The organism is Acidithiobacillus ferridurans, from assembly GCF_003966655.1.
In the GTDB taxonomy this organism is placed as follows: domain Bacteria; phylum Pseudomonadota; class Gammaproteobacteria; order Acidithiobacillales; family Acidithiobacillaceae; genus Acidithiobacillus; species Acidithiobacillus ferridurans.
On sequence record NZ_AP018795.1, the window covers coordinates 1,240,602 to 1,295,244 of the forward strand.

Genomic DNA, 54,643 nt, shown 5'->3' on the forward strand with positions numbered 1-54,643 from the left:
CCCTGTAGCCAATGCTGCGACCGGCAAAGCTCTTATGACCGGTCCTCTTGATCGGGATCGCTGTCCAGCGCATCTGACCATGCGCTACAAAGGCTTGAAGGTCGGCTTCCGCCTCTGCTACGTCACACACCCCGACGCTTAACTCGTTCAGGAGATGACCATGACGCATTCCTTGACGCGGAGTTGGCGCGTACGCCCGCGGCTATCAGAACTGGTGATTAACTGGCACATCACCGAAGCCTGCAACTATCGCTGCCGTTATTGCTATGCCCATTGGGATGGCAATGGTCGGGAGCTCATTCATAACATCCCGGCCACCGCTCAGATGCTGGAAAATTTGTGGCTGTACTTCCATCCGAAAAACCTTGCAAACCCACTTCGCCGGCAGATGGATTGGCAGGGCGTGCGGCTCAATCTAGCAGGCGGAGAACCCCTCCTCTACCCAGAGCGTGTAAGCCAGATCCTGCTCGCCGCACGCAATATTGGCTTCACCACCTCCCTGATCACCAACGGCAGTTTGTTATCGCCTGCCGTTACAGTGCAGATTGCTCCGCACCTTTCCGTGCTGGGGGTCAGCCTAGATTCTGGCCAATCCCCTACCAATCGCCTGATTGGGCGGCAAGGCCCGCATGGCCAGTTGCTGATAGTCGAGCAACTGGCGGAGGTTATTGAAGAAGCGAGGCGCTGCAATTCTAGTCTGCAGATCAAGCTCAACACCGTCGTCAACGCGCTCAATTGTCATGAGGATCTAAGCGTATTGCTTCAGCGTTTAGCACCTCAACGCTGGAAGATACTGCGCATGCTTCCCGTGATCACCAACGAATTGATGGTTAGCGATTCTGATTTTCAGGACTTTGTTGCTCGGCATCAGCATCTAGGCCACATTCTGTGCGTCGAGGACAACACGGAAATGGTTGAGTCCTACTTAATGATCGACCCGCTCGGCCGCTTCTTCCAAAATGCATCAGGCCAATCAAGCTATCGCTACAGTTGTCCGATCCCGGATGTCGGCCCCGAACAAGCGTTTGCTGAGGTTGGCGTGGACGCCGCCAAGTTTTGCGCGCGCTACCTCGGACATCTCGAAGACGCCTCAGTATGAAACGGTATCGCGCCTCGAAGGGATGATGATTACTGGGAAGATTTTTAAATCGCAGATATCTTTTCCCTTGGGCTGTATCCTGATACAACTGCGGCCTGAGGAGAGCAATTTTACCGCCCTTCCACGGCATGCAATCAGGGATATCATGGTCTATGTCTTTAAAAAACATCAATGAGGCCGAATTTGGGGCCCTAATCCGTGGACTTGCGCAAGACGTCGTTGATGCCCACATTCACTGGGGTCAGCTAAACGCCCTTCAAGCGCAGTTGGACAAATGGCCAGAGGTGCGTGCTGAGGCGTGGACGTTCTGGTATTACACGCTGCTCGCTCACCGTCAAACAGCATTGGTAAGTTTGGCACGCGCGTTCGATCAAGAGGATAGCTCGCTTCACATGCAGTCGTTACTCATAGCTATTCGTGACCACCTGCACCTGTTTGATAAGGATGGCGTGTTGCAGCGACGGCCTGATGACCCATTTGCACAATGGATGCCACAAGATGCGGCCAAGCCTGATCTGACGCAACTCAACCAAGACATCGATGCCAGTTCGATGTCTGACCCGGATGTCAAAGCACTAAATCTGTATCGCCACACCCTGTTAGCTCACCGAGGTGCTACGCTAACAAAACGAGGCGATGAGACCAAATTCCCGCCGTTGTTCGATGAGCAAGTGGAGCGACTGCTGGAGCGCGCACGCACGCTACTTAATCGTTACAACTACATGTTCGACGCCTCCCTCTATGGCATGAAGCCGCATGGTCATGACAATGTTATTTGTGTATTTGAAGGGATGCAGCGCGATCTGGATCGGCAAAAGGCTGAGGCTGAGTCACAGCTTGCGGCACTAGAAAGACGGCAATAAAACGCGAAAGAGTCCTCTGCTGACGAATAACTATGGTGGAGACGGTGCGGAAGCAGAATGTCGGTTCTCAATCAGCAAGCAGCCACTCCCGGTGCAATTAGATGAGGTCAGCTTCTGACCGATATTACTCGTTTCCAAGCTGGATGGGAATGACTGCAAACGCTGCACTGCCGCCGTTGAGCCTACTGGTTGTCGACAGCACACTGCTTGTGGAAATTCATTTCCGCAAGCCCTTTTAGACCCTGCCTCGCAACAACGCCCCTGCCTTTCTCCTTGCCTTCAGTTCTGCGTAAATCTGGCCATAGGACTCGCACCTATGAAGTAATTTACTGCCAGTCGGACCAGGCGAGCCATGCCCGCACCACCAGCACGACCACCATAAAACCCAGCCATAGTCCCGCGTAGCCAACGCGAGATATAGGGATTGTGCCGAGGCGATCGCAGGTGCGAGTGATTTAAATTGCGCCCCCCTGGTTAGTTGTTGTTGGTACTACCTTTATCAAACATCTCGCCAGCCGCCGCCAGAGTGAGTGGGCCGGTATGGGATTCTCCAGCAGATATAAAATGCGACTAGCGCCATCCTGGCGAACTTCCACCCCTCCGGGAGCAGCGCCTTGATGGCCTGCTCCACCGGTACTGGCACTGCGGGGGATTCAGGGTAGATCCGAGCGGAAATACCTACGCCGTGCTGGGCAAGAACCGGCTCTATGGAAATGGTCTTCCTTCCATGTTGTAGTGCGGGACTGCCACCGTCAGCCGCGTCGCGGCGGCCACCGATCAACTGGAGCCGGTCGCCCACGATCTCCGTGGAATACCGCTCCTGACCGTCCTTATCGGTCCATTTTCTGGTGCGGATACGCCCCTCGATGTACGCCTGGCTCCCTTTGCGAAGATATTCGCCAGCGACTTCTGCCGTCCTCGCGAAGAGTGCAACGCGGTGCCACTCGGTACGCTCCTGGCGATTGCCGTCTCTGCCATTGCCATTCTGCAACGTCAGATAGGCAGGCATCTCACCCAGGTATTCACTTATCGCGGGAAGCCGGTGAAACAGACGAATACCAAAGCCTGGCGAAAGGCGTTGGAAAAGGCAGGGATTACCGATTTACGCTGGCATATCCAGTCCGGCACAAGCCGGGAGCGGTTACAGGAAATGGGCGGTTGGGAATCGGTCGAGATGGTGCGTCGCTATGCGCACATGGCCCCGGAACATCTCGCAGAGGATTCGGCAAAAATTGAGAGCATCCTGGAAAAGGTCTGTCCGCATGGTACAAATGCGTCACAACCGCACATTTTTGCCTTACCCAAAAAGATGGTAACCGCCTGATTTATATGGTGCCCAGGGACGGAATCGAACCGCCGACACGAGGATTTTCAGTCCTCTGCTCTACCGACTGAGCTACCTGGGCCAAGAGCGCGTATTTAAACGGGGTCCCGCCCGGAAGTCAAGGCCAGGGCCCGTCCATAAAGGAAACGATGCGCCATGCTGCTCTGATTGGCCGCGATACGCACGGCCTGCGCCAGCGGCAGTTCGGCGAGCAGCGGGCCGAGCAAACGGTCGGCGTCGGCTTCCTCCAGCGTCTGTTCCGGTGCGCCGCCTACCACCAGCGTCATTTCGCCGCGCACTTTGTCAGGATGTGCCCGGAGTAGCGCCGCCAGCCCCCCCAGCGAGTCCCGCAAACATTCCTCATATACTTTGGTCAGTTCCCGACACAGAGCCGCCCCACGATCCTCGCCCCACAATTCCACCATATCCGCCAGTGTCTCGCTGATCCGATGTGGCGCCTCATAAAAAATCATGCTGCGCGGCTCCCGCTGCAAGGCCAGTATCCGGGTCCTTCGCGCCCCCCCTTTGGCAGGCAGAAAACCCTCGAAGCTAAAGCGGTCGCTGGGCAGACCGGACAGGGCCAACGCAGACAGGGCGGCGTTAGGCCCGGGTATGATGGTCACCGGCAACTGTTGCTCACGGAGCAAAGCCAGCAGCGGAAACCCGGGGTCGGAGATCAACGGCATTCCTGCATCCGACAACAGCGCAATATGCTCCCCGGCGGCGATACGCAGGGCAATCTGCGGGGCAAGGACACGTTCATTATGCTCGTGCAGAGCCAGCGTTTTGGGTTGCACACCCAGATGCTGAAAGAGCCGTTGGGCGTGACGGCGGTCTTCCACCAGAATCAGGGCAGCAGCCCCAATCGCACGTTGCGCGCGCGGTGAGAGATCATCGAGGTTACCGATAGGAGTGGCGATAATGGTTAGTTGCCCGACGGCCCCTTCTGCTGCCTCAGCATGGTCATTCATAAGCGCATTCCCGACCGAGGCCGCGCTTCGGTCATTGAACACCTTCGCCTTTCTCCATACACTCTGCTCATGACAACTCCCGCAACCTTGAAGGCCTCTTTCCGCCTGCTGATGACTCTGGCCCTGGCCATGGGCCTGAGCGCATGCGCGAGTATGCCACATAAAGCGCCACCTTCGTCGAATCCGCCGCCTGTCGAAACGGCCACCGCCGTTTCTCAGACACCGCAGGCAGAGCGCGCCGACCAGCTCATGATCACAGGGCACTACCAGGAAGCGGCCAAGGACTATATTCACGCAGCCGCCGATGTGCGGGGGCAAGCCCAGCTCGATTATCTGATGAAAGCGGCACAGGCTTCCCTGCAGGGGCAAAAGCCGCAGGTTGCGATATTACTGGCCAATGAAGTACTGCGCTTGCAGCACGGCAATACCACTCTGCGTGGCGCAGCGCTCTGGGTCCGCGCCCAGGGACTCATGGATCAGGGGCAGACCCCCAGCGCCAAGGGCAACCTTGAAGAAATCCTGACCATCACCAGCACACCCCAAGAAGTGCGTGCCCGGGCCATGGGCACCCTAGCCACACTCTATACGCAGGAAGGCCATGAACTCACCGCGCTGAATTTTCTGATCGAACGGGATAGCCTGCTGGGCGGCGATGCGATCGCGGAGAATCACCGCCGCATTCATGCCCTCCTCGACCAGCAGTCGGTAGCAAAACTTCAGAACTGGCAGGGACGTAGCGGTAATCCCCTTGTCCAGGAGTGGATCGCCATCGCCCTGATCACCCGCCAGAATCCCGATCCCCAACAGCGGCAGACGGCGATCCGTGCCTGGCTGGCGGCACATCCGGGGCACCCCCCCATAAACTTCTCGGACGACGACGCGACGGCTGCCGGCGCTTCTGCCCTCAACCGCGCGCCCGGCGGCATATGTGCTTTGTTACCTTCCAGCGGGTTCTACGGGCCGCTCTCCCAGGCCATTGCCGCAGGGATGGAAACAGCAGCGCAATTACGGTCTGGACCCGCAGTGCGCATTCTGCGGAGTACCGGCAACCCCAGTTACACCGCCGTACTCTTTGAGCGTGGGGTCAGGGAAGGTTGCAAAATCTTCGTCGGCCCCTGGCTGCCGCAGGATATCAACGCGGTAGCCGCCGTCCGGAAGCCCGGTGACCCGCCGGTCATAGCCCTCGGCACGGCATCTGATGTGCGGCAGCCCGGACTCTATACCCTAAGCCTGAGTCGGGACGTCGCGGCCCGGCAGATTGCCACCCAGAGCTATGCAGCGGGTTATCGTCATGCCTATGTGCTGTACCCCCAGGACTCCAGCGGAGCTGCCATTCAGGCAGACTTTATCACCGCCTGGAAGCATCTCGGCGGCGATGTCAGTGGCGTCACCACCTATCTGCCCGGTCGCTCGCTCACCAGCGAGGCGCAGCAACTGTTGAGCGCGCCCCCCGGGCGACACAGTTTTGTCTTTTTGGTTACCGCAGCGAAAAACGCCAACTCTGCGGTCACTGCCATCCGGCAGATCAATCGCACTGTGCCTGTCTTCAGCCCGGCGTTGCTGCACGGCGCAGCCTTGCCCAGCGACGCGCAGGGGCTCTCCGGCATTGAATCGGTCGATATGCCCTGGATCATCAACCCCGGGCAAAGCTGGCCGCAAGCGTCACTACTGTTGCGTACCAATCTCCCCAACGCCAGTGACGCCCAGTGGCGCATGGCGGCCTTCGGGCTGGATGCCTATCGAATGGCGGAGCGCGTTCTGGACCAGGATATGAGTGGCAGCCTGAACGGCGCTACAGGCGTCCTCCGCTTTGCTGCCGACGGCCGCATCGTGCGGGACATGGAATGGATGAAAGTGGAGAACGGACGGGTCGTCCCTTTATCGGGAGTGCCTGGGCCGGGCGCCTGAATCATGCCGTCGCCACGCCAGATTTCAGGTCAGCAGGGTGAAGACCGTGCAATTGCGCTGCTCGCGGGGCACGGGCTACGCCCCCTGACGCGCAACTATCGTTGCCGGATGGGAGAAATTGACATCATCACCCTCGATGGTGATACCTTGGTCTTCGTGGAGGTACGCCAACGTGCCCATGACCGGCAGGGGGGGCGGCGGCCAGCATCACCGGCCGCAAGCAAAAACGGTTGATCCGCGCCGCAGAATATTTTCTGCTGCGTAACCCGCAGCATGGGTTACGCCCCTGCCGCTTTGATGTGGTCGCCCTGGACGGTGATGCCCCGGCAGACTGGATTCGTGATGCCTTCAGAGTACCCAGCCCATGACCGGCAATGACTGGATAGGTTCTGCCCTGCACAACAATATTACCTGTATGGGGCACTCCGCCGCAGCCCTTGCAGCGCCTTTCGCGCAAGCCAGTCGGCGCCTGATCGCCACCCTGCAGGCGGGCGGGCAGGTACTCAGTTGCGGTAACGGCGGTTCTTCCGGAGATGCCCAGCACCTCGCTTCGGAACTGGTCAACCGCTTTGAGACAACACGCCGCGCCCTGCCCGCCATCGCCCTCAGCACCGACAGCAGTGTGGTCACCGCCATCGCCAATGATGCCTGCTATGAACAGATTTTCGCCCGCCAGATCGAGGCCTTGGGCCGTCCTGGTGACTGTCTGGTCGCATTCAGCACCTCCGGCAACTCCGCCAACGTCATCGCCGCCGCCCGGACTGCTCAACAGCGCGGCATGTGGGTGCTGGCTCTTACCGGCAAGGAAGGCGGGCAACTCGCGCCACTGCTGCGCCCCGTGGACATTGAACTGCGGGTGCCCGAGCAGAACACGGCACGCATTCAGGAAGTCCACCTCGTCCTCATTCACGCCCTCTGCAGTGGTGTGGATGCCAGCTTTGTGGGCGATGCCCCCGCATCCGTATTCCACACCGGCCAGGTGCTCCGCGACTGGGACGCGTTGGCTGAAGCCTGCGCCTTCCGTCGTCCCCTGGTCTTTACCAACGGCGTTTTCGATGTATTGCACCGGGGCCATGTGCAGTATCTCGCCGAAGCCCGCGCGGAAGGCGCCTGCCTGGTGGTAGGCGTCAACAGTGATGCCTCGGTGCGCCGCCTCGGCAAAGGCGCGGATCGCCCGGTCAACAGCGAGGAAGACCGCATGGCGGTGCTCGCCGGATTACAGGCGGTGGATTTCGTTACGGCATTTGACGACGACACCCCACTGAAGTTGATCCAACATCTCCAACCCAACGTACTGATCAAAGGTGGCGACTGGCCGATAGAGCGCATCGTCGGTGCCGATTGGGTGCAGGCCGGAGGCGGCCGGGTACTCAGCATTCCTTTTCGCCACGAACGGAGCACCACCGCGCTCCTGCAAAAAATCCGAGGGATCCAGCCATGAGCATCAGCACCATCATTCCCGCCCTGCGCGCCGCTCTCGATGCCGAGCGGGTGCGCGACGATGCAGAAACCCTCGCCATCTATAGCCGCGACGATACTCCGGGGAGTTGCGTACCGGTGATGGTGCTCTTCCCGCACAGCCATGAAGAAGTGCAGGCGATTGTCAGCATCGCCCGCCGCCATCGTCTGCCCCTCGTTCCGCGCGGAGCAGGTTCCGGGAATGTCGGCGGGGCACAGCCGGTACCCGGCAGCGCCGTCGTCAGCTTCGAGTGCATGCAAAAAATCTGCGATTACAGCGCGGTGGACCGTACCATCACCGTAGAGGCCGGATGTATCACGGCCGCGATCAGTGCCTATGTAGAGGCCGACGGACTGTTTTACCCCCCCGATCCCGGCAGCAACCCCTACTGCCGCATCGGCGGCAATCTGGCCATGAATGCCGGCGGGCCGCACGCCGTAAAATATGGCGTCACCCGCGATTACGTACTGGGCCTGCGTGCCGTCACCGGCGCCGGCGAAACGCTGTGCTGCGGTGTTCATACCAGCAAAGGGGTGGTCGGCTATGACCTGACCCGTCTGCTGGTAGGCAGCGAGGGCACCCTTGCCCTCATCACCGAGGCCACCCTGCGCCTGCTCCCCCTCCCCGCCGCCCAGGCCACCCTGCGCGCCGCCTATGACAATACGGCCAGCGCCTGCGCGGCGGTGCAGCGGGTGATGGCACAACACCATACGCCCAGCGCCCTGGAACTCATGGACCCCTACGCCCTGGCCGCAGTGCGCGCCATGGGTGCCGCCAGGGATCTGCCAGAAGGCAGCAACGCCCTGCTGATGGTCGAGGTGGATGGCGAGGCGATCACCATCCCCGACCAGGTGCAGGCCATCCGCGCTGCTCTGGCGGGCGAGGGAAACCTGGAAATCCTGGAGGCAACGGACGCGGCTGCCGTCGCCGATCTGTGGGCGGCGCGCAAATCCCTGTCCCCCGCCACCAAAGCCATGGCACCCCTCAAAATCAACGAGGACGTGGTCGTGCCGGTCAGCCGCCTGCGCGAATTGCTGGAGGCCATAGAAGGGATCGCTGCAGAACAGTCCCTGCATATCGTCAGCTTCGGTCACGCCGGGAACGGCAACCTGCACGTCAACTTTCTGGTCCATCCCCAAGATGGCAACGAAATGCGCCGTGCCAGGCAGGGCCTGCAAAAGCTCTTTCAGGCCGTACTGACACTGGATGGAACCCTCTCCGGCGAGCACGGCATCGGCAGCAGCAAGCGCGCCTATGTCCCCCTGGAACTGAGCCCGGAAAGCCTGAGCATCCAGCGCGCCATCAAGCAGGTCTTCGACCCTGACACCATTCTCAATCCCGGCAAACTGCTCCCCGAAGTCTGAGCCATGACCAGCATCCTGCACGCCATCCAGCCGGTACGCCATATCTCTCTCAAAAGCTGGCGCGAAGATTTCGGGATAGAGACAGCAGAGGATACGCCCGCCCATCGCCTGCTCCGCGACGGTGACGCCTGGGTGGTGCTCTTCCGGTCCGGTGTCATCTGTTTTTTTGGTGCGGGACCGGCATTGCAGGCCAGAGTCATCGCCACCGTGCAGGCGCAGTTCACCCCCATCGCCAATCCCAAGGTGGAAGAGCTCGCGATCCTGGTCGGCGAACGTGATGGCGTGGGCCGTGATGGCGTCACCCTCAAGAATCTCGATGAAGAACGCATCCTTCTGGTCGCCCTGCGTCTGGCCCAGAGCCTGGCCCTGGAACTCCACGAAGAGGCCGTCGAAAATCTGCTGGAAACCACCCTGAACCTGCTCTCGGAAGTGGCCCGCACCGGGCGTTTGCCGGGATGGCGCAGCGGACATCTGCGCTTTCTCGCCTCGACTTCCGCTACCCGCACCGAAATCCTTTCCCGTCTGGCGGTGCTGGACAACCCCGATATCGTCTGGGAAACCCCAGGGCTGGAACTGCTCTCCCGCGAACTCTCCGCCGACCTGGAGCTCACCAGCCGGTTCCGCGCCCTGGATGAAAAACTCGACGCCATTCATGAGGGACTGGAAGTCATGATCGTGGCCACCCGGCACCACCGGGAGACGATTCTGGAATGGATCATCATTATCCTGATCTCGGTCGAAGCGCTGATCATGCTCATGGGCAAGTAATATGTCCGAGCAACGACCAAAGTTGCAGGACGATCCCGATGCACACGATGCCGACGCAGCAGAACCGCCCTGTAACGAACATGAAGCCTTTGCTCCGCGCAACACCCGCATTGCCCACAGCTACGATCCCGCCCGCCTGCTGCTGATCGGTCCGGCCTGGGTGGGGGACATGGTCATGGCGCAGGTATTGTTGCAGGTACTGCGCCGTCGCTGGCCACGCCTGCAGGTGGATGTCCTGGCGCCGCCCGCCAGCATTCCGATAGCGGAACGCATGCTGGAGGTGCGACGAGCCATGCCCCTGTGCATCGACCACGGTCAACTGGGGTTGCGTCTGCGGCGCCGGACCGCAGCGGAATTACGCGCACAGAACTATGACTGGTCCATCTGCCTGCCCAACAGCTTCAAATCCGCGCTGATCCCCTATTGGGCACATATCCCGACCCGCACCGGTTTCAGCGGTGCGGATCGCCGTTTGCTCCTGAACGACCGCCGTCGCTTGAACAAAAAGAAACTGCTGCGCACCGTGGACCGCTTCGTTGCCCTCGGACTGCCGCCACGCCTTCCACAACCCACGCAACTTCCCGCGCCCCGTTTACAGGTAAATCGGGCGGCCCTTGCCGCGACCCTGCAGCGGCTGGGCATAAGCCCGCCACAACGGCCCCTGGTCGCCCTGGCACCCGGTGCCGAATATGGTCCGGCCAAGCGCTGGCCGGTGCATCACTGGAGTACCTTGGCCCAGGCCCTTATCGAACGCGGCTATGCCGTGTGGATTTTCGGCAGTCCCAAGGATGCAGAAATCACTCGGGCCATAGCGGCGGCCGTCCCGGAAACCCTTGATCTAGGGGGCCGGACCACCCTGCTGGAAGCTCTGGACCTGCTGTCGCTCGCCCCCCTGACGGTCAGCAACGACTCTGGTCTGATGCATGTGGCAGGGGCTGTCGGCAGCCGGGTCATCGCGCTCTATGGCTCCACCCCTCTCAGCATGACCCCCCCCTCTCCGCCGGGGCGCAGGCTCTACGCATCGACCTGCCCTGCAGTCCCTGCGGAAAGCGCGAGTGTCCACTCCGACATCACCGCTGTATGGAAGATCTCAGGCCGGAATACGTTCTCCGCCAGATCTTCGGGATATAGGCCGCGAACGGATAAAAAAAGCCCCGACTTGCGGGTCGAGGCGAGGAGAGGAGGAACTAAACAGGAGGAAAACTAAAATGCGTAGGTCAGCATCACCCGGTTGTAGATGAAGGAATGCCCCTTGTTGAAGCCGGCACCATTACCATATTGCGCACTCGTTCCGGTAGCCAGTTCCACCCGGTCACGAATGGAAAGCCCCTTGAATGCGCCACCTGGAAAATAGGTCAGATCAAAATAGGGATAACTGCTGCTGCCATTATAATAGGTGGTGAAATGCGCAAATGCCGCGATGGCCAGGAATTTCTGGCCCATCAAGTCAAGATGTTGTGCTACCTTGATCTTGTAACCATGCCCAGGCCCCAGATTATCCGCAAGGCCACGAATCATCGCCGTCGTATATAGTGGATCGGTGGCATAGCCCACGGTATAGGGTGACACTATTCCGCCGTTCAAAAATCCGCCAGTCTGCGGCGCAAGTGCGTTATAGGCCACGCTGAAGGTCCCGTCACCCATACCGGTTTTGTAGTTCACGCCACCAATGACGCCCCAGGCCGTGGCGTCAACCCCTTGCCGGGAGAGCAGGGAAGCACCCCACTCACGCAGGTACTGGGCACCCACAAATGGATCAACCCCGGTCCCGGTTTTCAGCGTATAATCCGCTGTCGTATAAAACATCTTGGCGAATTGATAAAAATCATAGTACCAGGCGGTCGCCTTGGCGCCCATCAGGGAATACGAGGCGCCAAAAGCCAGGGTACCACTGGTGGAGGGAGCGGTGGTCGGCAGCTGTGTACCACCACCATACAGTTTATCCCCCTCGTAATTAGCGGGATAAAACAGGTTGTCATTGTAATAACTATTCGATGTGCGACTCTTCCAGCGGAAAATACGCATGCCATACAGGTGTAAATCGTGATAGGGCGAAACATCGGCAAACACACCCTGATAAGTGGCGGGCAACATGCGCGAATCGGAGCCGTTCATCCAGGGTGTATTCAGCTCCTGATCACCCGCCCGGATCAACAGCGTTTTGGGGATCTCATATTGGAGGTAAGCCTGCCCCAGGGCATCGATGGACTGCGGACCCATCACCGTCGCATCCAGATGTGGGTAGGTCGGTCCGCCACTGGTATCATTCGCCCCGAGCCCGTGCGCGGTAAAGAAACTGACGCCTACACCAAAGCCGCCCAGAAAAGGTGCCGTCTTGATATTCAGGATGCCCCCCAGACTAAAGACGTCCTGATTGTAGGTATTGGGTCCGGTTGCACCGTAATCCCGGCTGAAATAATAAGAGCGGATCTGGCCATCGATCTTGCTCTGCTTGAAAAAATCGGTCAGCGTTTCGGCCTGGGCTGAGGCACTGACGCCACACAGGACGGCGACCGTCGCGATGACAATGCGGTTTTTGATAAACACAACAACCCTCCCTCTTTGGTGTTCTTGAAATGATGCCACCTATGGTAAAGGACCAACATGACACTATTATGACTTTTTCATGAACTTTTTGTGACGTTATATCTGCATTAATACAATCCCCGGTCGCCTTCGGCGAACGGGGTGCCGCACGACGAAATCCCCATCATCCCCCAAAGTCTTTGCATTACCCGATGTTCGTGGGAAACTGCAACCTGATCTGTTGCTCACCGGGATCCGCATGCCACTGGAAATCCGTCACCTGCGCACTATGGAGGCAGTCGCCCAGTTCGGCAGCCTCGCCGCGGCGGCGCAACGCCTGCACCTCACCCAATCCGCGCTCTCCCACCAGTTGCGCGGGCTGGAAGCAGAATACGGTGTCAATCTCCTGGATCGGGAACGTGGCGCGCAGTTACGCATGAGCCCCGCCGGAGAGGCCTTGCTGGCCGTGGCCCGGGAAGTGCTGCCGCGTATCCGGCAGATGCAGGAGGAACTGCGACGGCGGGCAGCGGGCAACAGCGGCCGCCTGCGTATCGCCGTCGAATGCCATACCTGCTTCGACTGGCTGACGCCCGCCATGAACCACTTTCGCGAGAACTGGCCGGACGTGGAAATGGATCTGGTTTCGGGCTTTCAGCAGGATCCCTTACCCCTGCTCCAGAGCCATCAGGCCGACCTCATGGTGTTGACCGCCCCGGATGCCATGGGCTGCGATATTATCGTGCACCCGCTCTTCGCTTATGAAGTCGTCGCACTGGTCAATCCGCGGCACACTCTGGCTGAACGCAGTTTTCTGACCCCCGCGGACTTTCTGGAAGAAACCCTGATCACCTACCCGGTAGAGGATCGCCGCCTTGATCTTTTTCGCGAATTTCTCCAGCCTGCGGGTATCCAGCCCTGGCGGCGGCGCCACGCGGAGCTCACCGTCATCATTCTTCAGCTCGTCGCCTCCGGGCAGGGCATCGCCGCGTTACCAGCCTGGGCGGTGGGAAGTTACGGCGAGAAAAACTATGTCCGCGCCATTCCTCTGGGATCGCAGGGTCTCTGGCAAACACTGCAGGCGGCCACCACGGCGGAGCAGGCGGAGCAGCCGCACATGCAGGCTTTCCTCGCCGAAATCCGCGCCAGCGTAGCGGCCAACCTGCTTGGGGTAAAGGATATTCCAGGCTTATGATCACCCTGCAACCGCGTTTCGACGGAGCCAAAAGCCGATGACCATAACGCCCACCCAACGCCTGATTTTCGACCCGGAACTCATCCGCCGTTACGACCGGCCGGGGCCGCGCTACACCTCGTACCCCACCGCCCCCCATTTCCGCGAAGATTTCGATGAAAGGTCGCTGCAAGGCGCGCTCGACCGCTCCAATGCCAGCGGTCGCCCACTCTCCCTATACTTCCATATCCCCTTTTGCGAGCACCTGTGTTTTTACTGCGCCTGCACCAAGGTGGTCACCCGCCATCACGAATGGGGAACACCCTATGTCGCCCATCTGGACCGGGAAATGGCCCTGACACGCGCCCACATCGACGGCAACCGTCCCGTGGACCAGCTGCATTTCGGCGGCGGCACTCCCACTTTCCTCCGCCGGCATGACATGACCACCCTCCTGGACAGCATCCGCAAACACTTCCTTTTGCTCCCGGATGATCGAGGTGAATACGGCATCGAAATCGACCCGCGCGCGCTGGAGCCCGGCACGCTCCGCCTCCTCCGCGACTTCGGCTTCAACCGCATCAGCATCGGGGTGCAGGATCTGGATACGGCAGTGCAGAAAGCCGTGCATCGCGAACAGAGTTTTGCACTCACTGCGGGTGTCATCGGCGAGGCGCGCCAGCTTGGCTTTCGCTCCGTCAGCCTTGATCTCATCTATGGCCTGCCCCTGCAGACCCCGGAAAGCTTTGCCCGGACGCTGGAGGCGGTTCTCGCCTTGCGCCCGGATCGCCTGTCCGTCTTCAATTACGCCCACCTGCCGGAGCGGTTCCCGCCCCAGAAGCGGATCCCCGATGCGGACATCCCCAGCCCCGACACCAAGCTGCGCATCCTCGCCGAAAGCATCGCCACCCTGCAGCAGGCCGGTTATCTCTATATCGGCATGGACCACTTCGCCCTGCCCGATGACGAATTGGCTATCGCACAGCGGGAAGGCAGTCTGTATCGCAATTTTCAGGGCTACTCCACCCATGCCGGGACGGATCTGCTGGCCTTCGGGATGAGCGCCATCGCCATGGTCGGCCCCACCTACAGTCAGAACATCAAGGATCTGGATACCTGGGGCGCCACCCTGGAGAGCGGCCACTTACCGGTGGAGCGCGGCCTGCGCCTGAGCGACGAGGACCTGCTGCGCCGCCACATCATCACCCGTCTGATCTGCGATTTCAGCCTGGATTTTGCCGCGCTGAACCGACAGTTCGGTCTGGATTTCCGCCAGCATTTCGCGGCCAGCCTGCCCGCCCTGGAGGCCATGGCGAGTGATGGACTCCTGCACATGGACGCCCATACCCTGACGGTCACGCCGCAGGGGCGGCTGCTGATCCGCCATATCTGCATGGCCTTCGACGCCTACCTCGCGCAAAAGCCGGTGCATTACTCACGGGTAATTTGAGCGGCAATGGCCGACTCTAATCGACGATCCCAATAGCTAAGTGTCGCATTTCCCGGCCATCATGTGTGGACACGCACAGCCCGGCCCATTCCGGCAAGCGGCTGTCACCAGAGAAGCACAATGCTCCTGATATCGGGGTGCGACAATTTGCCGCATTTTACGGGAGTTCGGGTGGGCATAGGATTGTTCACGTCGCCGGAATCAGGTGTTGCCGCATTCCGGAACATACCGGCGGTACGCCGGCGCTGGGATTTGCGCTGGCGGCATGACGGCAAGGGACGGGTTGGGTGGGGCAGCGCCAAGACGCGATTCATGCCTTGTTTTTCGGTAAAATTGCCGTATGGTATTGAGGTGCACCGTACACACCGAAAGGAAGAGGTGGCGACATGAAACAGTTGCAAATGGGATATATGGTTTGGGCGAGTAGTCTCATACGGCGTTGGAAAATAGCCTTACCAATATCGCTGGTGGTGATTGTCTTATATGCGTCGGGATATCTGGTGGCAGGCGCACCCGTCAGGCTGACAACGTTATTGCTGATGAACCTCAACCCTATCCCGTGGCTCGGGGCCATCGGCGTGATAACCTACTATTTTCAACAATATGATCGCTACATGGCAGATCGGGGCTCTGACGCGAACTGGTCCAAGTGGAAAGTGTGGACATTTGTTGCCGGAATACTGATGACGATGTTTCTTTGGGAATCTCCGCTCAATGCCTTTGTGCCTGAATCGATGACGCTGTACACCTTAAAGCTCATGGGTGAGTTCGAATTGGCGGCGCCACTGATCGTATTCGGAATTCCTTTTAAACTGATCGATGCAAAAACGAACGGCGCATTCTGGAAGCTGTTGCGATTCCTGCATCGCCCCCCGTTACCGCGGTTATTCTGGCCGTGATACTGGTGATATGGGACATGTCCGATCAGATGTCGCTGGGCTTAAAAAGCCCGTTGGTTTTTGCCTTGCTGCCGGGCGTTTATCTGGTTTCAGGAATCATTGTCTGGATGCAGTCTCTTCAGGTGTTCCCGTCGTGGCCGAATCTGCGTAACCATTTGCAAAAGGCGCTTTACGTGTGGATCATGGAAATGGCCATGATGGCGATGGGTGGCATCTGGTTCTGGAGCGCCATGAGCATGAATCCCGCGCAATCGTCTCATATGCTCTGGGGGCTGACCCCGTTGGTCGACGAACACCTTGCGGGAATGATGATGACCTTTCTTTCCCTGCCCACGATGAGCCTCGTAACCTGGCATTTCTGGCAATGGATGGAAGGCATTCTGGAACACCACAGCGATCCGTCAGAATATACCGTCAACTGATCCAAAAGAGATCCCGGCGCGCCAGGATGACAAATGGCTCCAGGCGCGCCGCTTCCGTGCGGACTGACGGTCCCTGACCCTGAATTGCATGGTCTCGCTGGTCAAGTGTTCTCTCGCTTTCTCAGCATCAACACCTTGAAGCTCTCGCCCATTTCCTGCGGCAGGGTGAGCCGTTTGATCTCATTATTCAGGGCGAAGCGGCCGTCCTCACCCACCTGCGCACAAAGGCTGCCATACACCTCGGCCAGCCCGTATTCCACCAGAAAGCGGGCGAGATGGCCATAAAAGGTCACCTCCAGCCCGGCCTCCACCGCAGCAGTCATCAGCGCGGTATAATCCACATGGGCGGTGAGGTCGCAGAGGCCTGGCAGATAAAAGGGATCATCCAGCCAGTGGTGGCGATAATAGGCGCGCAGGCTGCCCGTCTGCCGCTGCGGATGATAAAACTCCGCCGCCTCGTGCCCGTAATCGATCAGAAGGATGGCGCCGGAGTCCAGGCGGGCGGCGACCTCGTGCAGCCAGGATTCGGCAGTGAGGTTGATTTCCGTCCGATAGGGCCGGAGCCAATGCGTTACATAGGGCGCCAGCCGCGCCGCCAGAGGCACAGCGACCGGTGGAGGCAGCATCACCCAATCCAGTGCCTCGCCATTCCAGCGCACACCGCATTCGTGCAACTGCCCGGAGGCGTCCAGCTCCAGCACCTGCACCGGCATGGCGTCCAGCACTTCGTGGGCGAGCATCACGCCACGCCAGTGCTCCGGCAGAGTTTGCAGATGCTGAATACCAGTCACGGCTGACCGTTGCCGCACCTGCAAATCGGGGCTGGGTTCGAGCAAGGTGTAGGGTGTGTCCGGCAAAATATCCCGGATCTGGCCGGCCAGTGCGCCGCTCCCACCGCCAAATTCCAGAATGCCATCCAGCCCCAGATCGGGTTGCAAGGTCCGCGCCAGCACGGCGGCCAGCACCCGCCCCATTTCCGGTGCCGTGACGAAGTCGCCCGCCGCGCCGAAACGGGTCTGCCCCGCCATGTAATAGCCCAGCCCCGGCGCGTAGAGGGCGAGCTCCATATAACGACGAAAGGGGATCACCCCACCTGCGGCATCGATTTCCCGCCGGATATGGGTCAGCAGTGCGGACGAGTGGGCCAGCGCATCGGCGTCCGGGGCGGGCAGACTTGTCTTGCGCGCCCCGTGAGAATGGGTTAAAAAATCGGGACGCTCTACGCGCATGGACACCTCTTGAAAGCTACCGGAAAAGTTGTTCTCATCACTGGCGCCGCCCGCAGGGTAGGCGCCGCCATTGCCCGCCAGCTCGCCGCGGAAGGCTGCCAGCTCGCCCTGCATTATAAGCGATCCGCCGCAGACGCCGAAGCCCTGGCGCAGGAGCTGCGCGCACGGCATGGAACCGAACCCTTGTTGATCGCGGGCGATCTGGCTGACCCAGAAACGCCCGCCCGCCTGATGGATGCCGCCATCGAGCATTTTGGTTGCCTGCATGGCCTCGTCAATAACGCTTCGCTGTACTCCCCTGCTCCTTTCGGCGCAATCACGCCGGGAGACTGGGCGGCGATGGAGGCCGTGCATCTGCGCGCGCCCCTCTTCCTGACCCAGGTTGCCGCACCGTATTTGCGAAAAACCAGCGGCGCCGTCGTCAACATTGGCGACATCCACGCCGAAATCCCTTTGCGCGGTTATCTCCCCTACAGTGTGACGAAGGCGGGCCTGCTGGCCCTGACCCGCGCCCTTGCCAAGGAACTGGGGCCGGAGATCCGCGTCAACAGCGTTTCGCCGGGCGTGGTGCTCTGGGCCGAGGACAAAGATCCACCGGACGGCGACCAGCAAGGGCTCATCGAACGCAACGCGCTCAAGCGCGTCGGCAGCCCGGAGGATATTGCCGGCGCCATCGCCTATCTGCTCTTCGATGCACCTTACGTCACCGGCCACAACCTCGTCGTCGACGGCGGCCGCATGTTATATTGACGGCCATGCACACCACCGTAAAATCCCCCATCCGCTTTTACAGCGAAGAAGAACTGGACGCCCTGGAGGCGGAAGACCCCCTCGCCGCGGCCAAAATCGCCCACGCCCAGGCCATGGCCGAACGCGGACTTGACCGCCAGAAACGCTACGGTCCCGACGACCCGCTGCCCGACCCTGCGGCCGTGGCAGAGGCAGTGCAAACGGTACACCACATCCTCCACCGCGATGGCGGCGATATCGAACTGGTGGAAATCATCGAACGCGACGTGCGCGTCCGCATGAAGGGCGCCTGCGCGGGCTGCCCCAATGCCGTCATCGATCTCAAACAGGTGGTCGAGCGTATCGTCGGCGCGGTGCCGGGAGTGGTCAGCGTGAGCAATACCTTTTGAAGGCGGGCACAAATACGCCGCCCAAAGGACAGCAGCCCACCCAACTGGAAGGGATCGTGGAAGCCGATGAGACCTTCTTCCTGGAGTCCTTCAATTGAATGGTGACTCACACGTCAATCACCGCCGAGCGGGTTGATGAATCGAGTGGCTACGACGACGAAATACTCTTGGGCGGCATCCCGGATGCGTTCCACCAGATCCGGCTTGGGCAGAAATCCCTATTGCAGGGCAATGACCAGTAATCCACTGCTTTGTGACATGGGTCTCCTACTTGAAGGGCAGGGCTTCCTGCTGGATATGGAGGCTGCTGAACTCCGGGTCTTTATGGACTAAAGTCCCGTTACGCAGACGGGCGGTTGCCGCAATCCATGCGTCTGCTAACGATAAGCGATGCTTTGCCTTGATTTCGGCGGCAGCCACCAGTAATTCCGGGCTCTCGTGTATCCAGACAATGGGCAACGATTGCGCCTGTTCGTAGGCCAGTCGTGCCGCAGATTCTCCTTCATCCTTCCAGACGCGGTAGAGCAATTCCATTGCGGTTATAAAGCACGCACAACATGCCACTTCTCTACGCCATGCCTGCTCCAATAGTTCAGCTACCCGATCCGCGCCGGGCTCGTCGTCACGCAAGGTCAACAGCGCAGACGTATCCAGTATCCAGACCGACGCGCTCATTCCCGCCGTCGATCCCAATCCCGATCATCCAGCAACCGCTCGGTGGATTGCCCCTTGCCCTGCCCACGGAATGCCACAACCGGGTCGCGCGGCAATGGCACCACGCGAATTTCTTTTCCTTCCACGATCCATTCCAAACCATCCGCTGGCCCCAGCGCAAAACGCTTGCGGATTTCAATAGGAATCACCGTTTGCCCGCGTGTTGTGATCGTGCTTCGCATGCCCCTCTCCTGAATTACATTTCCAGACTAAATATAATTCATTTGCGGCCGATCCACCACAATCCAATACGCCTCATTCTGGCCGGTAACCCTCTCATAGTCCACGCGAGTGGTGGCGAGGGCGGGTGTTGTCCTGGCGTTACTCATGAGGTATCCATGCTAAGCACGCGATCGCCAACCAGGGCGCGGTTGCGAATCATCTTGTACAGATGGGATGCGTTGACAGACCCTGGCGGCACGCGCCCCTCGGACTGCTTAGGATCCGAAAAGCGCAAATAGCTGTATACTCGCCGCGTTCTATCCATACGGCGAGCATACAGCCATGAAAAAAATTCCTAGTATAGGTGTAGTATCTCTCGGGTGCCCGAAGGCCACGGTAGACAGCGAGCGCATCCTTACTCGGTTGCGCGCCGAGGGCTATCTGCTGGTGGGGGATTACGCCAGCGCCGATGTGGTCGTCGTCAATACCTGCGGCTTTATCGACGCGGCGGTGGAGGAATCCCTGGAGGCCATCGGCGAGGCGCTGGATGAGAACGGCAAGGTGGTGGTCACCGGTTGCCTGGGTGCCCGCGAGGGCGGCGACTTTGTGCGCGGCGCCCATCCCAAGGTGCTTGCCGTCACCGGCCCCAACCAGGCCGATGCCGTGCTCGACGCGATTCACGAGGCGCTCCCTGCGGCCCACGATCCCTACACCGATCTGGTGCCGCCCCAGGGCCTACGCCTGACGCCGCCCCACTATGCCTACCTCAAAATCTCCGAGGGCTGCAATCAGTCCTGTAGTTTCTGCATCATTCCCAGCATGCGCGGCAAACTGGTCAGCCGCGCGCCGGACGATATTCTGCGCGAGGCCGAAGCGCTGGTGGCCGGTGGCGCCAAAGAACTGCTGGTGATCTCCCAGGATACCGGGGCTTACGGGGTGGACCGCAAATACCGCACCGCCTTTCACAACGGCCGCCCGCTCAAGGCCCGCATCACCGATCTCTGCGCGGCCCTGGGGGAACTCGGCGTCTGGGTGCGTCTGCACTACGTCTACCCCTACCCGCATATTGACGAACTCCTGCCCCTGATGGCGGCTGGCAAAATTCTGCCCTATCTGGATGTGCCCCTGCAGCACGGCAGCCCGCGCATCCTCAAGGCCATGCGCCGCCCCGCCGCCGCCGAAAAGACCCTCGACCGGATTCTCGGCTGGCGCCAGGCGGTGCCGGACCTGACCATCCGCAGCACCTTCATCGTCGGCTTCCCCGGCGAGACCGATGCGGACTTTGCGGTATTACTGGATTTTCTGCGTGCGGCAGAGCTGGATCGTGTCGGTTGTTTCGCCTATTCCGCAGTAGAAGGTGCGCCCGCCAACGCGATCGCCGGAGCGGTGCCGGAGCCGGTCAAAGAGGAACGCCGCGCCGCATTCATGGCCGTGCAGGAAGCCATCAGCCGCCAGCGGCTACAACGCCGGGTAGGCCAGCGTCAGCGCATGCTGGTGGACGCTGTGGGCCGGAGCGGCAAAATCACCGCCCGCTCCGCCAGCGATGCCCCGGAGATCGATGGTGTGGTGCATCTGGGCAAAGCCGCGGGGTTGAAGGTCGGGGACTGGGTGGAGGTGGAGATCAGCCGGGCGGATGCCCATGATTTGTACGGGATGGTGGTGTCGGCCTGACCAGGGCCTTTGGTTGCTCAGGGCAGGCGACTGCCCCGTTCGATCCTCACCCCCACGTCCCGTGTGCCGCGCACGGCGGCGGGTTTGTGCACCGTCACCTGCACCCAGGCCGCGCCGAACTCGCCGCGAACGATGTCCGCGATCTGCTCGGCCAGGGTCTCCACCAGTTCCACTTCTGACGCGGCGACATGGGCGACCAGGCGCTGGCAGATGGTCTGGTAGTTGATGGTGTTCTCCACCTTGTCGGTCCGCGCCGCAGCCCCCGCATCCCCGGCAATATCCAGATCAATGAGCACCGTCTGTTTGACCTGACGTTCCCAGTCGTAGATGCCGATGCGGGTGTCCACCTTCAGTTCACGTACAAAAAGAATATCCATGATTATCCCGAAAAAAAGCGGCAATCCGCCGCAGCTCGGCCTATAATAACCAATTTTCCGGCCAAAGCACTGCATGTCACTTCTTCTGGATGTTGCCCTGATCGGCGGGGGATATGCCGTCGGTTCCATAGCCACCGCCATTCTGGTGGCGCGCGCCCTGGGTCTGGGGGACCCGCGCCAGTCCGGATCGGGCAATCCCGGCGCCACCAATATCCTGCGCATCGGTGGCAAAAAGGCCGCCTTGCTGACTTTGCTCGGCGACCTGACCAAGGGCGTCATCCCCATCGTCATCGCCCGCCTGCTCGGGCTGGAGGACTGGGCGCTGGCCGCCGTGGCCCTCGCCACCTTTCTTGGCCATCTCTATCCGGTGTTTTTTGGTTTTCGCGGCGGCAAGGGGGTGGCCACGGCGCTGGGTATTCTGCTGCCGCTCCTGCCGGTGCTGGGCCTGTCGATATTGGGTATATGGATACTGGTGTTCGCCGTAACGCGGGTTTCATCACTGGCGGCGCTGCTGGCGGCGGTCGGCGCGGTGCCCATCGTCTTTGCGGTCTCTGCCGCCACGAGCATGCGACTACTCGTTCTGGTGCTGGCGCTGCTGATCCTCTGGCGGCACCGCGGCAATATCCGCCGTTTGCTGGATGGCAGCGAACGTCCCTTCAAAAGACGCTAAGACCGGTCAATCCCGGATGTTCCACTCCTGCATCCGGTCGCTGATCCAGTCCGCCAGTCGCGCCGCCGGGCGAAACCCGGGAACCAGCCGCTGCGCCTCCTGCGCTGCGGCCAGGGCACGGCGCATGCTGCCTTTATGCAGGTAGTAGCGGGCCAGATTCATCTGCGCCAGATGCGGGCTGTCGAAGCGTTTGGCCTTCAGGGCGCGGCGGATCACGAAGAGTGCCTCGTCTTCACGGCCAGCGTCCATCAGATATTCACCGAGATCATTCCACGCCTGCCCCCACTCCGCATCGCAGGCGATGGCGCGGCGGCAGGCGGCGATGGCCCCGTGTGGGTCGTCGGAAGCAGACAGTGCCCAAGCGTAGAAGGTCCAGATCACCGCACTCTTCGGGCCATGTTCCAGTGCGCGCCGGAAGGCGATGGCCGCTTCCTGCGGATGATCCGTCTGCTGCCAGTCCAGGCCCTCCTGAAAGTCGACATCCTGTGCCGCCAGCTCGTCGACGATCATATCCAGAGAAAATGGTTCGTTCATCACGCTTCCTCCTCCGTCAGGGACCAGCGCGCCCGCACCGGGAAGTCCGCCGTGGCTGCCTGAGCCCGCTCCGTGTGCAGGGCGCCGGCGAGGGCGATCATCGCCGCGTTGTCCGTACAGTGCGCGAGATCGGCGATAAAGACTTCGACACCTTCAGACACCAAGCCGTTCAGGGCCGCTCGCAGCGCCCTATTGGCACCGACCCCGCCGGCCACGATCAGACGCCTCCGCCCGGTCTGCCGCAGGGCGCGCTGGCACTTCGTGAACAGCGTCTCCACCACCGCCGCCTGGAAACTGGCGGCCAGATCGCCCCGCTTTTGCCCGTCGTCGGGCGCGATGGGCATGGAGGCCAAGCGGAAGGCCGTTTTCAGACCGCTGAAGCTGAAGTCCAGTCCCGGTCGGTCCAGCAGTGGCCGCGGCAGGCGAAAAGCCTGGGCATTTCCCCCCTCCGCCAGGGCGGCCAGCGCTGGCCCGCCGGGATAGCCGAGACCCATCATCTTCGCCGCCTTGTCGAAGGCTTCACCGGCGGCGTCGTCCAGCGTCTCCCCTAATAAAATATAGTCGCCGATGCCCCGGACTTCCACCAGCATCGTATGCCCACCGGAAACCAGCAGGGCCACCGCCGGGAAGGGGTCCACCCCATTGAGCAGCGGCGCCAGCAGGTGACCTTCCAGATGATGCACGGGGATCACCGGGATATCCCAGCCCATGGCGAGGCCGCGGGCGAAATTCACCCCCACCAGCAGGGCACCGATGAGTCCCGGCCCGGCGGTGACGGCGATGGCGTCAGGACGCCGCCCACCGGTTTGCGCCAGCAACTCGTCGAGCAGCAAGGGCAGGCGGCGCACATGGTCCCGCGATGCCAGTTCCGGCACGACACCGCCGTAGGGCGCGTGCAGAGCAATCTGGCTGAACAGCACTTCGCCGAGCAGGCCATGCTGGCGGTCATAGAGGGCAAGCCCGGTCTCATCGCAGGAGCTTTCGATGCCCAGTATCCGCTCAATCATGGCACGCCTGCTCCGGCCGCGCGGCGGCGGGTTGTCCGATGCGGTTCTGCAACCAGTCCAGCTCCGGCTCCGAGAAGCCCGCCGCGCGCCGCGCCGTCAGCGCCAGCGGCCCCTGAATCCGTCCCCGGTAACGCTGCTGCAAAAGCGTCTTGAAGGTGCGGTCCGGCTCCAGCCCGCGTTGCGCACAGAGATGGCGAAACCAGCGGCTGCCCACCGCCACATGCCCGCGCTCATCGCGTTCGATACGCTCCAGCACGGCGGCCGCTTCTGCATCCCCTGCGGCCAGCAACCGTTCGCGCATGGCCGGGGTGACATCCAGCCCCCGCGCTTCCAGGACGCGCGGCACCAGCGCCATGCGCACCAGTGGGTCTGCCGCCGTGTCCAGGGCCATCTCCCACAGACCGTCGTGGGCGGGCAGATCGCCATAATCGCCACCGAGGCGTCGCAATTGCTCGCGTAACAGGACAAAGTGCTCCGCCTCTTCCTGCGCCACCCGCAACCAGTCGCGATAGAAATCGTCGGGTAGACCGGGGAAACGACAAATCGCGTCCAGCGCCAGATTGATGGCATTGAATTCAATGTGGGCGAGGGCATGGAGCAAGGCAAATCGACCAGTCGCAGTGGTCAGCGCGCGACGCCGCGGTAAATTTTTTGGGTCCACGAGCAGTGGCCGGACAGGACGGCCCGGCGTCGTCGAACAGGACCGCGCGCCCGCTGAAGCCGACAGCGGCCAGCGCAAAGCCCGCACCAGAGCCACTTTTTGGTCAGGGTCCATGGCATCAAAGGCCGCGCCTGCCCCGCCACAAAACCCTGCCTGATGCTTTCCGCTGATTTCATCCATGCCGCAATCACACCCGCTCCCGCCCTTTTGCAGGGATGAAAATATAGCACACACCGCTCGATATGGGCTTCCGGCATCCTCCTGAAACGGGACTGTCTACGTTATGATTTCCGCAAGGGACAAGTCCTGATACCCAAGAGCGTGTATGCGGGGCACCAACCCACCAGACCGGTGATTAAAGGAACAAGCCCCAACCACCCCAAGGGGTTTTGGGTCCGACAAACACCAGTGCAATGACAACAATCCCGACAATGACCCGTATCAACCGGTCGGGCATGCCTTCGTTAAACAGCGAAGATACAGACATTTTGGACTCCTTTTGTGTGCTCATCCGAACTGTATCGTAGGCTGTTTATGGCAGCTTGTCTGTGACTTACTCACCCAATGAATCAGGGATCAACATTCGGAATGCGCCAATTGACGGAGCGCTTGAGGATGAATGATCTGGATCTGTCCTGAACTACGCTGGATCCAGCCACGTATTTCAAACTCTTTCAGAGCACGACTGATTACCTCCCGGGCTGATCCGAGTTCTGTGGCCAATGCCTGATGGGTGATGTGGATGCACGGCGTAGCGCCTCCCAACTCCAACAGTTTTTTTGCCAGCCGCACATCCAGACGGGTAAAAACGACGTCTTCAACCAGTGCGAGCAAATCAGTCAAACGGTTTCCGTAGGCGTTGAAAACAAACTCCCGAAAAATGCCAGATTGCGCGACGAGACGCTCAAAAACAGATTGAGAAAGGCTGACGGCTTTAACCGCAGATTCGGTGATGCCCATGGCCGGATAAGGACGATGGCTGAACAGGCAAGCCGTCGTCAGAATGCAGGATTCTCCGGGTCCGATGCGGTACAATACGATTTCTCGTCCCGTCGCAGAAGTTTGCTGCACTCGGATTTGTCCCTCCAGCACCAATAAATACTGATGGCAGGGCGCGCCTGCATGAAATACGATTTCTCCCGATCCCCAGGTTATAGGTTGTGCAGTGATCAGCAGATTTTTTTCCGGACCGTCATCGAGCCTTGCAAGGAGAGGGAAATTCTGAAACCAGTTATGCATGATGCTTATGCAACTGATGCAGGCCTGGAACATGCGGATGGCTGTGGCGGATTCCCGAAACTACCGGGAAATTGTAGAGATGCTGGTGGGCATCGTGCGTATACATGTGCGTATGTTCCATGCGCGAAGTTCTGGATGAAGGTCTTCAACGACCCCAAGACACGCAGCGTTGCCGACATCCTGATCGCCGTCACCGAATGAATCTTGACGAACCCCATGCGGAAACGTCCCAAACCGCCTCACACACAGAAATTCTGACACTCCCGCTCAGGTTACTGAGCCCCCTGTGACGTCAGTTTTACCACATTCAAATAGCTACGTGCACGCGCATCGCCCTGCTTGGCAGCCTTCGTCCACCAGTATAGAGCCTCCTTGGTGCTAGTTTTCACTCCGTCGCCCTGGTAATAGGCAACGCCCAGATTCGTTTGGGCACTGGAATTCCCCTGATCAGCAGCTTTACGATACCAGTACACAGCGCGTGAAAAATTTTTGTCTACCCCATTACCATAATTATAGGCCACACCCAGATTGTTCTCCGCACCTGCATCACCTTGGGCAGCCGCCTTGCGGTACCCCCGGTGTCAGGGTTGTCGCCTCTCTGAAATGGAGTAAGGCATAGGCCCTGGGGCGCTCAGAAACTCGACCCCGGCTGTTCGAGAAAGGCAAGTTCCTCGTCGGTCGATTCGCGGCCGAGAATGGCGTTGCGATGCGGGTAGCGCCCGAAGCGGTCGACGATGGCCTTGTGCCGCAGTTCGTAGTCGTAGTTGTCCGCCAGGCCGTTGGCCTTGAACAGTTGCTCGGCGACGACGTGAATTGCCGGCGATTCGCTGTGCATATAGGGCATATAGACGAATTTGCGCTGGTCGGCCGGCAGCGCCCGATCGGCACCGCGGGCCACCGCTTCCTGCGCCAGCGCGAGAGCCAGGGTGTCGGCGGCAAAGGCGCGCGGATCGCCGCGGAACATGTTCCGGGAGAACTGGTCGAGCACGATGATTTCGGCCAGCCGACCCTCGGGCCGGTCGCGCCAGCCGTACAGCTCGCAGCGCACCGCCTGCGCATGCAATGCGCCGAAGCGGCTGCGGATCAACGCGTCGAACGCCGGATCGGCCGCCCACCACTGCGCCGGTGCGATCTCGTGAAACCAGAAGTCGAGGACATCGGAAAACATGGCGATTCGTCCTTCATGCATCTTTTCCAGACCTGTTATTCTGCACCTTCATCCCCTCGATGCCGAGGGGTTGATTCATGCAATATTTATCGCTCTCCGGCTTCCGTACCACCTGCCCGAACCACACATAAAACGCGGGAATCACAAAGAGCGAAACCAGCGACCCGAAGCCCAGACCGCTGACAATGACCAGTCCCATGGAGAACCGCGCATCGGCATTCCCGCCACTGGCGAAGAGCAGGGGTATGGCGCCGGCAATCATCGCCGCCACCGTCATGAGGATAGGGCGTAGGCGCAGGATTGCCGCTTCCGCCACCGCATGGCGCCGGTCGAAATGCTTTTCCTCCTGCATGACACGGGCAAATTGCACGATAAGAATGCCCTGTTTGGCGATCAACCCGATGAGCATGACCATACCCACTTCGGAATAAATATTGACGCTGGAGGCGCCCAGCGCAATGGGCAGCAGGGCGCCGAAGAGCGCGACGGGCACCGCGGTGAGCACCACCAGTGCGTCGCGAAAGCTATTGAACTGCGCCGCCAATAGCAGCAGGACCATCATCAGCGCAAAACCGAAGGTGACCACCAGGGCACTACCCTGATGCATGTACTGACGAGACACGCCGGCATAGTGGATCTGATCCCCGGCGGGCAGAATTTTCTGGGCATGGTTCCGCAGGAATTGCAGGGCCTGGCCCAAAGACACCCCGGGTGCCGGATTAGCCTGAATGAAGACCGCGGGTAACTGCTGGAACTGCGGCAGGAAAGTGGGTGCCGGTCGCGACTGCAGGGAGACGAAGGTGGACAGCGGCACCTGCGCACCGGAGGGCGTCTTGATGGTGTAGGCCTTCAGGAAATCCGGATTGGCGCGCAACGCGGGCGGCACCTGGGGCACGACGCGGTAGCTAAGGCCGCCCATGTCGAAATAATTGACATAGTTGCCGCCCAGCAGGGTTTCCAGATTCTGCCCGATATCCGCCATACTCAGGCCGAAGGAGGCCGCCATCTGACGATTGATATGAAGTTCCTGGATCTGGTTGTTATACTTCAGATTTTTGCAGACGAAGGAGAACAGGCCGCTGGCCCTGGCCTCCCGCACCAGCTTGCCGGAGACCGCATCCAATTGGTGATAGCCGCCGCCGGTACTGGTGAGCACGAACTGCACCGGCAGCCCCACCGCCGCTCCCGGCAAAGGCGGCAGGCCGAAGGCGGAGAGTTTCATGCCCGGCACCTGCTCGGCCAGTTTCTGCACTTTTTCTTTGACCTGCTGAGTGGTGACATCGCCGCGCTCGGGTTTGAGCACTACACCCGCCATCACCTCGTTGTTCAGCAACATGCCGCCGATACCTACCCCATTGACCGCGAAACTGTGGCTGCGACTGTCGATTTTATTGAAAACCGTCTTGGTCAGATAACTGTCATAGGCGTTCATGTACTCCAGGGTCGCCGTCGGCTGGGCCACGCCGTTGACATAGACGATGCCCTGATTGGCGGGCGGTGCCAGCTCACTCTGGCTGATGGAGAAAAGAAAATAAATGCCCCCGGTGAGAATCAGCGCCAGCGTGACGGTGGCCGGCCAGACCCGCAGACTGGCAAGAAGGACATGCCCATAGAAGGCCTTGAGCCGTCCGAAAACCTGATCCACCAGATGCGCCATCCGCCCTTCGTGCCCGGCCTTCAAGACCCGCGAGGCGAGCATGGGGGCGAGGGTCAGGGCGGCCACCATGGACAGCAGCACCGTGGCGACAATGGTAAAGGCGAATTCGCTGAACAAATGCCCCACCAACCCGCCGATGAAGGCCATGGGGGCGAAAACCGCCACCAGCGTCGTCGCCATGACCAGGATGGGGCTGGCCAGTTCACGGGCGCTGAGCAGCGCCGCGTGCAGGGGCGTGGCACCATTTTCGATATGCCGGTGGACGTTTTCGACGACGATGATGGCATCATCCACCACCAGCCCGATGGCCAGCACCATGGCCAGCAAGGTAAGCAAATTCAGCGTGTAACCAAGGGCATGGAGGATGGTGACCGCGCCGACCATTGCCACCGGGATGGCGAGCACCGGCACGATCAGCGCCCGCCATGAGCCCATGAAGAAATAGATCACCAGGATGACCACCAGCAGCGCGAGGGCGATATTGACTTCCACTTCCTGCAAAGAACTTTTGACGAACTGCGCGCCATTGTAAATGGTGTAACCCTTCATGCCCGGCGGCATGGTCGAGTCCAACTGGGCCATCACCTTTTGAATACCCTGGGACACCTTCAGGGCATTACTGCCGGGGGCCTGCTGGATGCCGATATTGACCGCCGGCTGGCCATCCACCATGACGGATGAGTCATAAGTCTGAGCGCCCAGGGAGACTTTGGCCACTTGTCCCAGCCGAATCGGCACCCCATGCACTGTCGCCACCACCAGATTGCGGAATTCCGCGGCGCTGTGCAGGGCGGTATTGGCACTCAGGGAGACCGCCGTGTACTGACCGCGCAGACGCCCGACCGCGGCGACAAAGTCGTTCTGCTTCAGGGCAGTACTGATCTGTTCCGGGGTAATGCCGAGCACGGACATTTCCTGCGGGTCGAGCCAGACGCGCATGGCATAGGTGTTGCCGTTGGGTCCGGTGCCCGGCGGCAGGATGGAAGTCAGGCCCACCCCCGGCACGGACTGGATGGCGGGTTGCACCACCCGAGTCAGATAGTCGGTGATCTGCTGCTGATTGAAGCCTTTACCATGGTAGCTCAACAACATCAGGTAGGCGCCGGAGCCGGACATTTCCTGCACCACCGGCTGCATCACCCCCTTGGGGAGCTGATTGAGGACCGTATTGACCTTGCTCTGCACCTGGGACAAGGCCGCGTTGGGATCTTCGCCCATGCGCATATAGAGGGTGAGAATGGAGATGCCGTCCTCACTCACCGCCGTCATATAGTTGATGCCGGGGGCTTGCCCGACGGCTTTTTCCAGTGGCGCCGTAATAAAGGCATTGACGGTTTTCGGGGTGGCCCCGAAGTAATGGGTGGTCACCGTGATCATGGAGCTGTTGGTCGGCGGATATTCGGTGATGGGCATCAGGCCGAGGGAACGCAATCCGAAGAAAAACAGCACCAGGCTCAGGGAGATGGCGAGGATGGGGCGGCGGATAAAGGGTTCGGTGAAATGCATGGGGATCCTCAGAGGTGCACGGCGTTATTGATGCGCACATGGTCGCCGCTGTGCAGTTTGACCTGCCCCGCGGTGACCACCAGGTCACCCGCCTTGAGGCCGGAACGGACCACCACCTGGTTGCCGCGCTGCAGGCCCGTGGTCACCGGCTGCTCTTTGGCGATCAGGGTATGATCCGGTCCCGGGGTCAGCACATAGACAAAGTCCCCATAGGTATTGAAGCTCACCGCCACCGTAGGAATCATCAGGCGTGCCGTGGGTGCCTCCTTTTGCAGGACGACGCGAACGAACATGCCCGGCTTCAAGCCCCGTGGCGCATCGACGAGGGCGCGGACGCTGACTGCCCGGTTTTGCGCATCCACGTGACTGGAAACTGCCTGCACTTTGGCACGGTAATGGCGCAGGACAATCCCGTCATGCACGTCCAGTTGTATGGGTGCGCCCGCCTGCACCGCCCGCACGTCACGCTGGGGTACCGTGAAATCGGCGTAGAGCGTCTGCAGGTTTTCGATATGCACCACCGGCATACCCGCATGGACATATTCCCCCAGGTTCACGGTACGCAAGCCCAATACCCCGCTGAATGGGGCACGGATCTGCGTATCCGCCAGAGACTCCTGCAAGGCCGTCACCCGGGCCTGGGCCACACTGGCACCATAACGCGCCTTATCCAGTGCAGCGGTAGAGATGCCGTGGATGGCAAAGACCTTCTCGGCGCGCTGATAATCCACCTGCGCAAGGGCGGCCTCGGCCTTGGCGGCCTGCAACTGGCCGGGCAAAGCGCCGGGGTCGAGAGACAGGAGCAGTTGTCCCTTTTGCACCGTGGCACCGGAGTGAAAGCCGATATGCTGCACCACACCCCCGGTCTGGGGACTGAGCACCGCTCCCTGTTGCGGCACGATCTCGCCCACGGCGGTCAACTCGCCCGCCATCGACTCGTTTTGCGCGCGCGTGGCAGAAACGGTGACCACCGGATTGGCCGCCACCGCCAAGCGTGTGTGCAACCGACCCTGACGCCATTGATACCAGCCATAAACGCCGCCAAAAAGCAGCACGACAACGATACCCAGTAAGAAAAAGGCCTTCTTCATGCGGGGGCTCCCGGAGATTGGTGAATGGCGGAATGGGGTTGCGCGTCGCTGGCCGGGCGGGCATCACCGGCTTCGGGCTGCCAGCCGTCGCCCAGCGCCACAAAGAGCGCCACGCTGTCCAGATAACGCTGACTACGGGCGCTGATGGCAGCGACCGTGTCCTGTTGATATGCGATTTCGGCATCGAGCACCGTAGCATAGTCGGTGGCGCCATCACGGTAGCGGGCCTCCGCCAGACGCAGGGCGGCCCCGGCGGCAGTCTGTGCGGCCAGGCGATGTTGATAAGACGTGTCGGCGCCCTGCAAAGCCCGCAGGGCATCGGCCACTTCACGAAAGGCATTGAGTACGGTGCCGCGATACTGATCGCTGACCGCTTTGTACTGGTCGAGCGCCGCGCGACGTTGGGCATGGAGGGCGCCGCCATTATAAATCGGTGCCGCGATCCCCGCCCCCAGGGACCAGAGGGTCGAAATCGGGTTGAAGAACATCCCCCCGGTCATGGCCGCCTTACCGATGTCGGCGGTGATATTGAACTGGGGATACAGATCAGCGGTGGCCACATCGGCCTGTGCCGCCGCCACTTTCAGCTCCGCCGCTGCGGCCTGGATATCCGGGCGCTGCGCGGCCAGAGCCGAAGGCAGGGTGGTGGGCAGGCTGGACGGCAATTGCAGACTGGCGAGTGTCGGCATGGGCAGATCCGTATCGGGAGACTGGCCCAGCAAAGCCGCCAGCCCATGGCGGGCCACCGCCACATCGGCCTGCAAGGGAGCAATGCGCGCCTGCGCCGCCGCGGTGATGGCCTCCTGTTGATCCACGCTTTGCAGATTCTGATAACCCAACTGATATTCCTGCTGCAGCAGGTGCAACAGACGGTCATCGGCCGTGGCGATCTGCCGGGCGGCATCGAGCTGGGCCTGTGCCGCAGCACCGTTGATTACCGCCCGGCTCACCGCCGCCGCCAGAAAGACTTCGCTTTGATGCAGACTGGCGCGACTGACTGCCGCCCGCGCCCTGGCCGCATGTACCAGATCCTTCTGGCGACCAAACACGTCGGGGTTGTAGCTGACGTTTATGGTGCCCAGCAGCAGACTATAGAGGTTACCGGGAATGCGGTAGCTCGCCCCGCCATTCGCGCCGGTGCGCTGTGCCCGTCCACGACCGATTCCGGCACCGGCACCGACACTGGGCAGCAGTCCGCCCTGCGCTACGGCGATCAGGGATTGCTCGCGCGCCAGGGCCATTCGCGCCGCCCGCAGATCCGGGTTGGCCTGCATGGCCTGCCGGATGTAGCCGTTCAGGGCGGACGAATGAAAGAGCGACCACCAGGCCTGAGATTCCTGCTGCGTCCACCGAATCCGCTGCGGCCCGCCATGCAAGTCCAGGGGATGCGCATTATAGGCCGCCGGCGCCGGCACATTGGGCGCACCCGGCTGCGGCCCCACCGCGCAGCCGGCCGCAGCGACCATCCCGAGCAAGACGCCCAGCCGGGCCATGCCCGGGGCGGATCGCCCCGCCTTCTGCCGCCTGTGGCCATGCGGATACCTGGCGTTTTTCATGCAAAACCCTCGTTCACTCGATCAACCGGAAGATGGATACGCTCCAGAAGCGCAAACAGAGACGGCGATACCGTCATCGCAACCGATCAAATGGTAACGGGGATGCCTGTAACAATCTCTGCCATAGAGGGACTGAAACGTAACAGAGTGTCACTTTGTGGCGCACCGAAAGGTCTTGTTACAATTCATGTTGGTCCGTCCGGGAACAACAGGTTAGAGTGTGCTCATGGATACACGGAAACAGATTCTGGTAGTGGACGACGATCTGCGCCTGCGCGGTCTGGTGGAATCGCACCTACAGGGCTTTGGCTTTGGGGTGCGAGGCATGAGCGATGGTCGGCAGATCGAAAGTCTGCTTGCCGAAGCGCCCGTGGACCTGATCGTCCTCGATCTGGGCCTGCCCCATGAAGACGGCCTGCAAATCTGCCGGCGCCTGCGCCAGCACCATGATGTCCCCATCCTCATGCTCACCGCGCGGGGTGATGAAGTGGACCGTATTCTGGGACTGGAGATGGGCGCCGACGACTACCTCGCCAAGCCCTTTCATCCCCGCGAACTGGTGGCCCGCATCCAGGCGATTCTGCGCCGGGTCCGCGGGGCCGACCGACCATCCGGCATGGCGACCGCCCCCTTTCAGTGTGGTCCTTTTAGCGTGGATATGAGCCGGCAGGAGATTCTGCGTGACGGAAAAGCCCTGTCCCTCACCAGTGCCGAGTTCCAGACCCTCGCAACCCTCATTCAACACGAAGGCCAGCCCCTGACCCGCGAAAAACTCATGTGGCTGACCCGTGGCCGTCAGCTCGAAAACGATGACCGCAGCATCGATATGCAGATCTCCCGCCTGCGCCGCCTGCTCGACGGCAGCCCCGGCCAACCCCGGCACATCCGCACGGTTTGGGGTCATGGTTACCTGTTCGTCGCGGAACCCTGAGCATGCGGAGTTTCTGGCCGCGCAGCACTCTGGGTCGGACGCTGCTCCTGCTCGCGGTTTTACTGCTGGGGACCCAGGGCGCCGTCTATGTCCTGTTTCATCAGTACGTGCTGAATCCCGCAGCCGAACGCTTTGCGGAATTTCTCTGGCAGACTGACCACGCCCTGATTGCAGCCGGCGCCGATCACACCGCCATCGGTACCCTGCAGTGGCGATCACCTCAGGTTTTGCCCGGCACCCCCGCCAACAACTATTTTTTGCGCCAAAGCGCCCGTTATCTGGCTCGGATTGCCCCCGGCGCGGCACTCCGGGTCGGCCCCGCCGATGCCCATACCACCTGGATGTGGATTCGCGGGGACTATCACCAGCCCTGGCTGGGTCTGCGCGTTTCCCCCATGAATTTCGGCGGCCGGGGCTTCATGTTCATACGCCTCGGGATCATCGCCCTTTGCACCCTGCTCGGCGCCTGGATCATCGTTCGCCAGATCAATCGCCCCTTGGCCCGGCTGGCGGCGGAAGCGCCGCGCATCGGCCGAGGCGACATGCCGGAGTCTCTCACACCCATTGGAGGCCCCCTGGAAGTACGCCACCTGGAACAGGCCATCACCAGCATGGCCAAGGATTTGCACCGCCTGCACGAAGAACGCACCCTGCTGCTCACCGGCATTTCCCATGAACTGCGGACGCCCCTGTCGCGTCTGTTGCTGACCCTGCATCTTCAGGACCCCGAGCTGTTGGCCGGGAAAGCGGCCATGCTGGTGGACGTCAGTGAAATGGACGAAACCATCGACAAGTTTCTGACCCTGGTACGCAGCGGAGACGAGGAAAAAGTCATCCAGGTAGAGGTGGCCGACTGGGTGATGGAAATGGCCGAAACAGGTCGCGAACGCTACGGCCTGGAGGTACAGGTAGAACATACCGTCGAGGCGGCCGTCTTGCCGCCCCTGCGCTGCCGTCCTTTGGCGCTGGAAAGAGTGTTCCGCATCCTGTTCGACAACACCAGACGGTATGGTGGCGGGCGTCTGGACATCCAGATCATCCGCCACCCCGACAGCACCGAAATCTGTCTGCGCGACCACGGCCCCGGCGTGCCTGAACGGGATATAGAAGCGATGAACAGCGGCACGCTGCCCCGTCAGTCCGGGCACGGTTCCGGCATCGGCCTGCGCATCTGCCAACGTATCATGGCCCTGCACGGCGGCACGCTGCGTTTCGCCAACGCCCGAACCGGCGGGCTCATCGCGAAGCTTGCATTTCCCGACCATGGAACGGTCGCGCCGAGGCTGGCCACAACCTCCTTTTAGGGGTATTTTTCGGACGGCCCGATGCTTGACAAGGCATCAATAAACGGGAATCATTCTCGTCTACCACCATAAATACGGATCATTCCATGTCTGCTGCGCCCGCTGCCCGCAATATCCAATCCCCGGCCCATCGCTCGCGCTGGGGTATCTTCCTGGCGGTACTGGGCCCCGGTCTGGTGGTCATGCTCGCCGATACGGATGTCGGCAGCATCATCACCGCCGCCCAGAGTGGCGCACAATGGGGCTTCAAGCTGCTGCTCCTGCAATTCGTCCTCATGCCTATTCTCTACATTGTGCAGGAGCTGACAGTCCGTCTCGGCATTTTTACGGGTAAAGGCCACGGCGAACTGATTAGCGAAACCTTCGGGAAAGGCTGGGCCTATCTCTCCGTCGCCGGTCTCAGTGTTGCCACCACCGGCGCCTTGCTGACGGAATTTTCAGGAGTCGCGGGCGTCAGCCATCTCTATGGCTTGCCGCGCTGGGTCGGGGTTGCCCTGGCCGCAGCCACCCTGCTGACCATCGTCTGGACCGGTTCGTATCGACGCGTCGAACGCATCGCCCTGATCATGGGCCTCTTTGAGCTGGTTTTTTTTGGTATCGCCTGGGCCAGTCATCCCAGCATCCATGAAATCCTGGATGGCCTGCTGCACGCCCCCATCACCAACGACCACTACATGATGCTGGTCGCCGCCAATATCGGTGCCGTCATCATGCCGTGGATGGTGTTCTACCAGCAGTCGGCAGTGGCTGATAAGGGTCTGCACCCCGAACATTACCGCCATGCCCGTTGGGATACCGCATTCGGCGCGATCATTACCCAGGCGATCATGGCGGCGGTGCTGATCGCCACAGCCGCCACCATTGGCCGCCTCAACCCCAACGCACCCCTCGATACGGTGCATCAGCTCTCGGAGGCCATCATTCCCTATCTCGGCAACACCTGGGGACGGATTGTGTTTTCCCTGGGCATCCTTGGGGCAGGTATGGTGGCGGCCATCGTCGCCTCCCTCGCCGGGGCCTGGGGTTGGGGGAAGTCACCGGCTTTCGCCACTCGCTGGAGCATCACCCCAAAGATGCGCCCTGGTTTTACGGGATCTACACCACCATCATCGTGGCTGGCGCTGCGGCAGTGATCACCATCCCCGATCTTGTCAGCCTCGACATCGGTGTCGAAGTGATGAATGCGCTGCTCCTGCCCCTGGTGCTGGGCTTTCTGGTCGCCCTGTCCGTCAAGGCTCTGCCCGCCGAGCACCGCTTGCGCGGCCCCTATCTCTGGCTGGTGCTGTTCGTGACGATTCTTGCGGGGGGGTTGGGAGTTTACGGAGGATTGAACAGCATTCCGGGTTGGTAGCAGATCGCACATCGTGACATGATGGCTGCGAGGAAGCGTCATCTCTACCTGGCGGGCCGGCAGGTTCGGGGTTGTCTGGAATCGGGCGGAGGTTGGAGAAATATGGGTGCGATCAGCGTCACGCACAGGGGCAACGCACCAAAAGGCATTCAGCCATGAACGGCCTGCTCCGTATCGCCCTGAAACTGCTGCTCAACGACAAAGGCAAATTCGCCACCCTGGTCATCGGCATCACCTTCTCCGTCTTTCTGATGATGCAGATGACCTCCATGTTCTCCGGCATCCTCTATCAATCCGCGTCCAACATCGTGAATGTCGGCGCCAGGATGTGGGTGATGGACCCCGCCGTCCAAACCCCGCAAAACAGTATCCCCATGCCCAACTACGTGCTGGACGCGGTGCGCAGCATACCCGGCGTCAAGTTTGCGGTGCCCTTTTATGTAGGCGCTGGCCTCGTCAAACTCAACGACGGCACCTATCAGTCCGCCACCATCATCGGTCTGGACGACGCCAGCCTGTTCGGCCGACCGACGATCATCTCCGGCAATATTCTGGATATTTACAAGAACAACGCCTTCATCATGGTCAAGGACGCCAACTACGCCAAACTGGGCAGCCCAAAAATAGGCACCAGCTTTGAGATCAATGATCATCGCGCGGTTGTCGTGGCCCTGGCCCACACCCCGGTGTCCGGCCTGTTCGGTTTGCCGACCCTGTATACCACCTACAACCGCGCCACCCAGGACCTGCCCTCCACCCGCTACCTGATTTCCTACCTCCTGGTGCAGCCGAAGAGCACTCGGGATATCGCCGCCATCGAGCAGCAGGTAAAGCAACTGGGCTATCTGGCCTTGACCGATCAGCAATTCATCGCTCGCAACGACCGGTTCTATGAATTTCAGACCGGGATGGGCACCAACATCCTGATCATGACCCTGATCAGTTTTCTCGTCGGACTATCCATCGCCGGAGAGACCTTTTACATGTTCGTTCTGGACAATCTGGAGCACTTCGGTGCGCTCAAGGCCATCGGCGCCAAAAGCGGCGAACTGATCCAAATGATCGTCTTTCAGTCGCTGGTCGTCGGTTTTCTGGGTTTCGGCTTTGGCGTGCTGCTGTCTTCCACCATGATTGCCATTGCCAAGCTGAAGATCGCCAACTACGCCGCCATGGTCACTTACGAAAACCTGTTTCTGGCCCTGATCATGGTCCTGATCATTTCCGCCTTTTCGAGCTATATCGGCATTCGCAAGGTCATCCGCATCGACCCCTTTGACGTCTTCCGGGGTTAGCATGATCCTGACCGCGCGGGATATCACCAAATCCTTTGGCGAAGCGCCGAACCAGGCCTACGCGCTGCGCGATGTCAGCTTCGCGGTGGACTTCGGCGAGATGCTCTATATCGTCGGCCCCTCCGGCTCCGGCAAAACCACGCTGTTGAGCATCATCTCCGGCATCCTGCGCCCCGATGACGGCGATGTGGTGGTGAAGGATACGGATATCTGGAAGCTGGGCAGTGACGCACTGGCCGGCTTTCGCCTGCAGACCATCGGTTTTGTTTTTCAGGATTACCATCTCTTTCCTCGCCTGACCACCCTGGAAAATGTGGCCATTCCGCTGATTCTCCGGCGCGAGCCCTGGGACAAGAGTCTGGCGGCGGCGCGCAAAACGTTGCAGATCGTCGGTCTGGCGGAAAAAGAAAGCCTGCCGCCCTACAAACTAAGCGGGGGCGAGCAGCAACGGGTCGCCATCGCCCGCGCCATCGTTGCCCAACCGGACCTGCTGATTTTCGATGAGCCTACCGCTTCCCTGGATGGGGACACCGGCAGGAAAATCGTCGCCTTCGTCAAGGAGCATATTTTGAATACGCAGCGTGCGATCATCATCGTGACTCACGACAGCAGAATCTATGAATACGCGACGCGGATCATCCGCATGGAAGATGGCCGGATCGTCCCCGGGGCAGGAGCGGACCATGAGAAATAAGATACTATTCGGGCTCGCCATCGTCGGCATCCTCATCGGCCTGGTCAGCGCCTACATATACAGCCGGCAAACGCCGCCGCAACCCCCGCTGGCCACCAACTACAACCCCTACGTCAACGGAATATTCGCCAACGGCATCATCGAGAGTTACGCGGCCGATGGCGAAAACATCAACATCTACCCCCAGGTATCCGGTAGGGTGACCGGCATCTTTGTCCAGGAGGGGCAGACGGTGGCGAAGGGAACGCCGCTCTTCGCCATCGATGACTCCGTGCAAAAGGAACTGGTGGCCCAGAACAAGGCCCAGGCCCAGGCCGCCCTGGCCCTGTTACAGGAACTGAAAGCGGAACCCCGCAAAGAGACCCTGACCATTGCCGAAAAACAGGTCGAATATGCCCGAGCCAGCCTGAAATACCAGCAGGCACAACTGGAAATCACCCAAAGGGAAAGGGCCATCGATCCCCAGGCGGTGAGCAAACTAGCCCTGGAGAACGTGCAAAACTCGGTCCTGATTGCCCGAAACAATCTTAAGGTGGCACAGGCGCAGTATGCGCTGACCAGGGCCGGCGCCTGGCGTTACGATATCCGGAATCAACAAGCCATATATGACGCGGCACAAAAAACCTATGCGTCCAGCAACGCCCTGCTGCGGGAATATGTCGTGCGGGCGCCGGTCACTGGCGATGTCCTGCGCATCGGCGCCGCCGTCGGCAGCTACGCGTCTCCCCAGGGGGTCTACGGCACCTATACGCAGGGGATGAATCCGGTCGTGGTGATGGGCAGAAAGACCGGCTATCTGCAGGTCCGCGCCTATCTGGATGAAATACTGGTGCCACGGCTTCCAGCCCCCGCAGACATTACCGCGAAAATGTTCATTCGCGGACTCAGCAACGTCAGCGTGCCGCTGCAGTTTGTGCGGATACAGCCCTACGTGACGCCGAAGATCGAACTGTCCGATCAAAGAACCGAAAAAGTGGACGTACGGGTGCTGCCGATTCTCTTCAAGTTCAAGATTCCGGCACACATGAACCTGTTTCCCGGCGAACTGGTGGATGTGTATATAGGCAAGAAATAGCGGTGGTCACACGCCAAATTTTTGTTGCAGGACCGTGCTGACCGCTTCGCACATGGATCCCTTTTCAGAAGCACACAGATCGCGAATGACGTGAAACGGTATCCCCGCGTCCCATAGGGAAAACCCACAGGCCATGATGCAGGCGCCCGTCCGGCTACCGACCAGCCCCCATTCGGTGATTCCCGTAAACTCACGCAAGACGGTTATCGCCGCGTGATTCAATCCATAACCCGGCTTATCGATCACCACCGCATGCCCCACGTCGATCACCGCACCGCCATCGTTGCCGTCGTTCATGCGGGTCCGGAACAGGCTGTCGGGCGGATTGCAGAAACGGGTGGCCACCACAACCGAATAATCCTGCGTCACATCCCTGATACGGTCCACCAGGTCCGGCTTGGGGGAAAATCCAAACTGAAGATCAATGACCAACAATCCGCTGCTTTGCGGCATAACGCGCTCCTTATCCGTCTGGGTATTACAGCACCAGCCGTTCCCATGATGTGCCCCACACTCTATATAATACCAACTTAACCCATCTGGAATATTAATAGGAAGAGCGCCGGCTCCGGTGGACTGACGTGCGCGGCCTGTTTTGCGATCCCCTCAACGTGCGCGCTGGCAACGCCCAGGTGGCTATGGGGTCTGATTCATGTAGCTCTTCTGGTGGGTTTGCGCAACTCCCGATGAAAAATCGCATGGGCCAGGCGCAGTGCAGCACGTTCGGTGTCCATTGCGGACCGCGGCGGAAGCATTCTCTTTCCCATCTACTATACTCCAAGCAGGAGTAGTGTCCGGCCATACACTGGAGGTGCCTTATGATCCCCGATATCCGCCGTATCTTGTTGGTCGCCGTTGTGTCGCTATGCCCGATGATGGTTTCGCTCGGAGCTGCGGCCAGTCCCCCCTTGCAGCTCGCCATGAACGGCAACGCCGTTGGAAAAATGCCCCAAGCCAAGGGCACCACGCCTTCCGGCCTGAAACATATCCAGATCCTCGCCCCCGCCAATGGCGCCGAGATCGCTGCCGGTGTCCCCGTGGTCCTGTCCTACGATGTCACCCTGGCCCCTAACGGCAATCACATCCACTTCTATGTCGACAACCACATGGCCGGATTAAGCCATGAACTGAAGGGGACCTTTTCCCTGGGCGCATTGGCGCCCGGTACCCATGACATCTGCATCAAGGAGGCCACGGTGGCGCACGTCCTCATCGGGGTCAACCGGTGCATTTTGGTTACGGTCAAGTAGCCATGTCGGGCTTCTTCTTCAGCACCCAACTTCTGCTCTATGCCTGCATTCAGGCGCTGCACAATCTGGGGGCGGTGGCCATCGTCGGCGGCGGCGCTGCGGCGCTGCTGCTGGCGCGCCGTTCTCCCGGCATGCAGAGAACGCTGGTGTGGGTAATCACCTTGGGATGGGTTAACCAGGGGGTAACCGGCGCCCTTTTCGGGATTACCAGCTATGTCTATGATGGCCGTTTGCCCGACATTCACGGGATCGCCCTGACGGCACTGTTCCTCAAGATGGCGTGTGCCGTTGCAGGTATCATCCTCGGAATGACTTACCTGGGCTTTGAAAGTGGATGGTCGGGCGCAGGGCAGCGCCGGGTTCTGGGTGTCGATTTTGGCCTGGGCGTCACGGCACTCACCGCCGCGGCATTCCTGCGTTGGTTTTCCTGAGGTCACAGGCGCGTCGTGTCTTGCTGTGCAGACTGCTTGATAATATCCTTAATACCTGTGCGCGCAAGCGCAATCCCCTACCTGTACCTACCTGATGAAGGAGTCGACGAATGAGCGAACAGACGCTGCCCTGGGACGAAGACGCACTGCAACGCATGGAGAAGATGCCTTCTTTCGTGCGCAACATGGCCAAGGCCAAAATCGAGAAGGCCGCCAGGGAAGCGGGCGAATCGAAAGTCACCGCCGCGTTTCTCGATGCCAACAAAGGGAAACTGATGGGTTAGCGTCAGGGCGTCGGGTGTGGCGCACGCGATCGGCGCAGGAGCGTACCGGCTGGGCGACATTCGCCGGACCGTGGAATCAGGTGACACACATCCACGCTTCGTTCGCCCCTTGCGGAGCGCGGGACCCATTACTCACCTGCACCCCATGTCTGGTAAGACGGTAAGTCAGGTAAGACTGGATTTTGGGGTTGGATAACACATCTGGGTTAAGCACGGCATACACGTCCCCGACACATCGTGCAGAGAGAGTAATCAGCCCGGGGTGCCCCTCCGCCTTCAGTCGAGCGCCCATAGGCTGCGTAAAATGATAGCTCTCCGGATCAACCAGCGCCGGGTAATCGGCGACACGTGGGCGCAGGTCCACCAACGCGGCGTCACAACGGACCCCATATAACAAACGATCCACGGTAATGCTTTCCCGGCCACCAGAAATTACCATCTGCTCAAATCCGGCATCGCGTAACAGCCGTGCCTTCTAGTGATGCACGGTCTCATAAACGGACGTTTCCACGGTGTCCGCGCCATACCAAACGCCAAAGGAACCATCACTGTATCGGCTTGCCGTCCAGTTTTTAAATGGGAACCAGATGGCTGCGAACCATCCAGATTCCTCGAATGGCCGGTCAATGGCAGGCGTCTGGGAAACATAGTGGTGCGGCTTGGCGGCTGTTTCGTACCGCTGCGCCACGAGCCAGTCTTCCGGGTTGTCCGAAAGATCGTTAAACAGATCCTCCGACACCCGCAAACTGATGATGTTGCGAATCAGCGTCTGGTGCGTGTCAGCCAGCGTCAGACCGTCAAAGAAGGACTCCACCAAATCATTCGCCCCGGGCATGGTCCAGATAGGCCCGCACCATCAGCAATCCGGTGAATCCCCACTCGCGGACCACTTCCACGGGGGTTCGATAATCGAATGCGCGGTTACGCGTAGTCATCCATTGATAAGCCAGGTCCCTATCATGCGGAAAAAGCAATCGCAGATTTTTATGTATGGCGAGCAAATGGCCAGCACGCTCCAGCAGATCCCTGTTTGCGCCCAGGGGTTCGCCTTTGCGGTACCGACTGAGGGCGGCACGATTGTCTGCAGCCAAACCCAGCAAGGCAAGCTGATCTTCATTCACCACCATCCAGAGGTCGAAAACCTTCATCAGCATTTTTGCCAGGACGGACCGGTCATGAACTTTGCTTTCTTTGTCTGTCGTGACCGCTGCTTGAGTCATGGTGCGCCTCCTATGCTATGAAATAATTATAACAATTTATGTTGCTTTTGCAACCAGCTTTTGGAGAACGGCATCTTGTAGAGGGCGGGACACAGAGGACCGCGGAGCTCGGCCTGTCGCGTTGTTCTACGGTCGCAAAGAAGGCATCATAGTAGGCATTCGCCGCTTACCAAATCAGCACCATGGGACAATTTGATACAAAAGGTCGCGCGGGCAACAGCTCCTATTGCTCTTCAGGCTTGAAACCACCAGTTGCCAAAACCGGCGCGGCTGTGGCCAGGGTGCTTGCGCAGAAAAATCGCAAACACTTAGAACCTGTCATAGCGATGATCGTTGGCATACTTGCCCTTGCCGTGCTCAACATAGTGATTTATGGCATCGATAACCTAGATTTTTTCATCTATGGCACCATTGGACTTGGGCTCACCTTTGAGTACGGTTGGATTGGCGTGATACTCCGTGCTGCGGTCGCAAGTGATCATGATTACGAGGATGCACACGAGTAAAGTGGCACCTTCGTGGACGTCCTCCCTGCCCTCTGCCTACGGCTGCCGCTCTTAAGAGCAGGAAGGACGAGGCTTCCACACTACTGTCAATCAGCGTCAGCCATTGACCATGCCTCAGCACCAAACATTCGCCACCTATGGAGTGTTATAACGCTTCGTAACTCTATGGACTAAAACTGAAGTTTAGACATTCAGCCCGGCTCCGCCGGGTATTTATTTTCAAGAACGCTGGACGGTCGCCAGCGGCAAGAACAGGGAAAGCGGCGAGTCTGGCAAGACAATGAAGCCGTGATGCCGATAGAACGCCGCTGCCGCCTCGTCCTTGGCATCCACCATCAGGGCGAAGGCGGCAATCTCCGAACGGGAAGCACGGTCGAGCGCATCCGCCAGAAGCGCACCGCCAAGACCTTGCCCCTTGAATGCCTGATCGACAGCCAGGCGGCCCATGCGAACAACGGGCACGGTCGGATAGCGCGGCAGCTTCTTGCCGGTGCTGGCAGGTAGATCGGTTAGCAGCAGGCTTGCTGATGCCAAAGTGTAGTAGCCAGCGACGCGCTGCCCGTCTGCCAAAGCTACGAAACAGGCGGCCACGCGGCGGCGAATGTCCTGGGTGACTTGCTCTCGCAGGTAGCGATTCAGCGGCTCCGAATCGCTGCGGAAGGCAGCGCGGTCCTGTGCTGAATCAAGCGGCACAAGCTGGAATGGTGCGCGGATCATTCCGTGCGCAAGAGCTTGCTGCGACGGGCAAAGGCGCGTTCCAAAGCGGGGGTTGGTTTCGGTGGCGACAGCAACGCTTGCGCGAAACACTCCTGATCGGCCAGCGACAGACGGATCACTTCGGCTTGTTCGATGGCGCGTTGCGCGGCGTCCTGGACGGCAGATACCACGAAATCGGTCATGGTGCGCCCCTGAAGTTCGGCGGCACGCTTGAGCATCGCATGCAGATCCGTACTGATTCTGGCTTCGAGACGGGCGGTAGAGACGGTGACTGGCATGGTTATTGTCCTCCTGAGACAATAATACGGCAAATCGCCGTACAATTCAAAATTCCGATCCGCCAGAAAATGGTTGCAATTCTCGAAAACCATTCTCAAAAGACTGCTACGGTTTACAGCCATGGTGACGAGTTTTGAGAACATGATGATCAGTCCGCTGGACGGCTGCAACCGCTGCATACCGTCCATTCACCCAGCGATATGGGCACGATTTTTTGTAGCTGTGACCGTCGCGTCAGAAAAAATCATCCTCTATGCAATGTTGCAAGGCCATTTCGCGTCGAGCCGTCTTTAGTGCCTGCATTTTACCTTGAAATGAGAGCCGCATAGTCCATCATTTGCTCTGCATTATGGCAAGAGCACCGGTGAAGAATAAGCCGATGCGGGTGCCGCGGGTGGCAGAAGCACTGTCGGTGGCAGATTGGCAGGGGGGCGGATAGGACGCAGGTGGAAGGGTGGAGGTCGGTGGCGACGACGAGGGCGTTCAAAGTGGTAAGGTCCTGGGCCTATATAGGCTGGAATGTATACATGCCGCCGGGATTCCGGTTGTGGCTGCAGACTTCGTTGATAATTATTGATGGCGGTGAGTAAGTTTAGCCTCTCCATAGCAGTCAGCGCTTTATTCCCTTCCGTGGAAGGCTTGGGTGACGGTGCAGGTTGCCGCTTTTGCGAGGGCGCAGGGACCGGAGGAAGGGCGGGAGGTAACTCCTGAAGTTTTCGGGCATCGGGAGGAGGCTGGTCTCCGTAACTGATGACGCCGCTCGGAGATACCCATCGGTAGATAGGATCAGCCTGCGCTATCGGCGAACTCATCCAGTCGGACAGAACGAGACCTGCCGAAGCGACCAGAAGAGCCATAAGCCAGGAGCGCGAGATAGGACGCAGAACGCAGTAGAACATGATCGCGGAACCAGATGCAAAAGACCCTTTTTTAAATATAGCATGCTCATATCCTGCCAGCAGCGCTGCTGGGTGCACAAGACCGCCAACATCCTCCTGTCTGGTATTTCCGTCTCTAGTATGAAGTAATGGGGTAAACCTCCTTTCCCTCACCCTGCGCAACAGGAAAGCTGCTTCACGTCCTTGTTGAAGGTCTGCGCCGCGAGCTTCAACCCCTCAACCATCGTCAGGTACGGGAACAACTGGTCAGCCAGTTCCTGGACGGTCATGCTGTTGCGGATCGCCAGGGCCGCCGCCTGGATGACTTCGCCGCCCTCCGGGGCCACGACCTGCGCACCCAGCAACCGGCCAGAACCCTTCTCGGCGATCAGCTTGATGAAGCCACGGGTGTCGAAATTGGCGAGCGCCCGCGGCACGTTGTCGAGCGTCAGCGTGCGGCTGTCGGTTTCGATGCCGTCGTGCTGCGCTTCCGCGTCGCTGTAACCCACAGTCGCCACTTGCGGATCGGTGAACACCACGGCTGGCATCGCCGTCAAGTCCAGGGCCGCACTACCGCCCATCATGTTGATGGCCGCACGGGTGCCAGCCGCTGCCGCCACGTAGACGAATTGCGGCTGGTCGGTGCAGTCGCCAGCGGCGTAAATGTTCGGGCTGTTCGTGCGCATACCTTGGTCGATGACGATGGCCCCTTGCGCATTGACGGCCACGCCCGCCGCTTCCAGATTCAGGCCGTGTGTGTTCGGTGCGCGACCAGTGGCGACCAGCAGCTTATCGGCGTGTATCTCGCCGTGCCCGGTGGCAAGCACAAATTCGCCATCCGCATAAGCGATCTGGCTGGCTTGCGTGCGCTCCAGCACCTCGATCTCTTCGGCGCGAAATGCCGCCGTGATGGCCTCACCGATGGCCGGGTCTTCCCGGAGGAACAAGGTGCCGCGTGCCAGGATCGTCACCTGGCTACCGAGCCGGGCGAAGGCTTGCGCCAGTTCCAGCGCGACCACCGACGAACCGATCACGGCCAGCCGCTCAGGAATCGTGTCGCTGACCAGCGCCTCGGTGGAAGTCCAGTAGGCTGTGTCCTTCAAGCCGGGAATCGGCGGAATCGCCGGGCTGGCGCCCGTGGCAACCAGGCAGCGGTCGAAGGCCACTTCGCGCTCGCCGCCATCGTTCCATTGGACGTTGAGGCTATGGCCGCTCTTGAAACGAGCCTCACCATGCAGCACGGTGATGGCCGGATTGCCGTCCAGGATGCCCTCGTATTTGGCGTGGCGCAGTTCATCGACGCGGGCCTGCTGCTGGGCCAGCAGCTTGCCCCGATCAATCGCCGGCACCGCCGCTGAGATGCCGCCATCGAATGGGCTTTCCCGGCGCAGGTGGGCGATATGGGCGGCGCGGATCATGATCTTGGACGGCACGCAACCGATGTTCACGCAGGTACCACCGATGGTGCCGCGCTCGATCAGCGTCACGCGTGCGCCCTGCTCAACGGCTTTAAGTGCCGCCGCCATCGCCGCGCCACCGCTGCCGATCACGGCTATATGCAGCGCCTCTCCATCGCCGCTACGCCTCGTTTCGCCGTCCTGTCCGCCCAGCGCCTTGTCCAACAGACCAGAGGGCGTATTCAGCGTATCAGGGAGCCGGGCACGGTAGCCCAGCGCGGCCACTGCGGCAACCAGCGGGTCCAGGCCCACGCCGGTGTCCACCTCGATCTCCGCTTGCCGCTGGGGATAGGACACCGAGGCCGAGCGGACGCCGGGCACCCTCTCCAGAGCCTGCCGTGCGTGCATGGCGCACGAGTCGCAGGTCATGCCCTCGATTTGAAGAATGATCGTGTCAGCCATGATCCCGCTCTCCCTGCTTGATGCTGGAAGGGTAGCCAGCATCCTTGGTTGCCCGGGTCAGGGCCTGCATGTTGGTCTTGCTGTCGTTGTAGGTGACGATGACCTGTTTTTTTGCTTCGTCGATGCCAACCTTTTCCACGCCAGGCACTCGCTGGAGTGCAGTGCGCACGGTAATCGGGCAGGCGCCACAGGTCATGCCAGGAATCGACAGCATGACGGTCTCGGTTGCGGCCCAAGCGGGCGCGCTCAGGGCAGCGGACAGGGCAAGAAGGATCGCGAATTTTTTCATGACAATCTCCTTTCAATAGAACAGCGGCAGGACGTAGGGAAAAGCAATGGCAACCAGGATCAAGGCGGCTACGATCCAGAAAACGAGCTTATAAACGGAGCGAACCTGTGGAATCGCGCAGACTTCACCCGGTTTGCAGGCTTGTGCCGAGCGGTAGATGCGCCGCCAGGCGAAGAACAGCGCGATGAGTGCCGCGGCGATGAAGAACGGGCGATACGGTTCCAACGCCGTCAAGTTGCCAATCCAGGCGCCGCTGATTCCCAAGGCGACCAGGACCAGCGGCCCGAGGCAGCAGGTCGAGGCGAGGATGGCGGCCAGCCCGCCGGCGAAGAGCGCGCCGCGCCCGGTTTGTGGTTCAGACATACGCTTCTCCTTTCGAATTTGGATTGGATAGCGTAACCTTACTCCCGTACTTATGTACGGAGTAAAGCGGTATGGAAAATAATTTGGAGAACCTGACCATCGGCGTTTTCGCCAAGGCGGCCGGGGTCAACGTGGAGACGATCCGGTTCTATCAGCGCAAGGGCTTGCTACCGGAGCCGGACAAGCCATACGGCAGCATTCGCCGCTACGGCGAGGCGGACGTGGTGCGGGTGAAATTCGTGAAGTCGGCCCAGCGGCTGGGCTTCAGCCTGGATGAAATTGCCGAGTTGCTGCGGCTGGAAGATGGCACCCATTGCGAGCAAGCCAGCAGTCTGGCCGAGCACAAGCTCCAGGACGTGCGCGAAAAGATGGCCGACCTGGCGCGCATGGAGGCCGTCCTGTCTGATCTGGTGTGCGCCTGTCACTCGCGGCAGGGGAATGTTTCCTGCCCGCTGATTGCGTCATTGCATAACGGAACGAACCTCACCGTATAGCTGCGGACAGCCTCTAAATTCATTCTCGATTTCATACTATGTATGACGGGTTTTGAGATTTCGAGTTTCGTCTCTGAATATTCATCAGCGTGTCTGGATAGCGGCTATAGCGTTCGCGTTGCGTGGTGGGGACAGGAAGCTGGCCGGCATGGGGCGTCAAAGCGCTTCGGCGCAGAATGTGGCCGGAGTGACGATGCGCGTGCGGCCGATGCCGCCACGTTGCAGCAACCCGGCGCGGCGGTCGCCGGTTACGAGGTAGTCCGCTTCGCCCGCCATGGCCATCGCCATCGCCAGCAGGAATGCATCGTTTGGATCGTTCGCGTCCACGCCTTCCGGCAGAGGCGGCAGGGTATTCAGCACGATGGCGCGCTGCATGTTGTTGACCATCGTGCCGATGCGGTGCGCGGGCAGGATGGTCTTGAGCTTCGGGTATCGGCTCACGCGCCGCAGTTCGTCAAGCTGGGCCGTCGATGTCACCAGCTCGAAGCGCGCCGCGCGCCAAGCGCGGTAGATCGCGTCGGGCGGGCCGTGCGGCGAGATCAGCGCGCCGAGCAGCACGTTGGTGTCCAGGATGACGCGCATCAATGCTCACGCGCCCATTGCACCGCTTCGTCGATAAGGTCGGTCAGATCGGCTTCGCTCATGCCGGCGGCGGTGGTCTTGGCCTGATCGACGGCGCGCTCCAGGAGATAGGCGCGCACGGCTTCCTCGATGAAGCGAGACAAATCGCCCTTGCGGCCGCCGCCCTGTGCAGCGATGAACATGCGCACGGACTGATCCACCTCCGGCGACACGGCGATGTTCCAGCGAACGGTATTCATGGCGCTCTCCAATCAGTGTTTGCGTACATAGGTGTTTGTGCACCCTATTGACGACCTTGACAATAGCAACTTTCGGGAGCGTCTCCGCAGAAGCGGGCCGTGTTAGGAGGTTGTAGGGTTCGCGCAATAGATACCGCTTGGATACCGGTTGCCGAAAATGCGAAAATTGACCAGACCAGAATTCGTATAATCTATTGTTTTATTTGGTGGGGACGGCGGGATTCGAACCCGCGACCCACGGCTTAAAAGGCCGCTGCTCTACCGACTGAGCTACATCCCCCAAAGACCCTGGCAAGATACCCGACAGGGCTGCGTATTATCGGGTGCAGGCGGTGGCGGGTCAAGACACACCATCGCAAGGGCGCGAGCAAACCTTACAATCCCTCCAGTCGAACATCAGCCCTGTTTACCGCCCCGGAACGCCGCCCACTCCCGCTCCACGAAGGCCGTGAACTCCGCGCGGAAGCGCTCCGGGGCAAAGCGCAGGGCGTTTTCGCGGCAGGCTTGCGGGGTGATGGCCGCACCCGCACCCTCGAAGCGCTCCACGGCGGCGATGATGGCGGCGACGGATGGTTCGTAAAAGAATACGCCGGTGGGTGCGGCGGACGGCGCGGCACACTCCACCTCCGGCAGAGGAATGATGGTCTCCAGCGCCCCGCCCTTGCCAAAGGCGATGACGGGTGTGCCGCAGGCCTGAGCCTCCAGGGGGGCGATGCCAAAATCCTCCTCCGCAGCGAAGACGAAGGCGCGCGCCCGCTGCAGGTGGTCACGTAGTACATCAGGACCTGCAAAACCCAGCAATTGCACGTTCGGCCCCGCCTTGGCCTTGATCTTGGCGAAATCCGGCCCGTCCCCAATCACCACCAAGCGCTTGTCCGGCATGGCATTGAACGCCTCGACGATCAGGTCCAGTTTTTTGTAGGGGACCATGCGCGAAGCGGTGACGTAGAAATCCTCCTTGTCCGTGCGCAGAGGGAAATCCGCCACATCTACCGGCGGATAGATAATGGTGGAATCCCGCCCGTACGCCTTGCGGATGCGCCGGGCGATGTAATGGGAAATAGCGATGAAAGCGTCCACCCCGTTGGCCGTGCGCACATCCCAAAGGCGGATGTAGTGCAGGATCAACTTCGCCATCCATCCCTTGATGCCCCGCTCCAGTCCCGCCTCCCGCAGATACTGGTGCTGCAGGTCCCAGGCATAGCGTATGGGGGAGTAGCACATGCACAGATGCAGTTGGTCCGGCCCGGTCAGCACCCCCTTGGCCACCGCATGACTGCTGCTGATCACAAGGTCATACGCAGAGAGATCGAACTGCTCCACGGCTAGCGGCATGAGGGGCAGATAAGCCCGGTATTTCTTGCGCGCTTTGGGCAGACGCTGGATGAAAGACGTGCTCACCGGTTTGTTGCGGATGAATGCACGCTGACCGGCGGGCAAGAAATCCACCAGGCTGAATAGTTCGGCCTCGGGATAACAGGCGAGCATCTGCTCCAGCACCCGCTCCGCGCCGGCGTAGACTACCAACCAATCATGAACGATAGCAATGCGCATGCTCCTAGCTTCCTCTTAAATCCTGTTCGGCCGTTGAAACTTCAGTTTTCGGAAGCAACATGGCAATCTGTAATGTACTTAATAAAATTAGTGGAATCGTAGTGCTCGGCAAAAAATGCTTGAGCATCCTTAACCAGACCTTCCCGCTTTGCAGGAGAGTTTAGAAGAGATCGTATGTGATATGCAAATTCAATAGGTTGGTCAGAAATTAATAAATGCTTTTCAGATAGCAGTCCGTTACCTTCGTTGCTAGTGTTCGTTGCCACCACCGGTAAACCATTAACAATTGCATTTATTACCTTCATTTTTACTCCGGCACCATGAAACATAGGGGCAATAAATACACTGGCACTATCGTAAATGTTATTGAGAGCAAGGTCATCCGGACTGTCGTAGAAAACGACGCGCTCTCTATTAAATTCCTGTTTTAGCGTAAGACCTCGACTGTTTCCAGCAATTATTAATTTATAATCTGGAATATCAAGAAGATGATCATGGACAAAATTAACATACCAGGACAGTCCCTCCAGGTTGTTCGGCATAAAAAGAGACCCCACAAACAGAACAGTTTGTGGTATCCCTTTATGCACCTTCATATTTTGAATATCAATACTTGGCGGCACCCAGAATGATTTATCCTTGAAGACAGATTGTTCAAACTCCAACGATGAAATATAAAATAAGGCATCAACTCGTTTTTGTATATATGAATGCCATATACTAAATTTCGCGGATTCTGAATAGTAGAATAATTTTTTAGTAATGCGGTTAGACGAGTTACCGAGCTCCTTAAAATAACGCGTTTCGTTGTTTTGTACACGGAGGATAACAGTTTCAGCTTCCAGGCCGGGATTGTCGAGAATAGGGGCGACGTATTCAGTTTCTAGAAGGACCGTATCATACGCCATTCGTGGTATAGACACAGAAAGTAGGCCACGTCGCGATCTTAACTGAAATGGCAAAGTAGATAATCCTGAAGTAATATCTAAGCATCTTGGCACAATGACAATATTATTCACCAATAGCCGCATGCTTGACATATCCGAATCGCTCGGATAGTGCTTAACCGTTGCTATTAAATCAACATCAAAACCATTTTCTTTTAATGTCACTATTCTCGATAGAATATCCGCTCGCCCCCCGTGATTTGGAGGAAAAGGGAAGTCAGGCGATACGATTAGCACCCTGCCAGAAGCATGTTTCATATAAAATCCCATAGCACACAGATAAACAATAAAGGTTCAAGAGTCCTACATACGAGGATATAGCAACGAATGAAAATATAAAAGCTCCAAATAGATAAGGACTATTATTATATTTCCAGAGCCGAATAAATATGGTGGCATTAAACCAGATATACAATATCATAAATGGGATACCCCATATCATTATACCCGTAAAGAAAAAATTCTTTGCACTAATGTCGTGACCGGTGGGATCATTAACATAACCTAATACCTCAGTATAATTTAGATTATTAAGACCTATGTTCTGCAAAAAATGCACAACATGCGGCACGTTCTGACTGACTGCAGGAACAACACCAGAAAAACCAACACCAAGTGGCGAAATCAGAGAAATGTATAAGGCGGTGACTGCCATGGTAACGCGAGTTGGTATTGTTGTTGTCGGTAGAGATTGTGACAACATTCCTAACACATAATTGTATCCAACAAAAAAAGCAATCGAAGCCACACAAAATAGAAATGCATAAATAATAAATTTTTTATAGGTTATTTTATCATGAAAATAGGTATATACAAGAATAAGAAACATTGAAATAATCCACGCGGCTATAGAGCCCTTAGAAAAACATAAGAATATGGCAGCAGAACCAACTATCAATATGAAAGGCCTAAAAAGTTTTCTAGCGTAATGCGCAGATATTAGGGAAAGACCCCCAATAGTCGCGCCAAAATCGCTAGCTTCCATGCTAAACCCTCTAAGCCGTAGGTTAAAATTTGGCGTGAAATGGAAAATCGAGGGATATTCGAAAATCCGAAAGTGAAAAAAAGTAGTGACAATGGGCCCGCCAACAGCGAGGAAAAATGAGGCTATCACGAAATTTCCTACGTTTATTTTTTTATATCGCATAGCAAATATTGCATAGAAGGCCAAAAAATAAAGTATGCTATTACTAAATATTTTATAAGCCAAGAATGATAAATGGTATTTATTGATGTAAACGAATACAGAATAATAGGATACCAATAAGGTTGATAGTGCTGTTATAAAAACCAGAAAGAATGTGAAGCGATTTACGGTTGTAGAAGCCTTAATTCGGACAAGACGAAACAACAACAATAATAATATAGGGATAAAAGCCGGACTTGCTCCAAGAAATCTGAGGAATGTCCCTTGCAGTGCTGTATCTTGGAATGGAAGCAGAAGGATGAAAGCACTTAATAATAATCTTTCGAAAAGTGCAACCTGATATTCATCAGCATTAAGCATAGACATGAAATACTCTGCCGTCATTATCCAAATAACATAAAAACCAAAAGAGTAAATTTGTGCTCGTGATAGAGAATAGTTTGACCAAATTGCTTAGTGTCATATCAAAGCAAAATTGACTATAGTAGTAATAGAATTTGGAGATTGGTAACTCTGACATATAAAATCTATGCATATTCTGTAAACACTCTTCCGGGTCTCTCATATTTGCAACATTACACACTAGTTTTCCGCAGCCCTATATAGATGCCCCTCAGAGTGGCGACGAATCTATGGCGATTTCCCAGCAGAATCCTCTTGGTTAGGCGACCTAGCGAACTCACGAAAATAGGCCAAATTGGATATGTCGCATGCCGCCTAAAAAAGCAAACTGCTGATTCATTGAAATATTGATCTAACAACGCGCTACCTTTGCCAGTTGAAGCATGTTCCTTATGGAACACAGTGGATTCTTCAGCAACTACAATTCTCCAACCCGCTCTACGTAGTCGAAAGGAATAATCAGTGTCCTCCCAGTACATAAAGAAAAATTTTTCGTCTAACAAACCGACTTTTTCAAGAGCACTTCGTCGTATCAACATACTTGCTGCAGTAAGGTAGTCGAGTTTAGCATTAGAAGCAGCAGCAAGATATTGATGGGCCCTCCCTGACCAAAAGGACACCCGACCACCTCCCCAAGCCTGAATGTCCTGGGGGCTATCCAAATAGTAGAGCACTGACCCGACAGCGCCAACCCGTGGATCAGCCTCAGCCACAGCAACCATGGCACTCAGGGCTTGCGGATCGACCGTCGTGTCGTTGTTCAGGAGCCAGACATAATCGGCGCCGTCTTCCAGGGCACGGCGGATACCCACATTGCAACCACCGGAGAAACCAAGATTGCGACCCGTTTCTATGATGGGAACCTCGGGGTGCGCAGCGCGGATGCGCACAGCAGAGTCATCAGTAGAGCCGTTGTCCACTACAAGGACTCTGTAGTTGGGATAGCTGAGAGTGGTAAGGGAATCTAGGCAGTTGATAGTGTCCTGCCAACCGTGCCAATTGAGCAAAACAATATAGACACTACTCATAATATTAATTCCGCGCCCACTTCTATCGCCCTGCGCATACCCGCAACAAATCCCTTGGCTGAGCCGGTATTTTTGCCCATGTCTACTACTTCTACCCAATCCTGATAGATGGCAACTAAATCGCTTTTAACATCCCATGTAGCGCCATTATCGACGACAAGTACTCTTTCTACATTATTTAAATCACGTAAAGCTTCAAGCACCTGCCGCAACAAAAGTTTTCTATCACCATAGGTTAAGGTGACAACAGTTACTGGTCCTAGGGCAATTTTATTTTCTTGGTTCACAAATATGACTCCTACAGCTAAGATTCATGTTTTTCTCGTGGCTCATGCAAATGTATCGATTTTATGCGCTGTAGAAACTTACGCTGTAAAATTGTTATACGCAGCTCAGGGGGCATGCAGATGTATGAAAATCCTAGAGCTGAACTAATCAATAAGATTGCAAGTACCATGTACATAGTAGACTCGTAATGTACTTCTGAGGCCAGCATGAAAGCGCCAGTTAAGGGTAAAACCCCGATCAACGATTTGCTCAAAATTGACATTCTACGGGCCGCAAAAAAAAGAAGTAATGTATCCACTAGTACCCGGAGGTTCCATGCCCACGCAGCACCCGTTACGCCAACCTGACTGACAAGCAACCACAGAATACCAACATAAGGCAAAAGCTCTAAGACATGAAACTTTGCAGGCAGATCTGGCCGACCCCTGGCCTGTAGGTAGGCATATGGTATATAAGCCAGCGTATTGATCCATAGCCCAAGGAGAAGTATTTGCCCCACAGATGAAGCTTTCTCTGCCAGTTCAGCACCCACCCATAAAACCATGAAGGGCTTAATGCACAATATACCGATGGTCACTACGGGGGTCATGAGAGCACCCAATAATGTTACCGATCGTGCCGCCAATTGTTCTGC

General features: G+C 58.8%; 59 protein-coding genes, 2 tRNA genes and 4 pseudogenes (1 of these 65 running past the window's edge). 29 read left to right on the top strand and 36 right to left on the bottom strand.

The features are described 5' to 3' along the window. Window positions 1–160: 160 nt before the first annotated feature. Both AFERRID_RS06385 and AFERRID_RS06390 read left to right on the top strand, forming a co-directional pair. Window positions 161–1,099, top strand: coding sequence for a viperin family antiviral radical SAM protein (locus AFERRID_RS06385; RefSeq protein WP_197722483.1), 939 nt, complete (start codon window positions 161–163; stop codon window positions 1,097–1,099). Between the two features lie 152 nt (window positions 1,100–1,251). Further along, a complete protein-coding gene (locus tag AFERRID_RS06390) occupies window positions 1,252–1,962 on the top strand; it encodes an AbiU2 domain-containing protein (protein ID WP_126604608.1) in 711 nt (236 codons plus the stop codon). Between the two features lie 499 nt (window positions 1,963–2,461). Here AFERRID_RS06390 and ssb read toward each other — a convergent pair whose 3' ends face one another. Then, on the bottom strand, window positions 2,462–2,971 hold the full coding sequence (gene ssb / locus AFERRID_RS15955; protein ID WP_269149223.1) for a single-stranded DNA-binding protein: 510 nt from the start codon (window positions 2,969–2,971) through the stop codon (window positions 2,462–2,464). Window positions 2,972–3,004: 33 nt separating this feature from the next. On the opposite strand from ssb, the gene AFERRID_RS15150 reads away from it, so the two are divergent. Further along, window positions 3,005–3,286, top strand: coding sequence for a site-specific integrase (locus AFERRID_RS15150; RefSeq protein ID WP_172959343.1), 282 nt, complete (start codon window positions 3,005–3,007; stop codon window positions 3,284–3,286). A gap of 6 nt (window positions 3,287–3,292) precedes the next feature. Here AFERRID_RS15150 and AFERRID_RS06405 read toward each other — a convergent pair. Next, a tRNA-Phe gene (locus AFERRID_RS06405) sits at window positions 3,293–3,368 on the bottom strand. 13 nt (window positions 3,369–3,381) lie between these two features. After that, window positions 3,382–4,257 carry a 16S rRNA (cytidine(1402)-2'-O)-methyltransferase gene (gene rsmI / locus AFERRID_RS06410; protein ID WP_126604610.1) on the bottom strand — a complete coding sequence of 292 codons (876 nt, stop codon included), beginning with the start codon at window positions 4,255–4,257 and terminating at the stop codon, window positions 3,382–3,384. On the opposite strand from rsmI, the gene AFERRID_RS06415 reads away from it, so the two are divergent. From AFERRID_RS06415 to waaF, 6 genes and pseudogenes are all read left to right on the top strand, one after another. Further along, entirely contained in the window at window positions 4,246–6,165 is a 1,920-nt protein-coding gene (locus tag AFERRID_RS06415) for a penicillin-binding protein activator (RefSeq protein ID WP_226832965.1), read from the top strand. The genes rsmI and AFERRID_RS06415 overlap by 12 nt on opposite strands. Before the next feature lie 3 nt (window positions 6,166–6,168). Then, a pseudogene (locus AFERRID_RS16095) lies at window positions 6,169–6,533 on the top strand (YraN family protein). Then, window positions 6,530–7,606: a D-glycero-beta-D-manno-heptose 1-phosphate adenylyltransferase gene (rfaE2, locus tag AFERRID_RS06425; protein WP_126604611.1), complete on the top strand. Its 1,077-nt coding sequence runs from the start codon at window positions 6,530–6,532 to the stop codon at window positions 7,604–7,606. Before AFERRID_RS16095 ends, rfaE2 begins: the two are co-directional and overlap by 4 nt. Then, window positions 7,603–8,988: an FAD-binding oxidoreductase gene (locus tag AFERRID_RS06430; protein WP_126604612.1), complete on the top strand. Its 1,386-nt coding sequence runs from the start codon at window positions 7,603–7,605 to the stop codon at window positions 8,986–8,988. The genes rfaE2 and AFERRID_RS06430 overlap by 4 nt, the downstream gene beginning before the upstream one ends. A 3-nt stretch (window positions 8,989–8,991) precedes the next feature. Further along, window positions 8,992–9,756, top strand: a complete 765-nt coding sequence (locus tag AFERRID_RS06435; protein ID WP_126604613.1) for an RMD1 family protein — start codon at window positions 8,992–8,994, stop codon at window positions 9,754–9,756. Between the two features lies 1 nt (window position 9,757). Next, window positions 9,758–10,963, top strand: a complete 1,206-nt coding sequence (gene waaF / locus AFERRID_RS06440) for a lipopolysaccharide heptosyltransferase II (protein WP_232027850.1) — start codon at window positions 9,758–9,760, stop codon at window positions 10,961–10,963. Here the strand turns inward: waaF and AFERRID_RS06445 are convergent. Then, window positions 10,960–12,303 (bottom strand): OprD family outer membrane porin, encoded by a 1,344-nt coding sequence (locus tag AFERRID_RS06445; RefSeq protein ID WP_126604614.1) that lies wholly within the window; start codon window positions 12,301–12,303, stop codon window positions 10,960–10,962. The genes waaF and AFERRID_RS06445 overlap by 4 nt on opposite strands. Before the next feature lie 238 nt (window positions 12,304–12,541). On the opposite strand from AFERRID_RS06445, the gene AFERRID_RS06450 reads away from it, so the two are divergent. The 3 genes and pseudogenes from AFERRID_RS06450 (at window position 12,542) to AFERRID_RS06460 (ending at window position 16,224) form a co-directional block, all read left to right on the top strand. Next, window positions 12,542–13,474 carry a LysR family transcriptional regulator gene (locus AFERRID_RS06450; RefSeq protein ID WP_113526381.1) on the top strand — a complete coding sequence of 311 codons (933 nt, stop codon included), beginning with the start codon at window positions 12,542–12,544 and terminating at the stop codon, window positions 13,472–13,474. Window positions 13,475–13,511: 37 nt separating this feature from the next. Beyond that, window positions 13,512–14,903 (top strand): oxygen-independent coproporphyrinogen III oxidase, encoded by a 1,392-nt coding sequence (hemN, locus tag AFERRID_RS06455; RefSeq protein ID WP_126604615.1) that lies wholly within the window; start codon window positions 13,512–13,514, stop codon window positions 14,901–14,903. Window positions 14,904–15,517: 614 nt separating this feature from the next. Continuing rightward, window positions 15,518–16,224 (top strand): annotated as a pseudogene (locus AFERRID_RS06460) (cytochrome c oxidase assembly protein). Window positions 16,225–16,325: 101 nt separating this feature from the next. On the opposite strand, the gene AFERRID_RS06465 reads toward AFERRID_RS06460, so the two are convergent. Beyond that, on the bottom strand, window positions 16,326–17,567 hold the full coding sequence (locus tag AFERRID_RS06465; protein WP_126604616.1) for a class I SAM-dependent methyltransferase: 1,242 nt from the start codon (window positions 17,565–17,567) through the stop codon (window positions 16,326–16,328). On the opposite strand from AFERRID_RS06465, the gene AFERRID_RS06470 reads away from it, so the two are divergent. The 3 genes from AFERRID_RS06470 to AFERRID_RS15155 all read left to right on the top strand — a co-directional run bounded on the left by AFERRID_RS06470 (window position 17,463) and on the right by AFERRID_RS15155 (window position 18,834). Continuing rightward, window positions 17,463–18,203 carry an SDR family oxidoreductase gene (locus AFERRID_RS06470; RefSeq protein WP_126604617.1) on the top strand — a complete coding sequence of 247 codons (741 nt, stop codon included), beginning with the start codon at window positions 17,463–17,465 and terminating at the stop codon, window positions 18,201–18,203. The genes AFERRID_RS06465 and AFERRID_RS06470 overlap by 105 nt on opposite strands. A 5-nt stretch (window positions 18,204–18,208) precedes the next feature. After that, window positions 18,209–18,592 carry a NifU family protein gene (locus tag AFERRID_RS06475; protein ID WP_126604618.1) on the top strand — a complete coding sequence of 128 codons (384 nt, stop codon included), beginning with the start codon at window positions 18,209–18,211 and terminating at the stop codon, window positions 18,590–18,592. 98 nt (window positions 18,593–18,690) lie between these two features. After that, a complete protein-coding gene (locus AFERRID_RS15155; RefSeq protein WP_172959345.1) occupies window positions 18,691–18,834 on the top strand; it encodes a hypothetical protein in 144 nt (47 codons plus the stop codon). Between the two features lie 25 nt (window positions 18,835–18,859). On the opposite strand, the gene AFERRID_RS06480 is transcribed toward AFERRID_RS15155, so the two are convergent. Together AFERRID_RS06480 and AFERRID_RS06485 are read right to left on the bottom strand one after the other, a co-directional pair. Continuing rightward, window positions 18,860–19,267: a PIN domain-containing protein gene (locus AFERRID_RS06480; protein WP_126604619.1), complete on the bottom strand. Its 408-nt coding sequence runs from the start codon at window positions 19,265–19,267 to the stop codon at window positions 18,860–18,862. Beyond that, window positions 19,264–19,488: an AbrB/MazE/SpoVT family DNA-binding domain-containing protein gene (locus tag AFERRID_RS06485; RefSeq protein ID WP_126604620.1), complete on the bottom strand. Its 225-nt coding sequence runs from the start codon at window positions 19,486–19,488 to the stop codon at window positions 19,264–19,266. Before AFERRID_RS06485 ends, AFERRID_RS06480 begins: the two co-directional genes overlap by 4 nt. A 322-nt stretch (window positions 19,489–19,810) precedes the next feature. On the opposite strand from AFERRID_RS06485, the gene rimO reads away from it, so the two are divergent. After that, window positions 19,811–21,139 carry a 30S ribosomal protein S12 methylthiotransferase RimO gene (rimO, locus tag AFERRID_RS06490; protein WP_126604621.1) on the top strand — a complete coding sequence of 443 codons (1,329 nt, stop codon included), beginning with the start codon at window positions 19,811–19,813 and terminating at the stop codon, window positions 21,137–21,139. Between the two features lie 17 nt (window positions 21,140–21,156). On the opposite strand, the gene folB is transcribed toward rimO, so the two are convergent. Then, window positions 21,157–21,516: a dihydroneopterin aldolase gene (gene folB, locus AFERRID_RS06495; protein WP_113526378.1), complete on the bottom strand. Its 360-nt coding sequence runs from the start codon at window positions 21,514–21,516 to the stop codon at window positions 21,157–21,159. A 73-nt stretch (window positions 21,517–21,589) separates the two neighbouring features. Here folB and plsY point away from each other — a divergent pair, with 73 nt between their 5' ends. Then, window positions 21,590–22,186, top strand: coding sequence for a glycerol-3-phosphate 1-O-acyltransferase PlsY (plsY, locus tag AFERRID_RS06500; protein WP_126604622.1), 597 nt, complete (start codon window positions 21,590–21,592; stop codon window positions 22,184–22,186). Between the two features lie 6 nt (window positions 22,187–22,192). Here the strand turns inward: plsY and AFERRID_RS06505 are convergent, their stop codons facing one another. The 10 genes and pseudogenes from AFERRID_RS06505 to AFERRID_RS06555 all read right to left on the bottom strand — a co-directional run bounded on the left by AFERRID_RS06505 (window position 22,193) and on the right by AFERRID_RS06555 (window position 32,605). Further along, the gene (locus AFERRID_RS06505) at window positions 22,193–22,720 is read right to left on the bottom strand and encodes a tetratricopeptide repeat protein (protein ID WP_113526187.1); all 528 of its coding nucleotides are present in this window, start codon (window positions 22,718–22,720) and stop codon (window positions 22,193–22,195) included. Next, window positions 22,720–23,727, bottom strand: coding sequence for a tRNA (adenosine(37)-N6)-threonylcarbamoyltransferase complex transferase subunit TsaD (gene tsaD / locus AFERRID_RS06510; protein WP_113526186.1), 1,008 nt, complete (start codon window positions 23,725–23,727; stop codon window positions 22,720–22,722). The genes AFERRID_RS06505 and tsaD overlap by 1 nt, the downstream gene beginning before the upstream one ends. Continuing rightward, a complete protein-coding gene (locus AFERRID_RS06515) occupies window positions 23,720–24,568 on the bottom strand; it encodes a ferritin-like domain-containing protein (protein ID WP_197722484.1) in 849 nt (282 codons plus the stop codon). Before AFERRID_RS06515 ends, tsaD begins: the two co-directional genes overlap by 8 nt. A gap of 101 nt (window positions 24,569–24,669) precedes the next feature. Further along, a pseudogene (locus tag AFERRID_RS06520) lies at window positions 24,670–24,899 on the bottom strand (YgaP family membrane protein). Between the two features lie 65 nt (window positions 24,900–24,964). After that, window positions 24,965–25,660 carry a Crp/Fnr family transcriptional regulator gene (locus AFERRID_RS06525; protein WP_126604623.1) on the bottom strand — a complete coding sequence of 232 codons (696 nt, stop codon included), beginning with the start codon at window positions 25,658–25,660 and terminating at the stop codon, window positions 24,965–24,967. A 239-nt stretch (window positions 25,661–25,899) separates the two neighbouring features. After that, the gene (locus AFERRID_RS06535; protein ID WP_226832913.1) at window positions 25,900–26,154 is read right to left on the bottom strand and encodes a tetratricopeptide repeat protein; all 255 of its coding nucleotides are present in this window, start codon (window positions 26,152–26,154) and stop codon (window positions 25,900–25,902) included. 104 nt (window positions 26,155–26,258) lie between these two features. Beyond that, entirely contained in the window at window positions 26,259–26,795 is a 537-nt protein-coding gene (locus tag AFERRID_RS06540) for a DUF924 family protein (protein WP_126604625.1), read from the bottom strand. A 13-nt stretch (window positions 26,796–26,808) separates the two neighbouring features. Further along, complete coding sequence (locus AFERRID_RS06545) at window positions 26,809–29,958, bottom strand: efflux RND transporter permease subunit (RefSeq protein WP_226832912.1); 3,150 nt, start codon at window positions 29,956–29,958, stop codon at window positions 26,809–26,811. Between the two features lie 8 nt (window positions 29,959–29,966). Further along, window positions 29,967–31,049: an efflux RND transporter periplasmic adaptor subunit gene (locus AFERRID_RS06550; protein ID WP_126604626.1), complete on the bottom strand. Its 1,083-nt coding sequence runs from the start codon at window positions 31,047–31,049 to the stop codon at window positions 29,967–29,969. Next, entirely contained in the window at window positions 31,046–32,605 is a 1,560-nt protein-coding gene (locus AFERRID_RS06555) for an efflux transporter outer membrane subunit (protein ID WP_126604627.1), read from the bottom strand. The genes AFERRID_RS06550 and AFERRID_RS06555 overlap by 4 nt, the downstream gene beginning before the upstream one ends. Window positions 32,606–32,831: 226 nt before the next feature. Here AFERRID_RS06555 and AFERRID_RS06560 point away from each other — a divergent pair, with 226 nt between their 5' ends. From AFERRID_RS06560 to AFERRID_RS06585, 7 genes are all read left to right on the top strand, one after another. After that, the gene (locus tag AFERRID_RS06560) at window positions 32,832–33,536 is read left to right on the top strand and encodes a response regulator (RefSeq protein ID WP_126604628.1); all 705 of its coding nucleotides are present in this window, start codon (window positions 32,832–32,834) and stop codon (window positions 33,534–33,536) included. 2 nt (window positions 33,537–33,538) lie between these two features. Further along, window positions 33,539–34,840: an ATP-binding protein gene (locus tag AFERRID_RS06565; protein ID WP_126604629.1), complete on the top strand. Its 1,302-nt coding sequence runs from the start codon at window positions 33,539–33,541 to the stop codon at window positions 34,838–34,840. An 86-nt stretch (window positions 34,841–34,926) separates the two neighbouring features. After that, window positions 34,927–35,973, top strand: coding sequence for an NRAMP family divalent metal transporter (locus tag AFERRID_RS06570; protein ID WP_232027867.1), 1,047 nt, complete (start codon window positions 34,927–34,929; stop codon window positions 35,971–35,973). Next, a complete protein-coding gene (locus tag AFERRID_RS15550; RefSeq protein WP_232027869.1) occupies window positions 35,970–36,191 on the top strand; it encodes a hypothetical protein in 222 nt (73 codons plus the stop codon). Before AFERRID_RS06570 ends, AFERRID_RS15550 begins: the two co-directional genes overlap by 4 nt. A gap of 155 nt (window positions 36,192–36,346) precedes the next feature. Continuing rightward, window positions 36,347–37,483, top strand: a complete 1,137-nt coding sequence (locus tag AFERRID_RS06575) for an ABC transporter permease (protein WP_113526177.1) — start codon at window positions 36,347–36,349, stop codon at window positions 37,481–37,483. A gap of 1 nt (window position 37,484) precedes the next feature. Then, window positions 37,485–38,177 (top strand): ABC transporter ATP-binding protein, encoded by a 693-nt coding sequence (locus AFERRID_RS06580; RefSeq protein ID WP_126604630.1) that lies wholly within the window; start codon window positions 37,485–37,487, stop codon window positions 38,175–38,177. Further along, complete coding sequence (locus AFERRID_RS06585; RefSeq protein ID WP_126604631.1) at window positions 38,167–39,252, top strand: HlyD family secretion protein; 1,086 nt, start codon at window positions 38,167–38,169, stop codon at window positions 39,250–39,252. The genes AFERRID_RS06580 and AFERRID_RS06585 overlap by 11 nt, the downstream gene beginning before the upstream one ends. Before the next feature lie 6 nt (window positions 39,253–39,258). Here AFERRID_RS06585 and AFERRID_RS06590 read toward each other — a convergent pair whose 3' ends face one another. After that, window positions 39,259–39,705, bottom strand: coding sequence for a cysteine hydrolase family protein (locus tag AFERRID_RS06590; protein ID WP_126604632.1), 447 nt, complete (start codon window positions 39,703–39,705; stop codon window positions 39,259–39,261). A 365-nt stretch (window positions 39,706–40,070) separates the two neighbouring features. Here AFERRID_RS06590 and AFERRID_RS06595 point away from each other — a divergent pair, with 365 nt between their 5' ends. The 3 genes from AFERRID_RS06595 (at window position 40,071) to AFERRID_RS06605 (ending at window position 41,217) form a co-directional block, all read left to right on the top strand. Next, entirely contained in the window at window positions 40,071–40,502 is a 432-nt protein-coding gene (locus tag AFERRID_RS06595) for a hypothetical protein (RefSeq protein ID WP_126604633.1), read from the top strand. Window positions 40,503–40,504: 2 nt separating this feature from the next. After that, complete coding sequence (locus AFERRID_RS06600; protein ID WP_126604634.1) at window positions 40,505–40,933, top strand: hypothetical protein; 429 nt, start codon at window positions 40,505–40,507, stop codon at window positions 40,931–40,933. Window positions 40,934–41,043: 110 nt separating this feature from the next. After that, window positions 41,044–41,217: a PCP reductase family protein gene (locus tag AFERRID_RS06605; protein WP_113526170.1), complete on the top strand. Its 174-nt coding sequence runs from the start codon at window positions 41,044–41,046 to the stop codon at window positions 41,215–41,217. A gap of 76 nt (window positions 41,218–41,293) precedes the next feature. Here AFERRID_RS06605 and AFERRID_RS06610 read toward each other — a convergent pair. Next, window positions 41,294–42,052, bottom strand: a pseudogene (locus tag AFERRID_RS06610) (RES family NAD+ phosphorylase). Next, window positions 42,036–42,437, bottom strand: coding sequence for an MbcA/ParS/Xre antitoxin family protein (locus AFERRID_RS06615; protein WP_113526169.1), 402 nt, complete (start codon window positions 42,435–42,437; stop codon window positions 42,036–42,038). Before AFERRID_RS06615 ends, AFERRID_RS06610 begins: the two are co-directional and overlap by 17 nt. Before the next feature lie 182 nt (window positions 42,438–42,619). On the opposite strand from AFERRID_RS06615, the gene AFERRID_RS06620 reads away from it, so the two are divergent. Continuing rightward, entirely contained in the window at window positions 42,620–42,943 is a 324-nt protein-coding gene (locus AFERRID_RS06620) for a hypothetical protein (protein WP_126604635.1), read from the top strand. A gap of 219 nt (window positions 42,944–43,162) precedes the next feature. On the opposite strand, the gene AFERRID_RS06625 is transcribed toward AFERRID_RS06620, so the two are convergent. The 6 genes from AFERRID_RS06625 to merT all read right to left on the bottom strand — a co-directional run bounded on the left by AFERRID_RS06625 (window position 43,163) and on the right by merT (window position 47,328). After that, window positions 43,163–43,660, bottom strand: a complete 498-nt coding sequence (locus AFERRID_RS06625; protein ID WP_126604636.1) for a GNAT family N-acetyltransferase — start codon at window positions 43,658–43,660, stop codon at window positions 43,163–43,165. Further along, window positions 43,657–43,938 carry a type II toxin-antitoxin system TacA family antitoxin gene (locus AFERRID_RS06630; protein WP_126604637.1) on the bottom strand — a complete coding sequence of 94 codons (282 nt, stop codon included), beginning with the start codon at window positions 43,936–43,938 and terminating at the stop codon, window positions 43,657–43,659. The genes AFERRID_RS06625 and AFERRID_RS06630 overlap by 4 nt, the downstream gene beginning before the upstream one ends. A gap of 348 nt (window positions 43,939–44,286) precedes the next feature. Then, window positions 44,287–44,838 (bottom strand): DUF4124 domain-containing protein, encoded by a 552-nt coding sequence (locus AFERRID_RS16195; protein WP_126604638.1) that lies wholly within the window; start codon window positions 44,836–44,838, stop codon window positions 44,287–44,289. Window positions 44,839–44,987: 149 nt separating this feature from the next. Beyond that, entirely contained in the window at window positions 44,988–46,676 is a 1,689-nt protein-coding gene (merA, locus tag AFERRID_RS06640) for a mercury(II) reductase (RefSeq protein ID WP_126604639.1), read from the bottom strand. Beyond that, a complete protein-coding gene (gene merP / locus AFERRID_RS06645; RefSeq protein ID WP_126604640.1) occupies window positions 46,669–46,965 on the bottom strand; it encodes a mercury resistance system periplasmic binding protein MerP in 297 nt (98 codons plus the stop codon). Before merP ends, merA begins: the two co-directional genes overlap by 8 nt. 12 nt (window positions 46,966–46,977) lie before the next feature. Beyond that, window positions 46,978–47,328, bottom strand: a complete 351-nt coding sequence (merT, locus tag AFERRID_RS06650; protein ID WP_126604641.1) for a mercuric ion transporter MerT — start codon at window positions 47,326–47,328, stop codon at window positions 46,978–46,980. 71 nt (window positions 47,329–47,399) lie between these two features. On the opposite strand from merT, the gene merR reads away from it, so the two are divergent. Then, complete coding sequence (merR, locus tag AFERRID_RS06655; protein ID WP_126604642.1) at window positions 47,400–47,822, top strand: Hg(II)-responsive transcriptional regulator; 423 nt, start codon at window positions 47,400–47,402, stop codon at window positions 47,820–47,822. 156 nt (window positions 47,823–47,978) lie between these two features. On the opposite strand, the gene AFERRID_RS06660 is transcribed toward merR, so the two are convergent. The 9 genes from AFERRID_RS06660 to AFERRID_RS06700 all read right to left on the bottom strand — a co-directional run. Next, a complete protein-coding gene (locus tag AFERRID_RS06660; protein ID WP_126604643.1) occupies window positions 47,979–48,404 on the bottom strand; it encodes a putative toxin-antitoxin system toxin component, PIN family in 426 nt (141 codons plus the stop codon). Further along, window positions 48,404–48,643 carry a ribbon-helix-helix domain-containing protein gene (locus AFERRID_RS06665; RefSeq protein WP_113526161.1) on the bottom strand — a complete coding sequence of 80 codons (240 nt, stop codon included), beginning with the start codon at window positions 48,641–48,643 and terminating at the stop codon, window positions 48,404–48,406. The genes AFERRID_RS06660 and AFERRID_RS06665 overlap by 1 nt, the downstream gene beginning before the upstream one ends. A 204-nt stretch (window positions 48,644–48,847) precedes the next feature. Continuing rightward, a tRNA-Lys gene (locus AFERRID_RS06670) sits at window positions 48,848–48,923 on the bottom strand. Between the two features lie 116 nt (window positions 48,924–49,039). Then, entirely contained in the window at window positions 49,040–50,197 is a 1,158-nt protein-coding gene (locus tag AFERRID_RS06675; protein WP_126604644.1) for a glycosyltransferase family 4 protein, read from the bottom strand. Window positions 50,198–50,238: 41 nt separating this feature from the next. Then, on the bottom strand, window positions 50,239–51,402 hold the full coding sequence (locus tag AFERRID_RS06680; protein ID WP_172959346.1) for a glycosyltransferase family 4 protein: 1,164 nt from the start codon (window positions 51,400–51,402) through the stop codon (window positions 50,239–50,241). Next, complete coding sequence (locus AFERRID_RS06685; protein ID WP_126604646.1) at window positions 51,362–52,657, bottom strand: hypothetical protein; 1,296 nt, start codon at window positions 52,655–52,657, stop codon at window positions 51,362–51,364. Before AFERRID_RS06685 ends, AFERRID_RS06680 begins: the two co-directional genes overlap by 41 nt. A gap of 209 nt (window positions 52,658–52,866) precedes the next feature. Further along, entirely contained in the window at window positions 52,867–53,721 is an 855-nt protein-coding gene (locus AFERRID_RS06690) for a glycosyltransferase family 2 protein (RefSeq protein ID WP_126604647.1), read from the bottom strand. Continuing rightward, entirely contained in the window at window positions 53,718–54,008 is a 291-nt protein-coding gene (locus tag AFERRID_RS06695; RefSeq protein WP_126604648.1) for a glycosyltransferase family protein, read from the bottom strand. The genes AFERRID_RS06690 and AFERRID_RS06695 overlap by 4 nt, the downstream gene beginning before the upstream one ends. A 17-nt stretch (window positions 54,009–54,025) precedes the next feature. Continuing rightward, on the bottom strand, window positions 54,026–54,643 hold the 3' portion of the coding sequence (locus tag AFERRID_RS06700) for a flippase (RefSeq protein WP_126604649.1). The gene runs 885 nt beyond the window's last position; the window shows 618 of its 1,503 coding nt (coding positions 886–1,503); its start codon lies off the right edge, out of view; its stop codon occupies window positions 54,026–54,028.

Coding starts and splice junctions, on each gene's coding strand:
- AFERRID_RS06585 (WP_126604631.1), top strand. CDS start 38,167: ATGAGAAATAAGATACTATTCGGGCTCGCCATCGTCGGCATCCTCATC.
- AFERRID_RS06385 (WP_197722483.1), top strand. CDS start 161: ATGACGCATTCCTTGACGCGGAGTTGGCGCGTACGCCCGCGGCTATCA.
- AFERRID_RS06390 (WP_126604608.1), top strand. CDS start 1,252: ATGTCTTTAAAAAACATCAATGAGGCCGAATTTGGGGCCCTAATCCGT.
- AFERRID_RS06680 (WP_172959346.1), bottom strand. CDS start 51,402: ATGAAACATGCTTCTGGCAGGGTGCTAATCGTATCGCCTGACTTCCCT.
- rsmI (WP_126604610.1), bottom strand. CDS start 4,257: ATGAATGACCATGCTGAGGCAGCAGAAGGGGCCGTCGGGCAACTAACC.
- AFERRID_RS06630 (WP_126604637.1), bottom strand. CDS start 43,938: ATGCCAGTCACCGTCTCTACCGCCCGTCTCGAAGCCAGAATCAGTACG.
- AFERRID_RS06690 (WP_126604647.1), bottom strand. CDS start 53,721: ATGAGTAGTGTCTATATTGTTTTGCTCAATTGGCACGGTTGGCAGGAC.
- merA (WP_126604639.1), bottom strand. CDS start 46,676: ATGGCTGACACGATCATTCTTCAAATCGAGGGCATGACCTGCGACTCG.
- AFERRID_RS06560 (WP_126604628.1), top strand. CDS start 32,832: ATGGATACACGGAAACAGATTCTGGTAGTGGACGACGATCTGCGCCTG.
- AFERRID_RS06515 (WP_197722484.1), bottom strand. CDS start 24,568: ATGGATGAAATCAGCGGAAAGCATCAGGCAGGGTTTTGTGGCGGGGCA.
- AFERRID_RS06615 (WP_113526169.1), bottom strand. CDS start 42,437: ATGACTCAAGCAGCGGTCACGACAGACAAAGAAAGCAAAGTTCATGAC.
- AFERRID_RS06580 (WP_126604630.1), top strand. CDS start 37,485: ATGATCCTGACCGCGCGGGATATCACCAAATCCTTTGGCGAAGCGCCG.
- AFERRID_RS06665 (WP_113526161.1), bottom strand. CDS start 48,643: ATGAATACCGTTCGCTGGAACATCGCCGTGTCGCCGGAGGTGGATCAG.
- AFERRID_RS06430 (WP_126604612.1), top strand. CDS start 7,603: ATGAGCATCAGCACCATCATTCCCGCCCTGCGCGCCGCTCTCGATGCC.
- rfaE2 (WP_126604611.1), top strand. CDS start 6,530: ATGACCGGCAATGACTGGATAGGTTCTGCCCTGCACAACAATATTACC.
- AFERRID_RS06480 (WP_126604619.1), bottom strand. CDS start 19,267: ATGAGCGCGTCGGTCTGGATACTGGATACGTCTGCGCTGTTGACCTTG.
- AFERRID_RS06540 (WP_126604625.1), bottom strand. CDS start 26,795: ATGTTTTCCGATGTCCTCGACTTCTGGTTTCACGAGATCGCACCGGCG.
- AFERRID_RS06625 (WP_126604636.1), bottom strand. CDS start 43,660: ATGATCCGCGCACCATTCCAGCTTGTGCCGCTTGATTCAGCACAGGAC.
- plsY (WP_126604622.1), top strand. CDS start 21,590: ATGTCACTTCTTCTGGATGTTGCCCTGATCGGCGGGGGATATGCCGTC.
- AFERRID_RS16195 (WP_126604638.1), bottom strand. CDS start 44,838: ATGTTCTACTGCGTTCTGCGTCCTATCTCGCGCTCCTGGCTTATGGCT.
- AFERRID_RS06465 (WP_126604616.1), bottom strand. CDS start 17,567: ATGCAGGGCGAGCTGGCAGCCTTCCGCGGCGAGCTGGCGGGCAATGGC.
- AFERRID_RS06570 (WP_232027867.1), top strand. CDS start 34,927: ATGTCTGCTGCGCCCGCTGCCCGCAATATCCAATCCCCGGCCCATCGC.
- merR (WP_126604642.1), top strand. CDS start 47,400: ATGGAAAATAATTTGGAGAACCTGACCATCGGCGTTTTCGCCAAGGCG.
- AFERRID_RS06555 (WP_126604627.1), bottom strand. CDS start 32,605: ATGAAAAACGCCAGGTATCCGCATGGCCACAGGCGGCAGAAGGCGGGG.
- rimO (WP_126604621.1), top strand. CDS start 19,811: ATGAAAAAAATTCCTAGTATAGGTGTAGTATCTCTCGGGTGCCCGAAG.
- AFERRID_RS06450 (WP_113526381.1), top strand. CDS start 12,542: ATGCCACTGGAAATCCGTCACCTGCGCACTATGGAGGCAGTCGCCCAG.
- AFERRID_RS06550 (WP_126604626.1), bottom strand. CDS start 31,049: ATGAAGAAGGCCTTTTTCTTACTGGGTATCGTTGTCGTGCTGCTTTTT.
- AFERRID_RS06575 (WP_113526177.1), top strand. CDS start 36,347: ATGAACGGCCTGCTCCGTATCGCCCTGAAACTGCTGCTCAACGACAAA.
- AFERRID_RS06525 (WP_126604623.1), bottom strand. CDS start 25,660: ATGTTCCAGGCCTGCATCAGTTGCATAAGCATCATGCATAACTGGTTT.
- merT (WP_126604641.1), bottom strand. CDS start 47,328: ATGTCTGAACCACAAACCGGGCGCGGCGCGCTCTTCGCCGGCGGGCTG.
- waaF (WP_232027850.1), top strand. CDS start 9,758: ATGTCCGAGCAACGACCAAAGTTGCAGGACGATCCCGATGCACACGAT.
- AFERRID_RS06685 (WP_126604646.1), bottom strand. CDS start 52,657: ATGTCTATGCTTAATGCTGATGAATATCAGGTTGCACTTTTCGAAAGA.
- AFERRID_RS06545 (WP_226832912.1), bottom strand. CDS start 29,958: ATGCATTTCACCGAACCCTTTATCCGCCGCCCCATCCTCGCCATCTCC.
- AFERRID_RS06675 (WP_126604644.1), bottom strand. CDS start 50,197: ATGCGCATTGCTATCGTTCATGATTGGTTGGTAGTCTACGCCGGCGCG.
- AFERRID_RS06620 (WP_126604635.1), top strand. CDS start 42,620: ATGGGACAATTTGATACAAAAGGTCGCGCGGGCAACAGCTCCTATTGC.
- AFERRID_RS06565 (WP_126604629.1), top strand. CDS start 33,539: ATGCGGAGTTTCTGGCCGCGCAGCACTCTGGGTCGGACGCTGCTCCTG.
- AFERRID_RS06605 (WP_113526170.1), top strand. CDS start 41,044: ATGAGCGAACAGACGCTGCCCTGGGACGAAGACGCACTGCAACGCATG.
- AFERRID_RS06485 (WP_126604620.1), bottom strand. CDS start 19,488: ATGCGAAGCACGATCACAACACGCGGGCAAACGGTGATTCCTATTGAA.
- AFERRID_RS06590 (WP_126604632.1), bottom strand. CDS start 39,705: ATGCCGCAAAGCAGCGGATTGTTGGTCATTGATCTTCAGTTTGGATTT.
- AFERRID_RS06600 (WP_126604634.1), top strand. CDS start 40,505: ATGTCGGGCTTCTTCTTCAGCACCCAACTTCTGCTCTATGCCTGCATT.
- AFERRID_RS06435 (WP_126604613.1), top strand. CDS start 8,992: ATGACCAGCATCCTGCACGCCATCCAGCCGGTACGCCATATCTCTCTC.
- AFERRID_RS06475 (WP_126604618.1), top strand. CDS start 18,209: ATGCACACCACCGTAAAATCCCCCATCCGCTTTTACAGCGAAGAAGAA.
- AFERRID_RS15155 (WP_172959345.1), top strand. CDS start 18,691: ATGGTGACTCACACGTCAATCACCGCCGAGCGGGTTGATGAATCGAGT.
- AFERRID_RS06595 (WP_126604633.1), top strand. CDS start 40,071: ATGATCCCCGATATCCGCCGTATCTTGTTGGTCGCCGTTGTGTCGCTA.
- folB (WP_113526378.1), bottom strand. CDS start 21,516: ATGGATATTCTTTTTGTACGTGAACTGAAGGTGGACACCCGCATCGGC.
- AFERRID_RS06415 (WP_226832965.1), top strand. CDS start 4,246: ATGGTCATTCATAAGCGCATTCCCGACCGAGGCCGCGCTTCGGTCATT.
- ssb (WP_269149223.1), bottom strand. CDS start 2,971: ATGCCTGCCTATCTGACGTTGCAGAATGGCAATGGCAGAGACGGCAAT.
- merP (WP_126604640.1), bottom strand. CDS start 46,965: ATGAAAAAATTCGCGATCCTTCTTGCCCTGTCCGCTGCCCTGAGCGCG.
- hemN (WP_126604615.1), top strand. CDS start 13,512: ATGACCATAACGCCCACCCAACGCCTGATTTTCGACCCGGAACTCATC.
- tsaD (WP_113526186.1), bottom strand. CDS start 23,727: ATGATTGAGCGGATACTGGGCATCGAAAGCTCCTGCGATGAGACCGGG.
- AFERRID_RS06505 (WP_113526187.1), bottom strand. CDS start 22,720: ATGAACGAACCATTTTCTCTGGATATGATCGTCGACGAGCTGGCGGCA.
- AFERRID_RS06660 (WP_126604643.1), bottom strand. CDS start 48,404: ATGCGCGTCATCCTGGACACCAACGTGCTGCTCGGCGCGCTGATCTCG.